This is a genomic window from Bradyrhizobium betae, from assembly GCF_050632175.1.
GTDB classification, from domain to species: Bacteria; Pseudomonadota; Alphaproteobacteria; order Rhizobiales; family Xanthobacteraceae; genus Bradyrhizobium; species Bradyrhizobium betae_B.
Genome location: NZ_CP192576.1, coordinates 7,054,003 through 7,109,853, shown reverse-complemented (window position 1 = coordinate 7,109,853; position 55,851 = coordinate 7,054,003). Strand labels below are relative to the sequence as shown.

The window sequence follows — 55,851 nt, the reverse complement described above, 5'->3', positions numbered from 1 at the left end:
CGTGCTCGGCAACGAGAAAGGCGGCTCCGGCAAGTCGACCACCGCCCTGCACATCGCGGTCGCACTTCTGAAGGCCGGCCAGCGCGTCGCCACCATCGATCTCGACTGCCGTCAGCAGAGCTTTACCCACTACATCAACAACCGTTCCGCCTGGGCGCGGCGCACGGGCCTCGGCCTCGAGCTGCCGACGCATCGCTGCATCAAGCTCGGCGAGACCATGCAGGTCGCCGAGAACGAGAATTCCGAGTTCCTTCAGTTCATGGACGCGGTCTCGGCGGTCGAGGCCAGTTTCGATTTCATCGTCATCGATACACCCGGCACCGACAGCTATCTGATGCGCCTGGCGCACTCGATGGCCGACACGCTGGTCACGCCGATCAACGACAGCTTCCTCGATTTCGACGTGCTCGGCACGGTCGATCCCGCCAACTACGCGGTGACGGGGGAGAGCCACTATGCCGAGATGGTGCGGGATGTCAGGCGAAAGCGCCGCCAGCTCGACGGCTCCTCGACCGACTGGATCGTGGTGCGCAACCGCCTGTCGATGCTGGGCTCCCGCAACAAGCAGCTGGTCGCCGAAGGTCTGAAGGATTTGTCGCTGCGGCTCGGCTTCCGCTATGTCGACGGCTTCGCCGAGCGCGTCGTCTATCGCGAGTTCTTCCCCCGCGGGCTCACCGCGCTGGACGATATCGACGAGGCCACGCTGGGCATGCGGCCCAATCTCGGCCATCTCACCGCGCGGGAGGAGGTGACGAGCCTGCTCCGCCAGCTCAAGCTGCCGCTCGACGAGCGTGGCCGCCGCCGTGCGGCAAATCGCGCCGAATGGTTCAGCCAGGTCGACAAGCCGCTCGAGGTTCACGATATCCTCGGCGCCTGAGTGGCGGTATGCCGCTACTTCAGGTCGATCGAAGCAGCCGGTTCTCCCGGGAACTGCGGCTGCCCTCGGCCGTTTTCATCTCACGTTTACCGCGAAATTGAACCCGATCGAGACCGGTTGCGTCCGATGGTGACCTGCACCCTGACGTAGCCGTATGAGAACGGGGTGCCCAAGAAACGTGTGCGACGCACAATGAAAGGGCTGCCGGTTCACAATATTTGGCCTTCCTGTCACGCGGCTGTGACATATATTAGCGAATAGGCGACCAGGGGCCGAAGAGCCCTCGAGAACACGATTTTCAACAGGGATTCAGGCCGAAGCGCCTGAGGCTGAGGACGAAAATGAAGCGTGGAATTGCCGTTCTGGTTTCGGTCAGTGCCCTCTGCGGCATCGCCTATTTCACGGCGAGCAAGTGGGCAATCAGGCACGAGACGATCACCTTCTACGACGCCTCGCGCGACAACCGTCCCGTGCCTGTCGACATCGCGATCCGTCGCGACAAGGAAATGCAGGCCAATGCCGGCATGATCACGATGCCGGTCGCCGTGATCAATCACGGCAACACGGTCAAGAATACCGAATACGGTTTCCTCGCCAACGTTTTCGCCGCGCGCGGCTATCTCGTCGTCAGCCCGCAGCACGATCTTCCGACCGATCCTCCGATGGTGACCAAGCCCGGCGAGCTCTATGTCGGCCGTTTGCCGCAGATTCTGCGGGGTGTCGCCAACATCCATCTCGCCATGCAGGAGATGAAGAAGGTTCAGCCCAACGCCGACTACGAAAAGGTGACGATGGTCGGCCACTCCATGGGCGGCGACATCACGATGTATTTCGCCAAGCAGTATCCGGATGAGGTCAAGAAGGTCGTCACGCTCGACAATCTGCGCGTGCCCTTCGTCACCGCCGGCAAGTTCAAGATCCTGTCGTTCCGTTCGCAGGATCCGCAGTTCAAGACCGACGCGGGCGTGATCCCGACCGACGAGGAATGCGAAAAGGCCGGCATCCAGGTTGTGAAGACCGAATTCCAGCACAACGACATGCGCGACACCGGTCCGGATAGCGCCAAGAACTCGATCCAGGGCATGCTCGATAAATTCCTGAGCGATACCGATAGCGCAGTGGCGCCGGTCGACACCCGTTCGGCCCCGCCGAAGGTCCTCGAGCCCGGCCCTGTTGCCTTGATGGCGCCCGCCAAGAGCTAGCGACCAGACGCAGCGATCTCCCAACCTTCAGAGCCTCCGCCGGCCACCGCCTGCGGAGGCTCTGCACATTGACCGGGCCAGGCGCGCTGACCACATTAGTCGCTCACGGAAGGTCAAAGCAGGAATGTCGGGCGACCCCATCAAACCGCGCGGCCGCGGTGCCGTCCCGGCGCAGCAAGAAGGCGCGCTGCCGCAGGCCAGGACCTCGACTGCGGAAGATATCGCCGCCTTCGTCGCCAAGGCGCAGGCGCTGTCGCCGCATGCACCCGGCGCCAGGGGGCGGCTGATCTTCGCGCTAGATGCGACGATGAGCCGGCAGCCGACCTGGGACATGGCCTGCGCACTCCAGGCCGACATGTTCCGCGAGACGGCCGCGCTCGGCAGTCTCGACATCCGCCTGGTCTATTATCGCGGTCTCAACGAGTGCCGCGCCTCGGGCTGGATATCCGACAGCGCCAGGCTCGCGACGCTGATGAGCAAGATCGATTGCCGCGGCGGTGACACCCAGATCGGCAAGGTGCTGAGCGAGGCGCGGCGCGAGGCGGTCGCCTCCGGCGTGCGGGCCGTGGTGTTCGTCGGCGACGCCATGGAGGAGAATGTCGACGAACTCTGCGCCAAGGCCGGCGAGCTCGGCATGCTCAAGGTGCCCGTATTCTTGTTTCAGGAGGGCCATGACGCCGCGGCCGAGCAGGCGTTTCGCGAGATCGCGGGGCTGACCGGCGGGGCCTGGTGCCGGTTCGATCCCGGTGCAGCGGCGCAGTTGCGCGAGCTGCTGCGCGCTGCAGCGGCCTATGCCGCCGGCGGCCGCGAAGCGCTGCTGAAATTGGCGAAGAGCGCGAGCGGCGCGGCCAAGCTGATCGGCCAGATGAGGTAGCGGATCGCGTCGGAGGCGGATGCCATGCATTTTGCCGCGAGGGCGCCTATATTCCGGTCATGACCCTGATCGCCGGCGCTGTCGCTGTTATCACGCTTTATCTGCTGCTCCAGATGTTCCGGTCCGCCAATCCGGCGGTGCTGGCGCGCACCCTCAAGTTCGGCGGCGGCGTGCTGGCGCTGGCTGTCGCAGCCTTCACGGGCCTGCGGGGCGAACTGGCGGTGGCAATCCCGCTCGGGATTTTCGGGGCCGGGCTGCTGGGCTGGATGCCATTGGCGAACGCCGGCTTCGGCAATATCGGCGGCCTGTTCGGCGGCGGCGCGACGCGCCCGGCCGGTCAGGCCTCGCGCGTGCGCTCGCCATTTCTGGACATGCGGCTCGACCACGATTCCGGTCAGCTCGCAGGCCAGATCGTCGCCGGGCCTCATGCCGGTCGCAATCTCGACGAGTTCGATCTCGCGGGCCTGCTGGCGATGGTCCCGGCGTTCGACGCCGAGAGCGTGGCCTTACTTGAAAGCTATCTGGACCGCCGGTTTCCCGCCTGGCGTCAGAACGCGCAAGGCGATGCGGCAGGGCGGCAGCGCCACACGGCGGCGAGCGGCAAAATGACGGCGGAGGAAGCCTATCAGATCCTTGGCCTGCAGCCGGGCGCGGGGCGCGACGACATCGGCCGGGCGCACAAGTCCCTGATGAAGAAACTCCATCCCGACCAGGGGGGCTCGACGTATCTCGCTGCCCGTGTGAACGAGGCCAAGGATACTCTGCTTCGTACGCATAACGGCTAACTCCGGCACCACGCTACAAACGCCCGTCCGTGTAAGCTCCGCTTGCTCTGTCTGCCGTCGCCCCGATGCCCGCCATTGTCGGCGTGGTAGATCCCTTGGGTAAAAATTTAACCGTAAATTGTTGACGAGAGGTTGTCGCGGAACTGGCATCGGCGTCGGCCCAAAACAAAAATGCCCGCGCAAGGCGCGGGCATTTTGATCGGGGTGGTGCGAAAGATCAGTTGCGGACGGTGATGCAGGAGATATCAGCGCGCTTCAGGGCGCGGCAGACGGCTTCGGCCTGGTCTCGCTCGAGCCCGGCGAAGCGGGCACGGTAGAGCTTGCGGTTGTCCTTGACGACGACAGGCTCGGTGAACGGATCGGCCTTGCTGAGCAGGCCGCGGGCCGAGCTGCGCGCGGCGTCGATGCGCTGCTGGGCTTCGTTCTCGCTCTCGAGCCGCACCGACCTGAACGATCCAGCCGCTGTGCATGACGACCGGCTTGGTGGTGGCGCTCATCTGGATCGGCTGCGGCGCCGGATCGGCGGAGGCAAGCTTCGCCGGGGCAAGGGCGGGCGCGGCGGCGGTCGCGGCCGGCAGCACGCCGAGGATGCCGTTGCCGGTGCCAAAGCCCGCGGGCTGACGGGGCATTTCGCTGCGGGCGATCTCCGCCCTGGGCGTTTCCGGCTGGCTTGCCAACTCGGGCTTGTTGATGAGATCGGCGCGGGCGACGACGGCGCCGGAGGTCTCCGCGACGTCGGAGCGGGACGCAATCGTGTTGGTAACCTGCGGGGCAATCTGAGCCGGCGCGGCGGAGGCGACCTTCACGGCGCCGGCCTTGACCTGAACGGTCTTGACCCGGACGGGCTTCATCGGCTCGGACGAGCCGGGGATGATCGAGAGCGGCTGGCTCGAGATCACGCCATTGGTGAGGGGTGCGGGTTCGATCTTGGACTCAGTCTGCCGAACTTCAGGCTTGGCTGGAGCCGGCGGCATCGCAGCGGTCGCAGCGGCAAGCGCCGACAGGCGCGAGGCGAGACGCGAGGGGGCTGACTCGGGAGCAGGGGCAGCCGCCGCCTGAACCTGCGGAGCGGCGCGGGCCGGGGTATCCGACGCATCGGCGACCTCGGTGTTGGCGTCGGCACCGCCGCGCTCGGTCACCGCGGCAACCGTATGGGTGGTGGCACCCTTCTCGAGGTTCTCGGCGAGCAGGTTGCGCATGATGGCATCGCGCGAGCCGCCGCTGCGGCCGCCCAGCACCACGCCGATCAGATGACGGTTGCCGCGGCGCATCGAGGTCACGAGATTGAAGCCGGAGGCGCGGGTGTAGCCGGTCTTGATGCCGTCCACGCCCTCGACACTGCCGAGCAGGTGATTGTGGTTGCGGATCGACTGTCCGCGCCAGTTGAACGTCGAGGTCGCGAAATAGCGATAGTAACGCGGGAAGCGCTCCTGGATGGCGCGGCCCAGCGTCGCTTGGTCGCGCGCGGTCGTGACCTGCTCGTCGTTGGGAAGGCCGTTGGCGTTGCGGTAGACCGTCTTGGACATGCCGAGCGAGCGCGCCTTGCGCGTCATCATCTGGGCGAAGTCGTCTTCGTCGCCGGCGATCGCTTCCGCGATCACCACGGCTGCGTCGTTGGCGGAGCGGGTGACGAGACCCTTGATCGCGTCCTCGACGCGAATGGTCTGGCCAGCGCGCAGGTTCAGCTTGGTCGGATCCTGATCAGCGGCGTGCTGCGACACCGGCATCTCGGTATCGAGCTTCATCTTGCCGGAGTCGAGACGCTCGAACAGCAGATACAGCGTCATGATCTTGGTGAGCGAGGCGGGATGGCGGATCCCGTCGGGGCTCGTTGCCTGAAGCACGGAGCCGGAATTGCCGTCGACGATGATCGACGCGAATTTCGGACTGGAACTCTCGGACACGTCGCGCTGCACCCGGTGGTGCGCGTAAGAGCGATGCCGATGGCGCCGCGCCTCGGCAGCATCGGTGGTGAAGATGACTGCGGCAGTGACCGTGAGAAGCCCGAAAACGCCAACCCGCGCCAAGCGCGAGGAAGACAAGTTTTTACGAAGCATGGAACCCCGTCCCCGTTTCTGACTTGATCACCGGCTCGTGAGGCGAAATTGTGCCCATTGGAGCCGGGATCATGACCTGCTCAGGCTGTCCCTCCGCTGGTGTTCACTGCGGGAGACGTTGGGCCTGAGCCGCTGTTCTGGCTAAGGTGATGTTCTCAAACGGCTTTCGGCCGCTCTCTGAAGATGAACACGTCCAGGGAATCAGGGTAGGGGCCTGGGGTTTCCAAAGGCTTAAGAAACCATTGCGGGAAAGCCCGGGAATCTCCGCGACTTGGATCTATTTTTGTGCGTCGCACAAAGATTCTTGACATATTTTGTGCGTTGCACTATTTTTGGGCGAAGTCAGGGAGCCGGGGCTTCCGGACGAACGCCAGGGAAAAGGGATTCCGATGTTCAAGGTTGAAGACATTCAGAGCTACGGCAAAGAGCACTTCGAGCAGTGCGTCGCCTCCGCGACCACGGTTCAGCACGGCCTCCAGGCGATCGCCAGCGCTTATGGCGACTACACCAAGAAGTCGTTTGAAGACACCAAGTCCTTCGTCGAGAAGCTTTCCGGCGTGAAGTCGCTGGACAAGGCAATGGAAGCGCAGACCGATTTCGCCCGCTCTGCCTACGAGACCTTCGTTGCGGAATCGCAGAAGATCGCCGGCCTCTACAGCGACCTCGCCAAGCAGGCTTTCAAGCCGGTCGAGACCATCGTGTCGAAGTTCACCCCGGCCGCCAACTAACGCTTTCTGGAAGTCCTGGAATCAAGAAGCCCGGCTGATGCAGCCGGGCTTTTTCTGTTTGCGCCCGGTTCCTGGCCAACATGTTCTAAACAGGCTGGCCAGAAATTTTGTCAAATCGGTCCGGATTGACTAACCTCGGACAGGATCGCCCGGACCGGGAATCGGGAGCGCCGAGGCTGCAAAGGCTGGACCTTTGCAGCGCTTGCGGCAGGACGGGGGCAGGCCCATATTGCTTGCAATCGATCCGGATTTGACCGGATCGGTTGGAAGCGGCGATCCAACAAGGCGGTGCGCCTGTGCGAGGCTCCGAAAGGCAGGGTCGCGCGGAAGACCGTTATTCGCTTCTGTGGGGAATTTGAACGCCTGAGCCATGCCGCACCTGACTTCCAGACTCGACCTGTCCGCGCCAGCCGCTGTCTACGCTCCCCTTATGAGCAATGACGAGAACCGTTCGGGCGGCCCGACGGGTCCGAATACATCTGTCATCACCAAGGTCAAACCGAAGACCAAGCGGCCGAACCTGTACCGTGTGCTGATCCTGAACGACGACTACACGCCGATGGAATTCGTCGTCCATGTGCTGGAGAAGTTCTTCCAGAAGGACGTGGAGGCTGCAACAAAGATCATGCTGCACGTCCATCATCACGGCATCGGCGAGTGTGGCGTGTTCACCTACGAAATCGCCGAAACCAAAGTGACGCAGGTGATGGACTTCGCCCGCAAGCACCAGCATCCGCTGCAATGCGTGATGGAGAAGAAATAAGAAGTCCCGCGATGCTCTCGCAGGCGGTCTTTGCGTCTTCCAAACGTTGTGTGTGATCGTCGCGTGATGCCTGCGCGATGTCCGTTCCGGCCGACCCGCGCACGGAAAATCCCTCTCGGCGCCGATCTCGCCCAAATCGGAACGGGTTTTGCATCGAAATACCGCAAAGTGTGTGTACCCGCTCGAGTCGCGGAACCGGTCTTTCGCCGCGGTCTTGGATAACTATATGTGACAAAGGTTGTTGTTGCCTGACCGGGCGATGGCGATCATGATGATGGGGGCCATAGAGGACGCGAATGCCGACTTTTTCTCAAAGCCTTGAACAATCCCTGCATCGTGCACTGGCGATCGCAAACGAGCGTCATCACCAATACGCGACGCTCGAGCATCTCTTGCTCTCCCTGATTGACGATTCCGATGCAGCCGCGGTCATGCGCGCCTGCAGCGTCGACCTCGACAAGCTCCGTACGAGCCTCGTCAATTACCTTGAGACCGAATTCGAGAACCTGGTGACGGATGGCGCCGACGATGCCAAGCCGACCGCTGGTTTTCAGCGCGTGATCCAGCGCGCCGTGATTCATGTGCAGTCATCCGGTCGCGAAGAGGTGACCGGCGCCAACGTCCTGATCGCGATTTTCGCCGAGCGCGAAAGTCATGCTGCATATTTCCTGCAGGAGCAGGACATGACGCGCTACGACGCCGTCAACTACATCAGCCATGGCATCGCCAAGCGGCCGGGCGTTTCCGAGGCGCGGCCCGTGCGCGGCGTCGACGAAGAGACCGAGGCCAAGGGCACCGAAGACACCAAGAAGAAGGGCGAGGCGCTCGAGACCTATTGCGTCAACCTCAACAAGAAGGCGCGTGACGGCAAGATCGATCCGGTGATCGGACGCAATTCCGAGATCAACCGCGCGATCCAGGTGCTGTGCCGCCGGCAGAAGAACAATCCGCTGTTCGTGGGCGAAGCCGGCGTCGGCAAGACCGCGATCGCCGAGGGCCTCGCCAAGCGCATCGTCGACAGCGAGGTGCCGGAGGTTCTGGCTGCTGCGACTGTGTTCTCGCTCGACATGGGCACGCTGCTCGCCGGCACGCGCTATCGCGGCGACTTCGAAGAGCGCCTGAAGCAAGTGCTGAAGGAGCTCGAGGCACACCCGAACGCCATCTTGTTCATCGACGAGATCCACACCGTGATCGGTGCAGGCGCGACCTCGGGCGGGGCAATGGATGCCTCGAATCTGCTCAAGCCGGCGCTTGCCTCGGGCACGATCCGCTGTATGGGCTCGACCACCTACAAGGAATACCGCCAGCATTTCGAGAAGGACCGCGCGCTGGTGCGGCGGTTCCAGAAGATCGACGTCAACGAGCCGACCGTCGAGGACGCTATCGCGATCCTCAAGGGCCTCAAGCCGTATTTCGAGGACTACCATCGGCTGAAGTACACCAATGAGGCGATCGAGGCCGCTGTCCAGCTCTCCTCGCGCTACATCCATGACCGCAAGCTGCCGGACAAGGCGATCGACGTGATCGACGAATCCGGCGCGGCGCAGATGCTGGTGGCCGAGAACAAGCGCAAGAAGACCATCGGCATCAAGGAGATCGAGACCACGATCGCTTCGATGGCGCGGATCCCGCCGAAGAGCGTGTCGAAGGACGATGCCGAGGTGCTCAAGCACCTTGAAACGACCCTGAAGCGCACGGTGTTCGGGCAGGACAGGGCGATCGAGTCGCTGGCGGCTTCGATCAAGCTGGCGCGTGCCGGCCTGCGCGAGCCGGAGAAGCCGATCGGCTGCTACCTGTTCTCGGGGCCGACCGGTGTCGGCAAGACCGAAGTCGCAAAGCAGCTCGCGGCATCGCTTGGCGTCGAGCTGTTGCGCTTCGATATGTCCGAATACATGGAGCGGCATACCGTGTCGCGCCTGATCGGCGCGCCTCCCGGCTATGTCGGCTTCGACCAGGGCGGCCTGCTTACCGACGGTGTCGACCAGCATCCGCATTGCGTGGTGCTGCTCGACGAAATCGAGAAGGCGCATCCCGACCTCTACAACGTCCTGCTCCAGATCATGGATCACGGCCGGCTCACCGACCACAACGGCAAGCAGGTCAACTTCCGCAACGTGATCCTGATCATGACCACGAATGCGGGTGCTTCGGATCTTGCCAAGCAGGCGTTCGGCTTCACGCGCTCCAAGCGTGAAGGTGACGACCACGAGGCGATCAACCGGCAGTTCGCGCCGGAATTCCGCAACCGCCTCGATGCCATCGTCTCGTTCGGCCATCTCAGCGTCGAGGTGATCGGCACGGTGGTCGAGAAGTTCGTGCTTCAGCTCGAGGCGCAGCTTGGCGATCGCGACGTCACCATCGAACTGTCCGAGCCTGCCAAGGCCTGGCTGGTCCAGCATGGTTACGACGAGCAGATGGGCGCGCGGCCCATGGCGCGCGTGATCCAGGAGCACATCAAGAAGCCGCTGGCCGACGAGGTGCTGTTCGGCAAGCTGAAGGGCGGCGGTCACGTCCGCGTCGTTCTGCTCAAGGACGAGGCCGACGAGACCAAGGACAAGATCGGCTTCGAATTCGTCGAAGGGCCGGTCACGCCGAAGCAGGAGAAGCTGCCCGGTGCCCGCAAGCGTCCGCCGGGCAAGTCCAAGCCGGGTGGCGGCTCCAAGGGGCCGACCAAGAGCCCGCTGGTCAAGGCTTGATCGCGAGCGTCATCAATTGAGAAGGCCGGCTGAAAAGCCGGCCTTTTTGCTGTTGGTGCAAATGGTGAGCTAGATGCGCACGTTGATTGCTCGTCTGAAGCCGCTGGGTTCCCGATTCTGAGATGCAAGGTAACATTTAACGGTCGCGGCTTTTCCTTGCCTTCAGCTCCAAGTTGCTGGACTCTCTATTCGGGGAATTCCAAGGGGGCATTTTAAAATGAGAGTTTTGAGTGTTTTTTGCTGCGCCGTAGTGCTGGTTGGATGTGCGTCCAGCTCGCAGGATATTAGCGCCACCTACGTCTCGCCGGTGATGTATCAGAACTACACTTGCCAGCAGCTCGCGATGGAGGCTCAAGCAGTCTCGGCACGGGCCGCTACGTTGTCTGGCGCCCAGGACAGCCAGCGGACCAAGGATACAGTCGCAACGACCGCCGCGGTCATCATCTTCTGGCCTGCTGCCTTTCTAGTTGGCGGCGATAAGCAGACCGCCGCCGAATTGGGGCAAATGAAAGGGCAGCTAAACGCGATTGAGCAGGCCTCAATTATGAAGAAATGCAGTATTCAATTCGAAGGCAAGCCGCCAGCTTCTTAGACATGTAGGATGGCGCTATTCGCCGCGCAGCCGCTGGTCGTCCTGTACGCGGACGTGCTCGGCGCCGCGGGCGCCTGCGGGAGACAGCCGCAGCATGCTCAGCGCTGCGCCGCAGAGCGCAAATCCAACGCCGACGAGAAGCGCCAGCCGCGTTCCTTCGATTGGATAGCGGCCGAGCAGTAGCGCAACCAGCGCCGCGCCGGTGGTCTGGCCGAGCAGCCTCGCAGTGCCCAGCATGCCGCTGGCGCCGCCGGCCGCTCGCGCGGGGCGGCCGCGATCATGGTGCGGTTGTTGGGAGTCTGGAATAGGCCGAAGCCGGCGCCGGCGAGCGCCATGCGCCAGATGATGTCGAACGGCGTCGGGGCAGCCGGCAGCAAGGCGAGCGCGCCGAGACCGCAGGCGAACAGCGTGAGCCCGATGCCGCCGAGCAGGCCGGCCGGATAATGCTCGACCAGGCGGCCGGCCAGCGGTGCCGCGAACGCCACCGCGATCGGCCATGGCGTGATCAACAGGCCCATATGCACCGCCGAATAGCCGAAGCGACTCTGGAGATAGAAGGGGATCGAGACGAAGGCCAGCATCTGCCCGCAGAACGAGGCGATCGAGGTTGCGATCGACAGCGCGAAAACAGGGATACGCAACAGATCGACCGGCAGCAACGGCGAGGTCATGTGGGTTTCGCGGTAGACCAGCAGAGCGCCTGCGACGATGGCGATTGCGAATTGAACGAGGCAGGTGATCAAGGCCTCGCCATGGCCGACGCTGTCGACGGCCGCGATCCCGACGCCGAACGTGATCGCCGACAGCCCCGCGCTCTGCCAGTCGAAGGAACGCCCGGCGGGTGTGGTGTGAGGCAGGCTGCGCAGGCCCAGCACCAGCGTCACCACGCCGAGCGGAACGTTGATGGCGAACAGCCAGGGCCAAGTGCCAAACGCGAGGATGCCGGCGGCCAGCGTCGGGCCCACCGCGGCCGAGAAGGCGACGACCAGCGCGTTGAGCCCGATGCCGCGGCCGAGCTGGCTGCGCGGATAGGTGAAGCGCACCAGCGCCGCGTTGACGCTCATGATGCCGGCCGCGCCAAAGCCCTGGATGATGCGCGCGATCGTCAGCAGAGGGAGCGTATCCGCAAGCGCGCAGAAAGCGGACGCCAGCGTGAACAGCACCAGCCCGATCAGATAGACGCGGCGGTAGCCGACGATCTCGCCGAGCGAGGCCAGCGGCAGCAGCGAGATGGTGATCGCGAGCTGGTAGCCGTTGACGATCCAGATCGAGAAGGCAGGGCTCGCGTCGAGGTCGGCCGCGATCGTCGGCAGCGCCACGTTGGCGATGGCGCTGTCGACCACCGCCATGATGATGCCGAGCGCAATGGTCAGGATCGCCTGATTGCGCAGGGGTTGCGGCAGGCCGTCGGCATGCTCGATGGGGGCGGACGACATGATGGAGGCGCGCTTGATTCGAGCCGTGATGCATCCCCGGATTAGGAAATTGCAGGATGGATCGCAACCCGGCAGGACCCGGACGGTTCCAGCGCCCGAAGCAGTGCTCCCGGCGACGGGAGCCTGCGTCATGCCTTTGCAGGCACGCCCGCGGCGGAGGCTAGTGCTTTTTCGTCTGGATTGCCCTGAGGTAGCTGGCGACGGCCTCGGCGCTCTCCCGGTCGAAGCGGAATGTCGGCATGGCGCGATGAATGCTGCTGTAGCCGTCCTGAAGACGCTGCACGAAGTCGGGATCGTAGAGCTTGTTCTCGCCCAGATGGCGGAACGGCGGCGCAAGCTTGTTAGGGCTTGAGCCGGTCGGGCCGACGGCATGACACCGCGAGCACATCTGCTCCAGGAGACTTTGGCTGTGCCGCTGCTCGGCATCGAGGGCGTGGGCAAGCGAACCCCACAGCAGGACGATCGGGAGTGCGACTGCGAACCGCTTCATCTCACCAGCGCAAAGTTGCCTTGCCATAGGCGTAGAGCACGAGCAGCCCGACGGTCACCAAGGTGGAAAAACCAGGATGAGGCGATCCCAATTGATCCGATCTCTCTCGGCTTGGCTGAGGTTGAGGGCCGTGAACAGGGCCTTCATTGCAAATCGGCGCATCGGTAGCCTCGCGAAGGGCGCACCGTGACACGGCCGGCGGGCGACCGTTTGATGCAGCTCAAGGTCGAGACGCGGCTGCGTGTCCGGCCGCAACGCTCCGGCTTGCTACACCGCCGGCGGATTGCGGTCGGTGAAGGTCGTGCGCTGGTGCCAGTAGGGATAGGGCAGCGTGACCTTGCTGGCGGCATCGAGCTTCGCGATCTGGTCCTTGGTCAGCGACCAGCCGACCGCGCCGAGATTTTCGCGGAGCTGCGTCTCGTTGCGCGCGCCGACGATCAACGTCGAGACCGTCGGGCGCTGGAGCAGCCAGTTGAGCGCAATTTGAGAGACGCTCTTGCCGGTTTCCTTCGCAACCTCGTCGATCGCATCGACCACGCGATAGACGTGCTCGTCGGGCACGGGCGGCCCGAAATCGGCGGTCTGGGGCAGGCGGCTCACCTCAGGCTTCGGCTGGCCGCGGCGGATTTTTCCGGTGAGGCGCCCCCAGCCGAGCGGCGACCAGACCACCGCGCCGAGCCCCTGGTCGAGGCCCAGCGGCATCAGCTCCCATTCATAGTCGCGTCCGATCAGCGAATAGTAGGTCTGGTTGGCAACGTAGCGCGGGAAGCCGTGCTTGTCGGCAACGCCGAGCGCCTTCATCAGGTGCCAGCCCGAAAAATTGGAAACGCCGACATAGCGGATCTTGCCGGCTCGCACGAGCACATCGAGGGTTGCGAGCACCTCTTCGGGCGGGGTGAAGGCGTCAAAGCCGTGGAGCTGAAACAGATCGATGTAATCGGTGCCGAGCCGGCTCAGCGAACCGTCAATGGCCGCGAGCAGATGCTGTCGCGATGAGCCAATGTCGTTGGGCCCATCACCGAAGCGAAAGGTGGCCTTGGTCGAGACCAGGACCTTGTCGCGGCGGCCCTTGATGGCTTCGCCGAGCACGCGCTCTGACTCGCCGAGTGAATAGACATCGGCGGTGTCGAACATCGACACGCCGGCATCGAGGCAGATATCCAGAAGTCGTCGCGCTTCGGTCGCGTCGGTGGTGCCCCACGCAGCAAGGCGTCCGACGCCGCCAAACGTGCCGGTGCCAAGGCTCAAGGCGGGAACCATGAGGCCTGACAGGCCCAAGCGTCGGTATTCCATCGATATGCTCCTCGGCTGTCCGCTGATTGTTCGGTGCGACCCTGGCGGCGGATGCTAATGCAAGCATGCGCTTCGTGCCATTGCGCGCGCACATGGCGGCTCTGCTTCGCGAGGTCCTTGTTTGATCGGAAGTGGACGGGCCGCGCCGGTTTACGGCGTCCACCGCATCAGTGCCGCAGGCTCTGCCGGAACTCGCGCGGCGACATCCCGAAATGCTCGCGGAAGACGCGGCCGAAATGCGAGAGGTCGTTGAAACCCCAGGCGAAGGCGATCTCGCTGATGTGGCGGTGGGCAAGCACGGGCGAAGCGAGATCACGCCGACATTGGGCGAGACGTTCGGCGAGAACGTAGCGCTGGAACGAGGTGTCCTCGTCGGCGAGCAGATCGTTCACATAGCGCGGCGAGATGCCGAGCGTCGCCGCGGCCTCCGCCAGCGAGAGGTCGGGATCGGCGAGGTGTGTCCTGATATGCGCTTTCAACCGGTAGAGCAGTGCGGAGCGATGGGTCGAGGATGGCAACGATATCTTGCCGAGGCGTTCGCTCAGCGTCATCGCCAGCAGATCGACGGCCTGTTCCGACAACGCCGCGGCATGGTCCGGAGCAAGCCGGTCTGCGTTCTGGCAGAGCCTGAAGATGAAATCGTAAGCGAGCCGTTCGAGCGGCATGTCCGCGCCGAATGACATTGCGGTCAGCGTCTCGGTGCCGCCGAGCCGCCGCTGCAACATCTCGCGGGGCACCTTGAAGATGGTCTGCGTGAAGCTGCCGTTGAACTTCAGCTCATACGGACGCGTCGTGTCGTAAAGCGCGAACTGGCCCGGATGGATCACGGTCTCGCGGCCGTCCTGCACGACGCCGCCGTCACCGCGATTGCCGAGCGCGATCAGCACATAGTCCTGGTCCGAGCGCGCGATGCGCGAGGGGGTACGGAAGACATGCTGGCGGTCGGAGCAGACGTCGGAGCACACGGCCTTGCCGAGAGCTGCCTGCGTGACCGAGCCGCGGAAGGCGCTGCCGAGGTCGGACTTGCAGTCGAGCCCGACGAAGACGTCGCAGACGATGTCCTGCCAGAGCGCGAGCCGGCGGTGGCCGGGGCTGTCGTCGGTGGTGAACTGGATTGGCATCTGGACAGCCTCCCTTTCACATCCTGCAAAACGGCATATGAGCGCAGATCCGGCACCCTGGAGGCAAGTTCCGTACCGGGGCGGCGATCCTTATCCGGTCGAATTTTTGTTCCGCTGCGGTCGAGCGGCCGGCCACGCGGTTCGCCAAATAGATTGCATCGGACGTGATCTCCGATCAACCGGCAAAGGAGGCGGCAATGGGCGTCGAACATCCGAAATACAAGGTGGCGGTGGTGCAAGCGGCGCCAGCCTGGCTCGACCTCGACGCCTCGATCGACAAGTCGATCGCGCTGATCCGGGAAGCGGCCGAAAAGGGCGCCAAGCTGATCGCCTTTCCCGAAGCCTTCATCCCGGGTTATCCCTGGCACATCTGGATGGACTCGCCGGCCTGGGCGATCGGCCGCGGCTTTGTGCAGCGCTATTTTGACAATTCGCTGTCCTATGACAGCCCACAGGCCGAGCGGCTGCGTGACGCCGTTCGGAAGGCGAAACTGACCGCTGTGCTCGGCCTCTCCGAGCGGGACGGTGGCAGCCTCTATCTCGCGCAATGGCTGATCGGCCCGGACGGCGAAAGCATCGCAAAGCGACGCAAGCTGCGGCCGACCCACGCCGAGCGCACCGTCTATGGCGAAGGCGACGGCAGCGATCTCGCTGTCCACGCCAGGGCCGACATCGGCCGCATCGGCGCGCTGTGCTGCTGGGAGCATCTTCAGCCGCTTTCAAAATATGCGATGTACGCCCAGAACGAGCAGGTGCACGTCGCGGCATGGCCGAGCTTTTCGCTCTACGATCCGTTTGCGCCGGCGCTCGGCGCCGAGGTGAACAACGCCGCCTCGCGCGTCTATGCGGTCGAGGGCTCCTGCTTCGTACTCGCGCCTTGCGCGACGGTCTCACAGGCCATGATCGACGAGCTCTGCGACCGGCCCGACAAGAACGCACTGCTGCATGTCGGCGGCGGGTTTGCCGCGATCTACGGTCCCGACGGCAGCCAGATCGGCGACAAGCTGGCGCCGGACCAGGAAGGGCTTCTGATGGCCGAGATCGATCTCGGCGCCATCGGCGTTGCCAAGAACGCCGCCGATCCGGCCGGCCACTATTCGCGGCCCGATGCGACGCGGCTGCTGCTCAACAAGAAGCGATACCAACGGGTCGAGCAGTTCGCGCTGCCGGTCGACAGCGTCGAGCCTGCGGACATCGCCGCGGCGGCGAATTGATCGTCGAGATCGAGGGGAGGGAACGATCGTGGAATCTGCAATTCCTCTGCATCTCGAGACCCAACGCACGCGCCACAGGCGCGTGCCGGACGATTACCAGCCGCCATATCCGTCCTTCGTGGCGCGTTACAAGCCGGAGGTTGTCCGGGTCGTCATGGCCTATTTCGGCGTCCAGTATCGCGACGTGGCTCCGGCGGCTGCGATCGAGGCGCCGGCGGAAATTGGCGAACGGTTTGCAGGCGAAGGAGGCCCCACGCATTGGGACCGCGCCCACTACGTCGATCAGGCCGGATACATGAATGTCGTCTCGGCTGCCTATTGGGACGACATCGCGCGTTTCGACGCCTGGTTCGAGCCGGCGCGTGAAGCATGGACTGGTAAGGCTCGCGAGGGGATTGGCACTTTCATCGAGGTGTTGCGTCCTGCCGTGGCGCGACACGAGACGCTGTTTTCTTCGCTCGGCCGGCCAGAGGGCGTCGCCGTCATTGCCGACGGCATGAGCGGCGAGGTGCAGGAGCACGCCTATTGGGGCGGCATGCGTGATCGCATCCCGTTGTCGCAGACCGATCCGATGACGCCCGGCGGCGTACCGGAGTTGATCCGCGACGGCGCCCGCCTGCGCGTCAAGGCGCATGACAATCTCTGCCTGATCCGCTCCGGGCAGGATTGGAGCGACACCGAGGCCTCGGAACGAAAGCTCTATCTGGACGACGTCGAGCCGGTGCTGCGCGAGGGCATGGACTTTCTGCGCGACGACGGTCTGGGCATCGGCTGCTACGCCAACCGTTACATGCAGGTGCTCGCGGCGGGCAGCCACGCGAGTGAAAAATCCTACGGCCAGAGCTGGTGGAAGAGTCTCGCCGCGCTGGAACGCTGGGCGGAGTCGCATCCGACCCATGTCAAGATCTTCGGTGCGGCGATGAAATATCTGTCGACGCTCGGGCCTTCAGCCAAGTTGCGGCTCTATCACGAGGTCACCGTGGCGGCCGCGGATGAGCAATTCTTCGAATATCTGAACTGTCATCCGGAGACGGGGATGCTGGCGGCGGTGGAAAGCGCCGGCGCCTGATGATCAGGCCACGCAGTGGCCAAGCAGCTCGGGATGCGCGGTGCAGATGTGATGCGCGCCCGCATCGCGCAGTTCGGCCTCGCTGCCATAGCCGTAGAGCACGCCGATCGCGGTCATGCCGTTGGCGCGGGCGCCGACAACGTCATGGCTGCGGTCGCCGATCATGATCGTGCTACTCGGATCGACCCTGGCCTCGGCGAGCGCGTAGCGCAGCAGATCGCGCTTGTCGACGCGCGTGCCGTCAAGCTCGGAGCCGAACACCCGCTCGAAATACGATTTAAGACCGAAATGCTCGACGATGCGGGTGGCGTAGACCACGGGCTTGCTGGTCGCCACGAACATGCGCGGCGTGGTCGCCGCAAGCGTCGTCAGTGTGTCCATGATGCCGGCATAGGCCTCGTTCTCGAACAGGCCGATATCACCGAACCGCTCGCGATAGAGCAGCAGCGCTCGATCGGCGAGTTCCGCACTGCCGGTCAGCTTCTGCAGGCTGGCGTGGAGCGGCGGGCCGATGCACCAGGTCAGATCGTCCTCGCTCGGCACTGCAAGGCTGAGCCGTTCCAGTGCGTACTGGATCGAGCGAGTGATCCCGGGTTTCGGGTTGGTCAGCGTGCCGTCGAGATCGAAATAGATCGTCACCATGCCGGTCGGGTCCGTGTTGATCTTGCCGTTGGTTGCTTGACCTAAACGAGGCCGCAGGCCAAGGCAACGTGCAACGGTCGGCAGGGCGAAATCTGCCTCGTTGATGCGGTGCTCCGCTTTAAAAGCTCGCTATTGGCGGCGCCTGGGCGTAGGGTCCAGCGATCACCGCCCTTCCAATGGCATCCATCGGTGACTGAGGGTCACTCACGCTCCCGCCGACTGAGGAGGGGCGCGCATGCCTCGATTTCGCCTGGCCGACTGGATCGTGCCGCCGGTGATCGTTCCGCTGTTTCTATTGCTCCTGGTGGCCGCTGCGGCGCTCCTGCGTGGATAAGACGCAGCTGCAATACCTTGTGAGCGGACGCGATCAGAGCGGTTACGTCAGCTTGGGCCGCACCACGACGGCGGCCGCCCTGAAGAAGGCGAGAGAGCTGCTGCAGGAAGGCTATATCGACGTGCGGATTTGTACCCCGCAGGGGCGGATTCTGCTGTCTGACGAGTTCGACCAGTTCGAGGCATGAGGCGCGCGTGGGCGTCAACGACCGCGCCCCGGCCCTCCGCGACGAAAGATAACTCCATGAAGATGCTTATTGTCGCATTGGCGGTTGGCACGTTGGCACAAAGTGCTGTCGCTAAAGAGCCGGACTGCCGCACGATCGAGAGCACGGGCGGGCGGCTCGCCTGTTACGACACTGCGTTTCCGCCGCCAAAAGCAAAGCAACCCACTGCCGTCGAACGCGACGCAGCGCGGGCTGCCTACAAGGACCCGTTCGTTGCGGAAGAGGCCAGAACCGCAGCGAAGCTCAAAAATATCTGCCGCGGTTGCTGAGGTCGTGCACTCTGCAACATCAAGCCAAATCATCGAGGTGCCGACATGACGCCGCTCCGCCGTATCGCCGTCATTGGCAACTCGCTGCCTCGCCGGTGCGGAATTGCCACCTATACGACCGACCTGAAGAGCGCGATATCGATTTCGCGCCAGGATCTCGAGACTTGCATCGTTGCAATGACCGATCGTGGTCAAGCCTACGACTATCCTCCGGCGGTCGCGTTCCAGATCAAGGATGGCAATATCGAAGATTACATGCGGGCCGCGGATTTCCTCAATGCCGGCCGGTTCGATATCGTGTGCTTGCAGCACGAGTTCGGGATCTTTGGTGGTGAAGCCGGAGCCCATATCCTGGTGCTGTTGTCCCGCCTGACGATGCCGGTGGTGACGACGTTTCATACGGTGCTGGCCGATCCGACGCCTGCGCAACGTACGGTCATGGAGCGCATCGTCGAGGCATCGTCGAAGGTCGTGGTGATGGCCCATAAGGGCCGCGAACTGCTGCGTGACGTCTATCTGGTGCGTGACGACAAGATCGAGGTGATCGCCCACGGCATTCCCGATGTTGCCTTCGCCGAGCCGGATGCAGCGAAAGCCAGGCTTGGATATGAGCAAAAATCGGTCATCCTGACATTCGGCCTGTTGTCACCGAACAAGGGCATCGAAGTCATGATCGACGCCATGCCGTCGATTCTGAAGCGCTGCAAGAATGCGGTGTACGTGGTGCTCGGCGCAACGCACCCCAATCTGGTCCGAAACCAGGGCGAGGCCTATCGTGAAAGCCTGATCGCGCGGGTGCGCGAGCTCGGTATTGAGGACCACGTGGTGTTCTTCGATCGGTTCGCCGATCTCGCCACGCTGCTCGAATTCATCTCGATGTGCGACGTCTACGTCACACCCTATCTCAACGAGGCCCAGATGACCTCGGGAACGCTGGCCTACAGCTTCGGACTGGGCAAGCCGGTCGTATCGACCCCGTACTGGCACGCACGCGAACTGCTTGCCGACGGCTGCGGCGTCCTGGTGCCGTTCGGCGATTCCGCAGCGATCGGCAACGAAATCGCGAACCTGCTGACCGACGACAACAGGCGGAAGGCGATGTGCCGGCGCGCCTATGCGGCGAGCCGGACGATGACATGGGAGCGGGTGGCCGAGCGCTACGTGTCCGTCTTCGAAAATGCGCGGCAAGGCCATCGGTTGAAGATCTTCGCGCACTCCGACATGAATGCGCCGGAGCCACGTAGTCCGACGCCGCCCGACATGCAGATCGGCCATTTCCTGTCGATGTGCGATGATGTCGGTCTGTTCCAGCACGCGGTTTTTTCGGTTCCGGACCGCGCACATGGCTATTGCGTCGACGACAATGCGAGAGCGCTGCTGCTGGCCTGCGCCCTCAACGGTCCGGGCGAGCAGCCGCTGTCGGAAATCTTGACGAGCCGATTTGCGGCCTTCGTACAGCACGCGTGGAATCCGCACACCAGGCAATTTCGCAACTTCATGGGGTTCAATCGAACCTGGCTTGAAGACAGGGGCTCCGAAGACAGCCACGGGCGAACGCTATGGGCCTTGGGCGAGGTTGCACGCAGAGACGCGAGCCCGGCCCGGCGCCTGTGGGCCGCTGCCTTGTTCGGCCAGGCATTGTCGATCGCGGCGAGTTTTCGTTCACCTCGCGCATGGGCGTTCATGCTGCTCGGTTTGGACGCCTATTGTGCCGTAACTCCGGACGATCTCCACGCCAGGGAAATCCGGCATTCGCTTGCCGACAGGTTGATGGATTGCATGGCGTCGGTCGAGACGCCGGACTGGGTGTGGTTCGAAGAGGGACTGGCCTACGACAACGCGCGATTGCCGCAGGCCCTGATCCTCACGGGCGTGGCGACGAAAACGCCTCGATATCTCGATGCCGGATTGAGGTCCCTGCGCTGGCTCATGACGCAACAGACCACACCGGCAGGCCATTTCCGGCCGGTCGGCACCGCGGGCTTCGGCGAGCTACGGAAACGTCCGCGTGCGTTTGATCAACAACCCGTGGAGGCAACGGCAACGATCGCCGCCTGCCTCACCGCGTGGCGCGCCGACGGCGACGCCGAATGGAGAGCCATGGCAACGCGGGCCTTCGCCTGGTTCCTCGGCAGCAACGAACTCTCCGTGGCGCTGGTCGATCCGCTCACTGGCAGCTGCCGGGATGGTTTGCACCCTGACCGCGCCAATGAAAACCGCGGGGGCGAGTCGGTTGTTTGCTATCTGCTTGGGCTTGCGGAGATGCGACAGCTCGCGCGCGTCACGCCGAGCCTGACCAGGCCCACGGCCTTGCGCGCCGTGGGCGCCTGAACCTGATCTTCTCAACGAGCAAGCCGAGGATACCGTGTCACAAGCTTCTTTCCTGAATCGGCAGGGGCTTCATCTGCGCCCCGATCCGGCGCGCGTTATCGTGCGGCCCTTCCAGCCGGCAACTGAACCCCGCGATCTGAATCCGACCGACAAGATACGGGCAAATCATATTGTCGACCGGGTTCTCGCGCTCAGTTCGGAAGCCGTCTCGGTCCAGCTTGCGGATGTCCTCGACAATTTCGAGGGGCGACATCGTAACCTCCTGGAGAGTTTCGAGGCTCGCGCGGACGAAATGGAGGATGCTTTCGCGACGCATGGCCTCTTCTCGAAGGCCCAGCGTCAGCTGGTCGGCGCCTATTTCCTCAGTGAATATTCGTTCGAAGCCTCTGCCTTGTTCAACCCCAGCATCGTCCCGCATCCGGATCAATCCGGGGCACCAACGGGAGGCTTGCGCTTCATCCTCAGTCTTCGCGCTACCGGCGAGGGGCATGTGTCGTCGCTGACGTTTCGAACCGGAACGATTGCGGCCGATGGAAGCCTGGCCGTCGATCCGACGGCGCGCCTTGCCTCGGTTCCCCGGATTAGCAGTCGCGTATCCGGGCCAGACGGCGACCGTGTGGAATTGGTGTTCAGGCCCGAGGAAGATCTCAGCGAGCGCGTCATCTTTCCCGTGACGGAATCCCAATCGAACGGCATCGAGGACGTGCGCTTTGTCAAATTCAGCGACGGGGATCGGCAGACCTACTACGCTACCTATACGGCTTACAGTGGACGCGCGATCCGGTCCGAATTGATCGAGACCAGCGACTTCATGTCGTTTCGACTGATGCCTTTGCGGGGGAGCGCCGCACACAACAAGGGCATGGCGCTGTTCCCGCGCAAGATCGGCGGAAGCTATGCCATGATCGCGCGACAGGACAACGAGAACCTGTACCTGCTCAATTCGGACGACCTCTACACGTGGGAGGGGGCGGGGTCCCCTTTTGAAACCGAAATTTCCCTGGGAGTTCGTCCAGATCGGCAATTGTGGGGCGCCGATCGAGCTTGACGAAGGCTGGCTGCTGCTGACGCACGGGGTCGGTCCGGTCCGCAAATACTCGATCGGAGCGGCGCTGCTCGACAAGCGCGACCCATCGAAGGTGCTGGCACGTTCGGCTGAGCCGCTGCTCCGACCTGAACCGTCCGAGCGCGAAGGGTATGTTCCCAACGTCGTCTATACCTGCGGTGCCATGAGGCATAAGGACCGGATCATTTTACCCTATGCGGTGTCTGACACCTTCTCGAGTTTTGCAACAATCGGGATTTCGGAGCTCATCGCGTCGATGCAACGCTGAGCGCGGCGTTCGCACTCGCCGACGTCCACTCCGTTCACAGCAGACCAGGGGACCCGTCATGGTTCGCGAAACAACCTACGTGGTGCAGGCATTCAATGCGGGCAAGGGCGGCAATCTGAAGGCGGAGTCTCCCATCGTCTGCAAGTCGGAAAGCGGTGCGCTGCGGACGGCGGAGCGATTGGCCTTGAGCAAGCTCGGTGTGGTCGCGTTCTCGTCCAGCGGCGATGCCGAAATGGGTGACTATGACGACGAGCCGACGGTGTTCTTCCGAAAGGGCGAGCTTCCGTCTGGATTCGACTGAGTCACCGTTTGAGGTTGGGCAGCTATCGGCAAGGGAGCACAGATGAACCAGCGACTTGACACATTGAAGCAGGCCCGGGATCGCATGATCGAGGACAGGGACGTGCATGCGAAGGTGCTGGCAGCGCCCTTTGATCGTGAAAAGGCCGAGCGGGCACGGAACAAATTCGTCGAGCTCCAAACGCTGATCGATGCCCTCGACCGTGCGATCAGCGCGGAGAATCCCGCCTCGGCATAGGAGCGAAGCGGGCGTAGGGCGGTGTGGCAGAGCATTTCGGCAGCGTGCCGCGGGCCTGCGCTATTGCTGTCTCGCCCACTCGACGATCGCTGTGGCGTCCGCGCCCGCCTGCGCTTCCCAGGTGGAGAGCGTGCTCGTTGCAGCTGACTGAAGTGCGGCGATCAGCGAGGCGGGCGCCGGTTCGGCGATATGGACGCCATTGTCACGCATGCGCGCGTAGTTCTCGGCGGTGCGATGGGCGAGCAGCGCGAACTGGCTCTGCTCGGTCTCGGCGGCCGCGGCCAGCACCTCGCGCTGCATCGGTTCGGACAACTCGGCAAAGGCGTGACTTCGGACAAAGGCGATCGAGACCGGCATCGCGTAATTGATCGCCGTGAAATAGGGCAGGAAGTCCCAGAGCTTGCGTCCTGCGCCGCCGTCGCCGGAGGTGAGGAACGCATTCAGCCGGTGCTCCCTGAGGCCGGCGAGCGCCGCGTCCATGGGCAGGAATTGCGCGTTCGCGCCGGCCGCGCGCATGACCTCGCTGGAGTTGGCGTCGTAAGCCCGCAAGTTCAGTTTCGGCAGGTCGTCGGCATTTGCGAGCGCGTGTTCGGACCAGAGACCTGTCGCAGGCCAGATCGTCACATAAAGCAGCTTGAGGCCACGCGCTGCGAGCGCCTTTCGTAGAGCGGGCGCGCCCGCAGATTGGTGGCGCGGGCGACGTCGGCCGATTGCACCAGGAAGGGCAGGGTAGAAAGTGCGAGCACAGGATCAAGGCCGGAGAGCGCGCCTGCGAAGGCATCGCCACCGACGATACGGCCGTCCGCCGCTGCGCGGGGCATCGCGCCAGAGTTGATCTTGAGCTCGTTGTCGAAGGCGTTGGCCACGGTCACGAAACCGTTTGTGCGCGCGGCGACCCGTTCGGCGAAAGTGGTGAGCCCGATCCCGGAAATGTTGTTTTGCGGGTATTCCGTGGTCATCCGCCAGCTGACTTGGGCGGCGGCCGGCACGGCGGACAGCAAGAGCGCCGTGAGGGCAAGGATCGCGTGGATCCGTTTGGCGGGGAATCGCATTGGGAGAAGCAGGTCAGGCAGCATCAATTGGCAGCTCGTCGAAACATGGCACGGTGCCACAGCATGGCAGATCACTTTGTCGCATGGCGCGCCGACGCGCGCCACAGCGATGCTTGGGCAGTGCTGGCGCGATTTGCATCACTTGTCGTTGCCGCGCTGCTGGTCTCGACGTTGCGGGCCGCGGCGTGGGACAGCTCGCCTGCCAAGACGGGTGTCGCCATCCCAAGCGTCGAAGAACTCGCGGTGCCCCCCGCCAAGCCCGATGTGCGCGAGAGCGACATGCGGGCATCGATCTGCCTGATCGTCGAGGCGGCCGCGCGCGATGCCAATTTGCCGCTCGAATTCTTCGCCCGCGTGATCTGGCAGGAAAGCCGCTTCCAGGCCGATGCGGTGGGCCCCATGACGCGCAGCGGCGAGCATGCGCAGGGGATCGCGCAGTTCATGCCGGGCACCGCGAGCGAGCGCGGGCTGCTCAATCCGTTCAACCCGGTGCAGGCGCTGCCGAAGTCGGCCGAATTCCTCAACGAGCTGCGCAACCAGTTCGGCAATCTCGGCCTGGCCGCCGCTGCTTACAATGCCGGGCCGCGGCGGGTGCAGGAATGGCTTGCAGGCACCGGTCCGATGCCGGAGCAGACCCGCAACTATGTCTTCGCCATCACGGGCACGAGCGTCGACGCGTGGGCTAAGGCGGGCAGCACCGGCAAGGGGCCGCCGAGTTCGCCGCCAACAAGCTGCCGCGATCTGATGGCGCTGTTGAAGCGTGCACCCAATGCCTTCGTTGCCGAGCTCGAGCAGCATGTGGAACTGGCTGCCGCAAAGGTCTGGGGCGTGCAGCTCGCCGCCGGGTTCGACCGCAACCGGGCGCTGGCGATGTACTCCCGCGCCGTGACGCGATTGAGCTCGGTGATCGGCGAGCGAGACCCGAGCTTGCTGAGTTCGGTGGTGCGCAGCCGCGGCACGCGTGCCTTCTACCAGGTTCGCATCGGCGCCGACACGCGCAGCGAGGCGGATGATCTCTGCAACCGCATCCGCAAAGCCGGTGGCGCCTGCTTCGTGCTGAAGAACAGGGGAGTGAGCGGGTAAGGGCGTGTCGTCGCGCATGCCAGCCCCGCCGCGGGCTTTCTTGACGCTGGCCACCGCATTGCCCGTTATGCGGGGACGATTCTACAACCCAAGCCGGCCGTCCCGTGGCGCTTCCTCCGCTCGATTCTCCTCAATGGCATAGTCCCTGGCGCGCCTTTGCGTGGGGATTGCGCTCGATCACGCAGACGATCCTCACCATCGTGCTGTTCGTGACGTATCTCGGCATCGGCGCGCTGGCCCACGACACGCATTTCAGCCTGCTCTGGGCGCTCTGCTCGACGCTGTTCGTCTGGGCAGGTCCGGCGCAGATCATCCTGATCACCACGCTCGGCTCGGGCGCGACCGTCATCCAGTCGGCGATCGCGGTCACCGTCAGCGCCATCCGCCTGTTTCCGATGGTGGTCTCGGTGCTGCCTCTGATGCGCACGCCGACGACGAGACGGCGCGAGCTCGTGTTCGCCGCGCATCTCACGGCGGTGACGTTGTGGGTCGAGTGCCACCGCTTCCTGCCGCAGGTGCCGCGTGAGCGGCGCATCGCTTTCGTCCACGGGCTCGGCTTCGGCCTGGTCTCGGTGTGCCTCACCGCCAACACGGTCGGCTATTTCCTTGCCGCCAATCTCACGCAGACGCTGGGCGCTGCGATCCTGCTGCTGACGCCGCTGTCCTTCCTGTTCTCGACCGCGCGCAACAGCCGCGAGGTTGCCGATGTCGTGGCCCTCGCGCTCGGAGTCCTGCTTTATCCGCTGGCCGCGAAGATGAACTCCGGCCTCGACATCCTCGTCAGCGGCCTCGTCGCGGGGACGATCGCCTATGGCGTCCATTGGTGGCGGGCGGTGCGCGCATGAGTTTTGCCCAGTTCATCGGTGACTGGCACGCGCTGGCTGTGCTGTTCGTCGCCGGCGTCGTGCCCAACCAGATCTGGCGCATGCTGGGCCTGTGGTTCGGCGGCGGCATCGACGAAGGCTCCGAGCTTCTGGTCTGGGTAAGGGCGGTCGCCACCGCCATCCTGGCCGGCGTCATCGCCCAGATCGTGGTCGAGCCGCCGGGGGCGCTCGCCAGCGTACCGGACGTCCTGCGCTATGGCGCGGTCGCCGCCGGCCTCGTCGTCTTCCTGCTGACCCGCCGCTCGATCTTCGCGGGTGTGGTGACGGGCGAAGTGTTCATGCTGGCCGGCACGTGGTGGTTGGGCTAAAACCGCTTCCGAACAGCTGAGGAACTGGAAGTATGGTTCGCCAAAACGAGCTCCGCGAGGGCGAGGTCGCCATCGAGTTGCCGCCGACGCAGGATGCCGGCCTGGTCTTCATCGGTCGTATCCGCACGCCCTGGACCTCGCGCCTGGAGACGCCGCGGCAGGGCCGCGCCGACGGACCGATCTGCCGCCTCGAGATCTTCGAGCCGTTCGTGCCGGCCATCAAGGGCGTCGACTTCTACGGCAATCTCGAGGTGCTGTACTGGCTCGACCGCTCGCGCCGCGACATCGTGCTGCAGAGTCCGAAGAACAACGAGAAGACCCGCGGCACCTTTTCGCTGCGCTCGCCGGTCCGGCCCAATCCGATCGGCACCTCGATCGTGAAGCTGGTCGGCATCGAGGGAAACGCAATTCTCGTGCGCGGCCTCGATTGTATCGACAATACGCCGCTGATCGACATCAAGCCCGACCGCTGCGAATTCACGCCACTGGCGGCGCCTCAGGCCGGGGATTTTCAATCGGAGTGAGGGGTACTCTGCTCCAACCCCGTCATTGCGAGGGGCCCTTGCGACGAAGCAATCCAGACTGCCTCTGCAGAAGGACTCTGGATTGCTTCGCTTCGCTCGCAATGACGAGCAGAGAGACTTAGCCCGCCTTCAACGCCGCGATCAGCTTGGTCGCGTTTTCTTCCAGAACCTTGACGTCTTCCTTGCGGCTGGCCGGCGGCAGCGACGCGACGCCGTCGTGGCGCGGCATCACGTGCATGTGGAGGTGAAACACCACCTGTCCGCCGGCGGCCTCGTTGAACTGCTGGACGGTGATGCCGTCGGCGTCGAATGCCTTCATCGCGGCTGCGGCGATCTTGTGCGCGCCGCGGGCGACATGGGCGTAGTCGTCCGGCTTGATGTCGAGGATGTTGCGGGCAGGGGCCTTCGGGATCACCAGCGTATGGCCAGGCACCCGCGGCATGATGTCGAGGAAGGCCAGCACATGCTCGTCCTCATAGACCTTGTGGCAGGGAAATTCGCCGCGCAGGATTTTTGCGAAGATGTTGTTGGTGTCGTAGGCGGTCATGGCGGCGGCTCCCAGGAACTTTGCGCTTGGAATTTCGCGCTTACTGGCACCAGCGCCGGCGAACCGTCAAGGCGCCTCGTCGATGCCTTTGCGGAACAGGCCGAGCTCGGCGAGCTCCCGTCCGGCCTCGGCGACATAGGCACGCTCCCGCTTGAGGTAGTCGTCGATGGCGCGGCGCAGGCCTGGATCGGCGATGAAGTGGGCGGAGTAGGTGGTTCTCGGCAGGTAACCGCGCGCGATCTTGTGCTCGCCCTGCGCGCCGGCTTCGACATACTTCAAGCCGCGTTTGATGGCGAAGTCGATCGCCTGATAGTAGCAGACCTCGAAGTGCAGGAAAGGATGATGCTCGACCGCGCCCCAGTTGCGGCCGAACAGCGTGTCCGAGCCGATGAAGTTGATCGCGCCCGCGATCCAGCGATCGTTGCGGCGGGCCATCACCAGGAGCACGTCCTCGCTCATGGTCTCGCCGATCAGCGAGAAGAATTCGCGCGTAAGATACGGGCGACCCCATTTGCGCGAGCCGGTCTCCATGTAGAACTCGAAGAAGGCGTCCCAGGCATCCTCGGTAATATCCTTGCCGGTGAGCCAGTGGATGCTGATGCCGGCGGCCAGCGCATCGCGGCGCTCGCGCTTGATCGATTTGCGGTGGCGCGAATTCAGGGTGGCGAGGAAGTCGTCGAAGCTCGCAAAGCCCTCATTGTGCCAGTGGAACTGCTGGTCGGTCCGCTGCAGGAAGCCGTGCTCGGCGAGCAGCTTCCACTCCGCCTCAAGTGCGAAGGTGACGTGCACCGAGGAAGCCTTGCTGACACCGCACAGCGCCACCAGCCCGCTCGCGAGCGCCTCGGTGATCCGCTCGCGGTCGACGCCGCCGCGCACCAGCAGCCGCGGCCCTGTGGCCGGCGTGAAGGGAACCGAGACCTGAAGCTTCGGATAGTAGCGCCCGCCGGCCCGCTCATAGGCGTCCGCCCAACCGCGGTCGAAAACGTACTCGCCTTGCGAATGAGACTTCAGATAGCAGGGCACGACACCGGCGACGCGGCCATCGACCTTGGCCACGAGATGCCGCGATCCCCAGCCGGTGCGGATGGTGGCTGAACCCGATTTCTCAACGGCGGAGAGAAATGCGTGCGAGACGAACGGGTTATAGGAGGGTCCTAAGAGGCCGGCCGAATCGCCTGAAGGGGCGGGTGAGGTTCCGTTGCTCCCCCCATTGCACCGGCCGCCTGGATTGGCGCAGGCGTCCCAATCCTCAGGAGACACCTCGGCAATGGAAGGTACGGCCTCGAGCGTGATTTCAGATGATCCCATCGCGCCCAAGATCGTGCATTGCGGCAGCGACTTCAAGAGGGCGGGAACGTCAGGCCCTACGGCACGAACCCCTCAAAAATCATCTGGTCCGCGTACTGCCCGACTCGCGTCCGCTGCTCCGGGGTGCGGACGGTCCAGCCGAGCAGCGCACAGCCGAAGACGTTGCGGGCGATCCAGGGGGCGGGCGCCGGGAGGTGGTCGACCTTGAAGGCGACGAAGTGGGGCTGGGTTTGGAAGCCGTGGCGCAGGTACAGCATGCTGTCGCGCTGCGGCTGGGTCAGGGGGCCCAGTATTCGTCCTCATAGCTCCGCTGGGCGACGATGCCGCGCGGGCGGGACGGCAGCAACTGGCGCAGCGCCAGCACCTGGTCGGGATCGAACGACATGCCGACGGCGGGTCCCTGATAGGACGCCAGCACCTCGGCCATCCGCGTCACCAGCTTGCGGTCGCCGTCAAAATGGCTCTTGACCTCGATCACCAGCGGCACGCGGCCGGCGACCATGGCGCAGAGGTCGGAGAGCGACATCATGCGCTCGCTCGTGTCCCTGAATTTGACGGCTCTCAGTTCCGCGGCTGTCTTCGACACCACCTCGCCCGCAGCCTCGGTGAGGCGGCCCAGGGCATGGTCGTGGTGCACCATCGCCTCGCCGTCGGCGGAGAGCTGGATGTCGACCTCGATCGAGAAACTGCCGGCGACGGCAGCCTGCACCGCACCGGGCATGTTCTCGACGATGCCGCGGGAAATGTCGTGCAGGCCGCGATGGGCGACCGGCCGGGCTGTCAGCCAATCCGGAGCGCGCATGCGCGTCAGGCGACCTCGAACACGCCTTCGACCTCGACCGCCGCATCCGCGGGCAGCGAGGCGACGCCGACCGTGGTTCGGGCGTGGCGGCCCTTGTCACCGAACGCGGCGACCATCAGGTCGGAGGCGCCGTTGAGGACCTTCGGCCCGTCCAGGAAGTCCGGCGCCGAATTGATGAAGCCGCCGAGGCGTACCACGCGCACGACCTTGTCGAGGTCACCGAGCGCCGCCTTGACCTGGGCCAGCAGATTGACCGCGCAGCCACGAGCAGCCGCAGCACCGTCCTCGATCGAGACGCCGGCGCCGAGCTTGCCCTTGGCGATCAGCTTGCCGTCGGGGGCGAAGCAGACCTGGCCGGAGACGAACAGCAAATTGCCGGTGCGCACGAACGGGACATAGTTGGCCACGGGGGTTGGAGCCTCGTGCAGCTTGATGCCCTGTTCCGCCAGTTTCTGCTCGACCGTGCCCGCCATGTTCGACCTCGTTGTCCAGAAAATCATCCGCCCGGGCGCGTGCATTGGCGCCGGACGGGCCCTGTTTCGCCCATCGTGCCGCCACATGCAAGCAACCGGAGGGGGATGCATTTTGTTGAGTCAGGGCAGGAGGTTCAGCGGGCGTGCCGCAACTTTACGTGAGACCGCCTCAGTTGCGACGCAATGGAACGGTCACTAAACTGTCGAATCTGCGCTTTCCCTAAGGACGCATCTTCAAGGAACAGACATGGTGCACCTTTTCCGGACCTCGCTCGGTGTGATGGCGCTCGCGGCCGCCGCCTTCGGCTCCAGCGGCGGAGCGCAGGCGGCCAGCGGTCCGTTTCTCGCGCATCAGGCGCTCTATGACCTCAGCCTCGTGAAATCACGTTCCAATTCGGTCAACAGCGCGCGAGGCCGCATCCTCTACAACTTCACTGGGAGCTCGTGCGAGGGCTACACCTCCGAATTTCGGCAGGTGTCCGAGCTCGACAGCGGCGAGGGCAAGATCACGCTGAGCGACCTCCGCTCCAATTCCTGGGAGGACGCCGCGGGCAAAAGCTACCGGTTCAAGATCGAGACGCGGATGAACGAGGCCGATGCCGGCCGTGTCGACGGTTCGGCCGAGCGCGACGGCGACCATATCAACGTCAAGCTAAAGCTGCCGGCGCCAAAGAGCTTCACCCTTGACGGCAAGATCGTGTTCCCGACCGAGCAGATCCAGCGCATCATCGCCGCCGCCAAGGATGGCAAGTCGCTGCTCGAGCTCTCCGTCTATGACGGCTCCGATGACGGCCAGAAGGTCTATAATACCCTGACCGTGATCGGCCAGCCGATCCCTGCCGACCGCACCGCCTCGCCCGATGCATCGACGTCGGACGAGCACATGAAATCGCTCAAGCGCTGGCCAGTCACCGTCAGCTATTTCGATCGCGAATCCCAGCAGAAGGAAGGCGAGCAGACGCCGGTCTATGCGATGTCGTTCGAGCTTTACGAAAACGGCGTCTCGCGGCAGCTCATGCTCGATTACAACGATTTCGTGATTTCCGGCGCGATGGGCAAGTTCGACGTCAAGGACAGCAAGCCCTGTAATTGAGGGCGAGACGTCTAGCCCTTGTCGCACTCTGCGGCTACGCTTGCTCCCAACCTCTGACCTCAGGGAGAAAGCCCATGTCCAAGCTCGACCATCTCCGTCCCAGCGGCCTTCACAACAATCCTGCTTATTCCCACGTCGTCACCGCCACCGGCGCACGCACCATCTACATCTCCGGCCAGGTGGCCGTGGACGAGGAAGGGCGGATCGTCGGCGAGGGCGATCTCGCCGCGCAGACGACGCAGGTGATGCAGAATCTCGGCCACGCGCTGAAGGCGGCCGGCGCGAGCTACGCCAACATCGTGAAGATCACGACCTTCGTCGTCGGCTACAAGCCGGAGCTGCGCCCGATCATCGGCAAGGCACGCTCGGTCTTCTTCGAAGGCATGGAGCCGCCGGCCTCGACCCTCGTCGGCGTTTCCGCGCTCGCGGCTCCGGAATGGCTGATCGAGATCGAGGCGATCGCCGTCGCGGATTGAGGAGGCTCACTCCTCCGCCTTCTCCGGCCCCTCATATGCAATGCCGCGGATCACCGCGGCGCTGCCGAACTTCTTGCGCAGACTGTCCACCGCGCGCTCGGCATGGGCGGCGCGACGGTCGAGCATGTCGGTGTCGTCGGCGGGCGAGCCTTCGCGCAGCGCGCTGACGCCGGCACCCATCAGGCGAAAGGCCGTGCCGTCGATCTCCTTGGCCAGCATTTCGCGGCAGATCGAGAAGATCTTGGCGGCGAGCTGCGTCGGGCCGGCAATCGATTGCGAGCGGGTGCGCTGGCGGAAATCGGCCGTCTTCAGCTTCAGCGTGACGGTCGAGCCGGCCAGCTCACCGCTCTTGAGGCGAGACGACGTCTTCTCGCACAGCCGCCACAGGATCTTCTCCAGCGTCGCGAAATCGCGGATGTCGGTTTCGAAGGTGGTTTCGCTGGAAATCGTCTTGGCGCCCCTGTCAGGCTCGACGCGGCGGTCGTCGATGCCGCGCGCGAGCCGCCACAGCCTGCGGCCGTCGCTCGGAAACTGTCGCATCATCTCGATCTCGTCGGCTTTTTGCAGGTCGGCGATGATGCGGAATCCGCGCTGTACCAGGCGCTCTTGCGTTGCAGGTCCGACACCGAAGATGAAGCCGACCGGCTTTTCGGCGAGCATCAGACGGGCTTCCTCCTGGTCGAGCACGGCGAAGCCGCGCGGCTTGTCGAGGTCGGAAGCGATCTTGGCGAGGAACTTGTTGCAGGACAGGCCGACCGAGACGCTGATGCCGATGTCGCGCTCGACCTCGCGGGCGAAGCGCGCCAGCACCTTGGCCGGGATCATGCCGTGGACCCGCTCGGTGCCGGAGAGATCGAGGAAGGCCTCGTCGATCGAGAGCGGCTCGACCAGCGGCGTCAGCGCCTGCATGGCCTGCCGCACCTCGCGGCCGACGCGGACGTATTTTGCGATGTCCGGCGGGATCACGATGGCATGCGGGCAGGCCTCGAGCGCCTTGAACATCGGCATGGCGGAGCGGACACCATAGGTGCGCGCGATGTAGCAGGCTGCCGACACGACGCCGCGTTTTCCACCGCCGATGATGACGGGCTTGTCGGCGATGTCAGGGTTGTCGCGCTTCTCGACCGTCGCATAGAAGGCGTCGCAGTCGATATGGGCGATGGTCAGGCTCGCGAGCGCGCGGTGGCGGACGAGGCGAGGGGAGCCGCAGGCGGAACAGCGCCGCACGCCCACATCCAGATCGGCCGAACAATCCCGGCAGAAGCAGCGGGGCCCGGCCGCCTCTGGGGCGCTCACGGCACGTCGCGCTCCCAGGTCCGGTCGCCCAGCGCGTCGCCGAGGACCTGCCGGGCCGCAGCCACGTTGGTGGGGTGCAGCTCCACAGAGCTGGCAAACGCCTTCACCGTGGCGTCATCGCGCATCACGAAATCGAGCACGCTGAGCAGGAAACCAGGATCCGAGGCGGCATTCCGGAGCGACTCTGGGCCGACTCCTGTCTCAGCCAGGAACAGGCCCAGCCGCTCGGGATCGCCCGCAACGAAGGACAGAGCCTGAATCGCAACGATTTCAGCGACTTCGCGGGGGTTGTGAACAGGCTTTTTCAAGGGGCCGGTTTGCCTTTCCGTTAACTTTAGGTGTCTACTTTAAAACCATCATGCCCGAGTCTCTGGACCCTCGACAAGCAACTGGAAACCACATCGCAGAAAGTGGGCCCTCGGGTTTAACGAAACTAGAGCGAATCTGAGGCTAGTTTGAATCCAGTTTTCGAAGCGCCCGCGAGCGGCGCCTGAGGCGTCACATGTATTCGGCTTCGTGCCAATCAGGAGGGCGGGATGGCTAAGACCGTCCTGATCGTGGAAGACAACGAGCTCAACATGAAGCTCTTCCGCGACCTGTTGGAGGCGCACGGCTACCAGACCACCGGCACCAGCAACGGCTACGAGGCGCTGGACCTCGTTCGCAAGATGCGGCCCGACCTCGTGCTGATGGATATCCAATTGCCGCAGGTCTCCGGCCTGCAGGTGACGCGCTGGATCAAGGACGATCCGGAACTGCGCGCCATCCCCGTCGTCGCGGTCACCGCGTTCGCGATGAAGGGCGACGAAGAGCGCATCCGCGAGGGCGGCTGCGAGGCCTATTTGTCCAAGCCGATCTCGGTCGGCAAATTCATTGAGACGGTCCGGCGTTTCATCGGATAGGAAGTGAGTTCACAGTGTCCGCGCGTATCCTCGTTGTCGATGACGTCCCTGCCAACGTCAAGCTGCTCGAAGCCCGCCTGTCGGCCGAATATTTCGATGTGATGACCGCCTCGAACGGCACGGAGGCGGCTCGAGATCTGCGCCCGCGCCGAATGCGACATCATCCTGCTCGACGTCATGATGCCCGACATCGACGGCTTCGAGGTCTGCCGCCGCCTGAAGACCGATCCTGCGACGCACCACATCCCGGTCGTGATGGTCACCGCGCTCGACAGTCCCGCCGATCGCAACCGCGGGCTGGAGGCCGGCGCCGACGACTTCCTGACGAAACCCGTCTCCGATGTCGTGCTGATCGCGCGTGTGCGCTCGCTGACGCGGCTGAAGATGATGACGGACGAGCTGCGCATGCGCGCCATCACCTCGCTCGAGATCGGCATGCAGGCGCCCGAGCGCAGCGCGGTCGCCGACACCGGGAAGGGTGGCCGCGTCCTGCTGGTTGACGACCGGCAGTCCTCCTACGAGCGGCTGGCGGGTCTGCTCGCGGCCGAGCACACCGTCGACGTCGAGCCGAACCCCACCGAAGCGCTGTTCCACGCCGCCGAGGGCAATTACGACCTTTTGATCGTCTCGCTCGACCTCAACAATTTCGACGGCCTGCGGCTCTGCAGCCAGGCGCGCTCGCTGGAGCGCACGCGCCATGTGCCGATCCTGGCGATCGCGGACCCCGAGAACTCGACGCGGCTTCTTCGTGGGCTCGAGATCGGCGTCAACGACTATCTGCTGCGGCCCATCGACAAGACCGAGTTGCTGGCGCGCGTTCGCACCCAGATCCGCCGCCGCCGCTACACCGATCATCTGCGGGACAACGTGCAGAACTCGATCGAGATGGCGATCACGGACGCGCTGACCGGTCTGCACAATCGCCGCTACATGGAGAGCCATCTGGCGACGCTCGCCGAGCAGGCCTCGACGCGGGGCAAGCCCTTGGCGCTGATGATCCTCGACATCGACTATTTCAAGTCGATCAACGACAATTACGGCCATGATGCCGGCGATGATGTGCTGCGCGAATTCGCGGTGCGCGTGCGCAAGTCGATCCGCGGCATCGACCTTGCCTGCCGCTACGGCGGCGAGGAGTTCGTCATCGTGATGCCGGAGACCGACCTGCACGTCGCCGGCATGGTCGCCGAGCGCCTGCGCCGCTCGATCGCCGGCGAGCCTTTCGCCGTCCACAAGGGCACCAAGCGCATCGAGGTCACGATCTCGATCGGCCTGACCACGCTGGAGCAGAAGGGCGAGGCGGTCGCCGACGTCCTCAAGCGCGCCGACACGGCGCTGTACCGTGCCAAGCATGACGGGCGTAACCGGGTGGTGTCGCAGGCGGCGTGAGGCCGCCAAATACAGAAACGCGAAAACAACCCCATGCACAGTAGGCGGGGATAAAGGAATCAACAGCTTGCCGTCCGCCAAGTGTCGATTTCTGATTTTAGGAAGTTTTCTTGACGCGTCGGGCAAAACACTGGCATGTTGGCATCATCGCGCAGTGTCCACGAGAACAGCTGTTTCCCGCGCCGCCGCCTTGATCGCAATTCGTTCCGGCTATCGCGACTTGCCTGTGCGAGACTTGCCTTTGCGCTGCTTGTAGAGCGCGTTGAAGCCGCCCGCCATGAACGTGACGAAGCGTTCGCGGATGGCTTCGAAATCGTCGGACGCACATAGATTGTTCGAAAGGCGGTCGATGCGGCCCGTCCGCGACATCAGCAGCGAATAGGCCCCCGAGGTGAACTGGAAGCCCCAGAACAGGTCCTCGGGCTTCGCATCGGGCAACGCCTTCCGGAGCAGGCCGATCAGCCTCAGCACGAGCGGATCGAGATAGGCTTCCATCTTCTCGGCGCCGTAGCCGGGGGCGTTGTTCACCTGGGCAAAGATGCGGCCGAAATTGCGCCAGGCGTCCTCGTCATTGATGTAGACGTCGAAGGCACCATCGTAATAGGCGCGAAGCGCGCCCTCGACGGTCGGGCGGCCCTTGATCCTCGCTTCGTAAGCGTCGAGAGCGGCGGTCCGCAAGGTCACCGCGTACCCCACGCGGCGTTCGAACACGGCGTCGAATAGCGACCTCTTGCCGTCGAAATAGTAGTGAATGAGGGCAGGATGGATCCCCATCTTGTCGGCGACATCCTTGATCGTCACGCCGTAATAGCCGAACTGCGCGAACAACTCCTCGCTCGTGTCGAGGATCAGCTTCACCGATGCGGCCCGCTGCTCGGCGCGTGTCCGGCGGCCCTCGAGTTTCAACGCTGCTGGCATGATCTCCGTCGTGCTGATCGGACGCGTCCGGGAAGACGGCACCTTGATCCGACCAATCCGGCTTCACGATGGGATGCAGGGCCCGCCTGGTCAAGCCTGAGCCGGCCGTCTCGCCAATATTATTCATTTAGTGCTAAATGAATGAACTTGACCGGTTGGCGACCTCAGGGTAGTGGCGAGGGAGCCGGACCACGGCATCCGGCATTCGCCAAAAACCGGCGATCGTTTGGGCGCCGCGGGACGTGAGCGCAATCCAGAACAAAGGCTGGCAATGACCAGCCGCTTTAGGGGAGGACTCCATGACCGGCTTGAAGTCGATGGCAGCAGGCATGCTGATGCTCGGCACCACACTTGCGGCTCCGGCACTGGCGCAGAACAAATACGACACCGGCGCGACGGACACCGAGATCAAAATCGGTCAGACCAACCCATTGAGCGGCCCGGCCTCTGCATTCGGGGCCATCGGCAAGGCGGAGGCCGCCTACATCCGCATGATCAACGAGCAGGGCGGCGTCAACGGTCGCAAGATCAATCTCATCCAGTACGATGACGGCTACAGCCCGCCGAAGACGGTCGAGCAGGTGCGCAAGCTGGTCGAGAGCGATGAAGTGCTGACGACGTTCCAGATCATTGGGACGCCTCCGAACGCGGCCGTGCAAAAATACCTGAACGCCAAGGGAGTTCCACAACTCCTGGCCGGGAGCGGAGCTTCGCGATTCACCGACCCCAAAAATTTCCCCTGGACGATCTCCGCCAATCCCAACTACCAGTCGGAAGCACACATCTACGCCAAGTACATTCTGGAGAACCATCCGGACGCCAAGATCGGCATCCTTTATCAGAATGACGATCTCGGCAAAGATTACGTCAAGGGCCTGAAGGAAGGGCTCGGCGCCAAGACGAGCATGATCGTCAAGGAATTGTCCTACGAATTGGCCGACCCGACCATCGACTCCCAGATGGTGACGCTGAAAGCGTCGGGCGCCGATCTCTTCTACAACATGTCGACGCCGAAATTCGCCGCGCAATCGATCAGGAAAGCCGCGGAGCTCGGCTGGAAGCCCGTCCATATCCTGGAGGTCAACGCGACCGCGGTGGGCCAGGTTCTCGTGCCGGCGGGCCTCGAGAACGCCAAGGACATCATCTCGGTCAACTACGGCAAGGATCCGCTCGATCCGCAATGGGCGAACGACGAGGGCATGAAGCGGTACAAGGCCTTCATGGCGAAATATGCGCCCGGCGAAGATGCCAACAGCGGCTTCGCCACCTACGGATATTCGACGGCGGCGCTGCTGGTCCACATCCTGAAGCAATGCGGCGACGAACTCACTCGCGCCAACATCATGAAGCAGGTGACCAACATCAAGGGCTTCGTCCCCGACCTGGGATTGCCTGGCATGTCGATCAACACCAGCCCCGACGACTATCGCATCAACAAGCAATTCCAGATGATGAAGTTCGACGGGCAGCGCTGGGTTCTGTTCGGGCCGATCCTGACCGACGAGTTCAAGGCGGATTGAAGCTCCCAGCATGTCCCATGATGTCAGTGGCAGCGTTGGCGGTCTTGATCCCGCCAAGCTTGCCGAAGCCGGTCCGGCGCTCCGGCAGTTCATCGATCGTGGCGAACTCGCCGGCATCGTGACCCTGACCTCGCATCGCGGCAGGATCGTTCAATCCGAGGCGCTTGGCTGGTCCGACATCGAAACCAAGACAGCGATGCGGCCGGACACCCTGTTCCGCATCGCCTCGATGACCAAACCGATCACGTCGGTGGCGGCCTTGATGCTGGTGGAGCAGGGGAGGATTGCGCTGTCGGACCCGATATCGCGCTGGATACCGGAACTGGCCGAGCCAAGGGTCATGCGGAATGCCACGGGGCGTCTGGAAGACACGGTGCCCGCGCAACGCGAGATCACCCTCGAAGATCTGCTGACGCATCGTTCGGGAATTGCCTACGCATTCTTCTCGGAGGGCCCCCTCAAACAGGCCTATGAGCAGGCGCTTGGCGATCCCGCGATGAACCGATTGACGCCGGACGAATGGCTGGCCGCGCTCGGCACGCTGCCGCTGGCCTATCAGCCGGGCGAACTGTTCCACTACGGCCATTCAACCGACGTTCTCGGCTTCCTGATCGGCCGTCTCCTCGGCAAGCCGCTGGGTCGCGTCCTGCGCGAGACGATCTTCGCGCCGCTGGGCATGGACAGCACGGACTTCTGGCTTCCGCGCGACAAGCGGAGCCGTCTCGCCAGTCTCTACAGATATGACGAGGCGGCCGGTCAGTTCGCGAAAGTCGTGCCGGATATGTACGACGAACCGCCAGCCTATACGCCGGGCGGGGGCGGCTTGATCTCGTCCGCGCCGGATTATCTCCGGTTCGCGCGCATGCTGCTCGGCGAGGGCGAGCACGATGGCGTTCGATTGCTGAAGCCCGAGACTGTCCAGCTGATGCGGACGAACCGGCTGTCCAATGCCCAACGTCAGATTCCGTTTGCGGGCATGCCGCTCTGGCAGAAATCCGGCTTTGGGCTAGGGCTTTCGATTGCCGAAGATCCCGTCGACAATCCCTATGCCTGCGGCGCCCTGGCTCGATAACCTGGCCGGGCATATTCGGCACCTGGTGGCAAGCCGATCCGGTCCACGATCTGATCATGATCTACCTGATTCAGCATCAGGTGCCCGTTTCGGCAAACTCGGGCGCGACGATCGCGACGGGCCGCGGCGCCGCGGGCCGCAGGGCCTTGCCCGTCTATCAACGTGCGATTTACGACGCGTTGCAGGGCGGCTAGCGGAGGGCGTTTGCCTCGGTTCGTCGCTGCTTCTTGTCAATCATCCCACATCTACCCCCGCGTTCCGCAGCAACACCTTCGCCGCGTCCTTCGCAGCGCGCGCCATCGCGGGGTCGTCGCGCACGAGGTCCTGCGCGATCGAGCCGTCGACCAGCAGCACGAGCTGGGTGGCGAGCGCCTCCGCATCGGCAACGCCGAGCTCGGTCAGGCGATCGCGAAACCAGACACGGCGGCTTTCCTTGAAGGCGATCGCGATCTTCTTCACCGCGCGGTCCTTCGGACCGAGCTCGGCCACCGCATTGACGAAAGGGCAACCGCGAAAATCCTTCGCCGCAAACCTTCGCTCCAGCAGATCGAACGTCGCGAGAATCTGTTCGGCCGGCGGCTTGTCGGACGGGCGGGCGTGGACGAAGCGGCGCTCCAGATAGGCCGCGATCAGAGCGTCCTTGGAGGGGAAGTGGTTGTAGAGCGTGCGCTTGGAGATACCGATCTCGGCTGCGATGGTGTCGACGCCGATGGCGCGAATGCCCTGCAGATAGAACAGCTTGTCGGCGGTCTCGAGGATCCGCTCTTTCATCGTCTGTGGGGCGGGCGGGGAGCCATGCGGCAGCGTGCGTCCTGTTCGCTTGACAGCTGCTGTCATCCATAGCCTATGTAAACAGGTCTGTGTAACCAAAATCAACGGCAAAAGCAGACGGCGCCCGTTGTGCCGCGCCCCGAGGGAGAATGAAATGCCCCTGTTGCAGGTCCTGCGTCCGACCTTGCCGATCCTGATCGGCGCCTCGATCATGCTGACGCTGAGCATGGGTCTGCGGCAGAGCCTCGGCATCTTCATGCAGCCGCTGACGCACGACATCCACATTTCGATCTCGGATTTCACGCTGGCGCTGGCCGTGCAGAATCTCGCCTGGGGCTTTCTCCAGCCGCTCGCCGGCGCGATGACCACGCGCTACGGCTTCCGTCCCATCATGATCGCGGGATCGTTGATGTACATCGCGGGCCTCATCCTGATGGCGATCGCAAACGGGCTGATCGCCATCATGATCGGCGCAGGCGTGCTGATTGGGACGTCGCTGGCCTGCACTGCTGCTGCCATCGCGATGTCGGTGGCGGCCCGTGCGGTGCCCGCGACGGTGCGCTCCACGGTGCTTGGCATCGTCTCCGGCGCCGGCTCGCTCGGCGCGCTGCTTTCGGCGCCGCTCGGGCAGATGCTCAATGAAGGATTCGGCTGGCGCGCCGGGCTCGTCGGTTTCGTCGTGATGTCGGTGCTGATGATTCCCGCTGCGTGGTATGCGGGGCGCGTCGACAAGATTCCGCTGCCGAAGCCGGCCGCCGATGACATCGCCGATGCCACTGCCATCACAGCCGCGAAGACAGCGTTTGGCAACGCGTCTTTCGTGGTGATGACCTGCGCCTATCTCGTCTGCGGCATGCAGCTGGTGTTCCTCACCACGCATCTGCCGTCCTATCTGGCGATCTGCGGCCTCGACCCGATGCTCAGCGCGCAGACGCTCGGCATGATCGGCGGCTTCAACGTGCTGGGCTCGCTGTTCTTCGGCTGGGCCGGCCAGCGCTGGAACAAGCTCGCGCTGCTGGGCGGCATCTACGTGCTGCGTTCGCTCGCGCTCGCCTGGTACTTCATGCTGCCGGCGACGCCAGCCTCGACGCTGCTGTTCGGCGCGATCATGGGCTTTCTCTGGATGGGCGTCGGCCCGCTGGTCGCAGGCGCGGTCGCCGAGATGTTCGGCCTGCGGTGGCAGGCGATGATCCAGGGCCTCGCCTTCATGAGCCACCAGATCGGCAGCTTCCTCGGTGCGTACGGGGGAGGGGTGATCTACGACGCGCTCGGCTCCTACAATATGGCCTGGCGCATCGGCGTCGCGCTGGGCCTCGCCGGCGGCATCATCCAGGTTGCCTTCGCGCTGATCCGGCCGTCGCAGCCGCCGGCGCCGGTGTTGCGGACGGCTTGAGGCATTCGAGATTGATATCTCATATGATTCTCGGCGGCTCCTGAGCGCACGCTTCGTCCTTCGAGACTGCCGCTCCGCGGTCTCAGGATGACGCTAAGCGACATCGCTGCGTCCAAAATGCTACCGCGCAATGCGGTGCGTCCCTGCGGTCGGCGTGGACGGACAGAGCTAGGACGCGGCGACGTTCACCTTTGCGGAGACGGGCAGCCGAAGGCGTAGCCCGCGCGCCAGGACCGTGCGTCGCGTCGCAGGCAACCGCTTCGGCAGCTTGCCGAATTGCGCGAGGGCCTGGATCAATGCGCCCCTGACGGCCGGCTCGATCTTCGTGCAGATCAGCCAGCACACCAGGACGAGCAGGCCCAGCGCGGCCCATACGGCCGAGGTGGCATCGAGGCCGGCCTCGATCATGCCCCGAATGATCGCCGTACCGATGACGTTGTGGGTGAGATAGAGCGGATAGGTGATCAGCCCGAGCGTTCTCAGGTAAGCCGGCGCTTCAGCGGGAGCTGGATCTGCGGCGCGCCTGTTCCTGATCGCGGCACGGGCGATGAGCAGCACTGCGGCTCCCCAGACCATGATCGGCACGAGGGCCGATTGATCCGCGATGGCGGGGATGGAGGTCAGAAAGAAATCGGCGAAGACATAGATCTCTGCGGCGCCCGCAAGACAGGCGGCGACCACGGCGACCTGTTCGAGCCCGGTCAACGCCCTGTTCGCGGACACGAACAGCCAGATGCCCAACGCAAAGAAGCAGCCATGGCTCAACAGGAAAGCTGCGCACGGCACCCGGAACATCAGGATGATCAGATAAGGCAGGTCGGACGGCGTCATGCAGGACGTGACCAGCAGCGCGATCGCGTTGAAGATTGCGCTGTAGATGGTGAGACCGAAAGCCAGGTGCCTGAGCGTGATCTTCCGCGTGAGCATCGCGCAGAACACCAACCCGTAAAACGCCGTCTCGGCCGCCAGCGTCCAGTAGACCTCGTCGAGCCATTGCCCCGTGACGCCCTTGGGGACCATCAACATCGCGTGGATGTAGGGTTGAATCAATTCTGAGGCCGGCCCGGTTCCGAAGGTCAGGAGGACGAGGAGGGTCGCCGTGGCGCAGACCCACACCGCCGGATAGAGCCTGAGTGCGCGGCCGAGAAGAAACGCGCCCGGCGAGGACGTGCACGCGGAGTTGGCAATGACGAAGCCGGAGATGACGAAGAAGATCTCGACGCCGACCCAGCCGAACCACGTGAAGGGTGCGGCGGAGGGATAGAGAACTTCGGCGGCGACGGTGCGCTCGAAGCCGGGGACGCCGATCGAGGCCCAGCCCCAGGACCAGAACATCCAGTGAAAAATGGCGACACCGAGTGCGGCGGCGAACCGCAGCGGATCCAGCAGGGACAAATGGCTCTTCACGGGAACGGACCTGGTTTGTGCAACGATCCCGCTGGAAATAGCGAAGGCGGTCGCCGGGCTCCGCGAGGTGGGTCACATTTGCCCGGCCGCGGAGATGTCCATGCTCCGCGTGTCCGTCTCCGTTGCGTGACCGAAGTCACAGTTGCAGAACTTGCGTTTCGGCACTCTCCGCATGATGCTGCACGCATGATGTTCGGGGCCATGATGAGCGCATTTCGCTGGTTTTCCGTGATCTCAATTCTCTGGCTGACATGCAGTCCGGCCCATGCCGAGCGACGCGTGGCGCTGGTGATCGGCAATTCCGCCTACAAGAGCGTGCCGAGACTGACGAACCCCGTGAACGATGCGGCGCTCGTCGGCGGAATGTTCAAGAAGGCCGGCTTCGACATTGTCGACATCAAGCTCGACCTCGGCGTCGTCGACATGCGCAAGACGCTGCGCGAGTTCGGCGTCAAGGCGCGCGACGCGGATGTGGCCGTGATCTACTACGCCGGTCATGGCATCGAGCAGGAGGGCAACAACTACCTGATACCGACGGACGCTGTGCTCGAGACGGACACCGACGTTCTCGACGAAACCTTTCCGCTCGACCGCGTACTATTTGCCATTGAACCTGCCAAGCAGCTTCGGCTCGTGATCCTTGATGCTTGTCGCGATAACCCGTTTGCCAAGACGATGAAGCGGACGGTCGCCTCGCGCGCGATCGGGCGAGGCCTCGCCAAGGTCGAGCCTGCCCGGCCGAATACGATGATCGCATTCGCCGCCAAGGCGGGTTCGACGGCTTCGGACGGCGATGCCAGGAACAGCCCATTCGCCGCAGCCCTGGTCGAACGGTTGCCAACCCCCGGCCTCGATCTGCGCAAGGCCTTCGGATTCGTTCGGGACGATGTGTTGAAGAACACCGCCTACAGGCAAGAGCCCTATGTCTACGGTTCGCTCGGCGGCGATGACGTCTCGCTCGTCCCTGCCAAGCCTGCCGTGCTCGGACCGCAAGCAAGCCCGGACAGCGAAATCCGGCGCGACTATGAACTGGCGCTCCAACTGGGCACGCGCGATGTGTGGACCGCGTTTCTCAATCGGTATCCAAGCGGGTTTTACACCGACCTGGCCAAGGCCCAGCTGAATCGGATCACGGCTGAGGATGCGCGTGCTGCGGCCGCAGAGAAGGCCAGGCAGGCAGAGGAAGAGAAAACACGGCTCGTCGCCGACCGCGCCAAGAAGGCCGAACAGGACAAGGCGGTGGCCGCGGCCAAGGCCGCCGAGGACGCCCGGGTTGCCGCAGAGAAGGCCAAGCAGGTCGAGGAAGCCAAGGCCGCCGCGGCTGAGCTTCGCAGGAAAGAGGCGGAGGCGGCGGTCGCCAAGGCTCTTGCCGAAAAGCAAGCTGTCGAGAAATCCATTGCGGACAAGATCGCGGACAACAAGGCGGCCGCGGAGCTGGCCACGAAGAATGCCGACGAGAAGCAGACGAGCGAAGACAAGGCACAGACGATCGCTGCCGTCGATTCGACAGCCGCACAGCCCACCCTCACATCGCAGGAGACGGCCAAGCTGGTCCAGCTTGAACTGCGCCGGGTCGGCTGTTCGTCGGCTGCTGCCGACGGTGATTGGAACGCGTCGTCGCAGCGCGCACTCGGCCAGTTCAACAAATATGCCGGTACCCAATTCGATGTACAGGCGGTCTCGATCAACGTCGTCAACGCAATCAGAGCTCGCGCTCCCCGCGTTTGCCCGCTTGTCTGCGATCGTGGCTATAAGGCCGACGGGGACGCCTGCACGAAGATCGTCTGCAAGAGCGGCCTCGAACTCCAGGACGATGGAAGTTGCACGCGGCCGAGGAAAGACGTGGCGGCAAGATCATCATCGGAGGATGCCGCTAGCGGCAGCTCGAAATCGCAACGCTCGCTTGCACCGGTTGGTTCTTCCTCCGGTCGCAAGCTGCCAGGCGAGCCGCCTGACGGATCAATTCCGACGGGTGCGCGCGTCATCGTCCAAAGCAGCGCCTGCGGTCGGGGGCAGGTGCTGGAGCTGATCGGAGGATCAGTCGGACACGGAATTCCTCGGCAGAAGCGGTGTATTTCAGCGAACTGACGGGGCAAAATGAAACGGGGCCCGAAGGGCCCGTAAAAGTCTACAGCGTCCGCGATCTGACTTGATCTTCTTACTTGATCTTGGCTTCGCGGAATTCGACGTGCTTGCGCGCGACCGGATCGTACTTCTTCTTGACCAGCTTGTCGGTCATGGTGCGCGAGTTCTTTTTGGCAGTGTAGAAGAAGCCGGTGTCGGCCGAGGACACGAGCTTGACCTTGATGGTGACCGCTTTGGCCATGTTCAGAACCTCAGAAAAGAAGGGAATCTGGAGCCGGCCAAACGGCCCGCGTTGGCCGGCAACCTAGCCAGAAACCGCCTGATGTCAAGGTTTTAGGGGCAGAAACCACCCAAATCGGCCCGATCAGGCCTCGAAGAACCGGTTTTTCGGCCGCGGCAGGCCCAGATTCTCCCTCAGGGTGGGCCCTTCATACTCCTTGCGGAAGATCCCGCGCTTTTGCAGCTCCGGGACGACCTTGTCGACGACATCGTCGAGGCCGGCGGGCAGGAACGGGAACATGATGTTGAAGCCGTCGGAGCCGTGCCCAACCAGCCATTCCTCCATCTGGTCGGCGATGGTTTTCGCCGTGCCGACGAAGGACAGCCCGCCATAGCCGCCGACGCGCTGGGCGAGCTGTCGCACGGTGAGCTTGTCGCGCGCGGCGAGGTCGACCATGCGCTGGCGGCCGCTCTTGCTGGCGTTGGTCTCGGGGATGTCGGGGAGCGGGCCGTCCGGATCGAAGCCGGAGGCGTCGGTGCCGAGGATGACCGAGAGCGAGGCGATGGCGCTGTCGTAATGCACGCGGCTGTCGAGCAGGGCGCGCTTCTCTTTCGCTTCGTCCACGCTGTCCCCGACGACGACGAAGGCGCCGGGCAGGATCTTGAGATGTTCGGGGTCGCGGCCGGCTTTTTCCATGCGGCCCTTGATGTCGGCGTAGAGCTTCTGCCCGTCGGCGAGGCTGCCGCCGCCGGTGAACACGGCTTCCGCGGTCTCCGCCGCAAGCTGCTTGCCGTCTTCCGACGCGCCGGCCTGCACGATCACCGGCCAGCCCTGCACGGGGCGGGCGATGTTGAGGGGCCGCGCACCTTCAGATATTTGCCGTTATGGTCGAGCGTGTGCATTTTCGAAGGGTCAACGAACAGCCCGCTCTCGACGTCACGGACGAAGGCGTCGTCGGCGAAGGAATCCCAGAGGCCGGTGACCACGTCGTAGAATTCGCGGGCGCGCTTGTAGCGCTCGGCGTGCTCCATGTGATCGTCGAGGCCGAAATTCAGCGCCGCGTCCGGGTTCGAGGTGGTGACGATGTTCCAGCCCGCGCGGCCGCCGCTGAGATGGTCGAGCGAGGCGAAGCGCCGCGCGACGTGATAGGGCTCGTCGAAAGTGGTCGAGCCTGTCGCGATCAGACCGATCCGTTCGGTGACGGCGGAGAGCGCCGACAGCAGCGTGAACGGCTCGAACGAGGTCACGGTGTGGCTGCGCTTGAGCGCGTTGATCGGCATGTTCAGCACGGCGAGGTGATCGGCCATGAAGAAGGCGTCGAACTTGCCGGCCTCGAGCTTGCAGATCAGCGTCTTGATGTGACCGAAGTTGAAATTGGCGTCGGGCCACGCCCCGGGATAGCGCCAGGCGCCGGTGTGGATGCTGATCGGGCGCATGAACGCGCCAAGCTTGAGTTGCCGTTGTGCCATCGCCCCGGGTCCGTTGTGGGTGTCGTTGGAGAACACATAGGCACGCCGCGGAACTCCGCCAGCCGGACGGACGGGAGGATTATTTCGTTTTTCGGCGGGCGCTCAGCACAATCTCGTCATGGAAGGCGCCGATGCGCCAACATGGCCGGGCTTGTCCTGGCCATCCACGCCTTGCCTCTGTGCGCGAAGAACGTGGATGCCCGGGACAAGCCCGGGCATGACGAAGTCGCTAGGTGCGCGGATGCGACTGACCACCGGAATGACGATCAGCCCAAAATATCCTTCTGCATCTTGCCGGCGTAGAAATGGAAGAACGGCACCGGCGCATCGTGGCGGAGCGGGCCGGTGGCAAGGCGGGCGTCGAGCTCGTTGAGCACGTTGCGCGTCATCGGATGCAGATCGGCGAGCGGCTTTGAGCCGAGCTCGACCCAGACCAGCTCGACCAGTTCGGCATCGGCGTGGATCACGCCGTCGACGCGGTGGGCGATCGCGGAGGCATCCGCGGTGAAGAAGCGCGTGTCGAACCGCTTGACGCGGCCGGGCGGGGTGATCGCGCGCGCGATCAGGAAAAGGCTGGACGGATCGGGCAGGAGTCCTGCATCCGCAAACGGCTTCCAGTTGCCGTCGAGCTTTGCCTTGACGTCCGCCTTGCGCCCGAGGCAGAGGCCGGTCTCCTCGCAGGCCTCGCGGATCGCGGCAATCGCCAGCGACTTTGCGCGCGAGGGCGGCGTCTTCGGGCTGCCCTTGGCGAGATTGGCTTCCAGCTCGGGTGTGATGGGAGCTGCGACCGGGACGCGGTAATCGGCCTTGTCGACGCGGCCGCCGGGGAAGACGAATTTTCCGGGCATGAACACCACCTTGTCGTGGCGCTTGCCGACCAGGACCTTTGGAATAGTGCCGCTGCGATCGACCAGGATCAGTGTCGCCGCATCCTTCGGGCGGAAATAGGGATGGTGGTCGGCTTCCTTGCCCTCGTGGATCTTGGTTTTTTCCGCCTGCGCAATATCCGTCATGTCCTCACCCAAACTGCTTCTTGCTTATTTTGCCTACACCGGCGGAATACCATCCGGAGGGTTGTCGTCAAAGCCGTGCATGCGCAGAGCCCATTGCAATCCGACCACGGCTCCCTTCACCGGCTGCAGCAGCGCGAGCGAGGCGACGAACGTGAACGGCAGATAGGCGGCAAAGCTGATCCAGACCGGCGTGGTGTAATTGGTCTCGATCCAGAGGATGGTCGGCACCACGATGTGGCCGACGATGACGATCACGAGATAGGCCGGCAAATCGTCGGCGCGATGCGGCGTGAAGTCGAGGCCGCACACCGAGCAATTGTCCGCTGTCTTCAGGAAGGCGCGGAACAGCTTTCCCTCGCCGCAGCGCGGGCAACGGCCGCGGAAGCCGCGCTTCATCGCCGTCCAGAGGTCGCGCTTCTCGACCAGCCCGGTCTCGCGCGTCCAGATCTTCGAAACTGTGCTCGTCGCTACCATGCCTTGCCTTTCTGCCCTCCGCCTTTTCCTTTGGTCTTGCCCTTGTTCTTGGCCTTGTTTTTCTTGGGCTTGCCGGATTTTGGTTTCGACGGCTTGCGTTTTCTGTCCGGACTGCGTCCGGGCTGCGCCTTGAACGAGGGGCGGCGTTGCGGACCGGGCTGTCTGCCATCGCGCGGCGCGGTCTCGCTGGATGACGACAGCAGCTCGAAGCGCAGCGCGCCCGCCACGGGGGCGGCTTCGATCAGACGGACGTCGACGACGTCGCCGAGCTGATACATGGTGCGGCTGCGCGTGCCGACGAGGGCGTGGCGGCCCTCGTCATAGTTGAAATATTCCGTGCCGAGGGACCTTATCGGGATCAGGCCGTCGGCGCCGGTGTCGGCAAGTTTGACAAAAAGCCCGGCGCGCGTGACGCCGGAGACGCGGCCCTGGAAGGTCGATCCGATGCGGTCGGCGAGATGATGGGCGATCAGGCGATCGACGGTCTCGCGCTCCGCCTTCATGGCGCGGCGCTCGGTCACCGAGATGTGTGCGGCGACCTCGCTCAGGGTTTCCGGCGTCTCGGTATCAGGCAGGGCGCCCTCGCCGAGGCCGAGCGCGCGGACCAGCGCGCGGTGCACGACGAGGTCGGCATAGCGGCGGATCGGCGAGGTGAAGTGCGCGTAGCGGCGCAAATTCAGGCCGAAATGACCGTAATTTTCCGAGGAATATTCAGCCTGCGACTGCGAGCGCAGCACCACTTCGCTGACCAGCGGGAAATGGTCGTGGCCTTCGAGCTGGGCCAGCACGCGGTTGAACAGGGCCGGGCGCAACGCGCCTGATTTCGCGAAGGGGACGTCGAGCGTCTTCAGGAATTCCTGGAGCGCGTGGACCTTCTCCAGCGTCGGCTCATCGTGTACGCGGTAGATCAGCGGCAGCGACTTCTTCTCGAGCATCTCCGCCGCCGCGACGTTGGCGAGGATCATGAACTCCTCGATCAGCTTGTGTGCGTCGAGCCTGTCCGGAACGATGACGCGGTCGACCGTGCCGTCGCTCTTCAAGAGGATCTTTCGCTCGGGCAGATCGAGATTGAGCGGATCGCGCTCGTCGCGGGCGCGCTTGACGCAGGCATAGGCGGCATAGAGCGGCTTCAGGATCGGATCGAGCAGGGGGCCGGTGGTGTCGTCGGGCCGGCCGTCGATCGCGGCCTGCGCCTGCGCGTAGCTGAGCTTGGCCGCCGAACGCATCAGGATGCGGTGGAAGCTGTGCGAGCGCTTGCGGCCATCGGGCGCAATGATCATTCGCACCGCGAGCGCGCCGCGCGGCTCGCCCGGCACCAGCGAGCACAGATTGTTGGAGATGCGCTCGGGCAGCATCGGCACGACGCGGTCGGGGAAATAGACCGAGTTGCCGCGATCGAGCGCGTCGCGGTCGAGCGCGGTGCCTGGCCGGACGTAGAAGCTCACATCGGCAATGGCGACGTCGACGATGAAGCCGCCCTTGTTGTTCGGATCCGGATCGGGCTGCGCATGCACCGCGTCGTCGTGATCCTTGGCATCCGGCGGATCGATGGTGACGAGCGGAACGTCGCGCCAGTCCTCGCGTCCCTTCAGAGTGGCGGGCTCCGCGGCTTCGGCTTCGCGCTCGGCCGCCGGACGGAATTGCAGCGGGATGTCGTGGGCGTAGATCGCGATCAGGCTGATCGCCTTCTCCGACTTGACCGAGCCGAGCTTCTCCTTGACGCGGCCTGAGGCAAGGCCGAAGCCGCGCGAGCGGATGATGTCGACGCTGACGAGGTCGCCGTCCTTCGCGCCGTGCGCATCGACCGCTGCGATGTTCAGCTCACGGTCGGCACCCTTCTTGTCGATTGGGACCAATCGTCCGCCGCCTTCGGGCAGCTCGCGGAACACGCCGAGGATGCGGCTCCTGGTCTTGTCGAACACCTTGATGATGTGGCCGTGCCAGGCCGGGCCTTCGCTCTCGTCCAGGCGCTCGACGCGCAGCAGCACGCGGTCGCCGCTTCCGGCCGCGGTGCCGGGCTTGGGCCGGCGCGGCAATACGATCAGGATATTTGGCGGCTCGCCGCTCTCGACCTCGTCCCATTCGGTGGGGGCGGCGATCAGCTCGCCGTCGGCGTCGCGGCCGGTGATGTCGGCGACCAGCGTCGACGGCAGGCTGTCCGGCTCCGAAATCGTCCGGCGCTTCTTCTTCACGAGGCCGTCGTCGGCGAGCTCGCGCAGCATGCGCTTGAGCTCGATGCGATCGGCGTTCTTCAGGCCGAACTCGCGCGCAATTTCGCGGGTCCCGACCTTTCCGGGATTTGCCTTGATGAAGGCGACGATGGCTGCCCGGTCGGGAAAGCCACGGTCATTGTTGCGTTTCACTTAACCTCTTAAGTCGTGCCGGCACTCTTCTTGGCCGGAGCTTTGGCGGCCGCCGCCTTGGTCGGCGACGTCTTGACTGGTGAAGTCTTGGCGGTCGACGACACGGCTGCGCGCGCCTTGCTGGTGGAATCGGATTTGGTCTTGGCCGCCTTCTTCGCGGCCGGCTTTTTGGCTTTCGGCGCGGCGTCCGCGCTGTCGGCGGATTTATCGGCGGACTTGGTTGCCTTCGCCTTCTTGGCCGGCTTGGCGGCTTTCTTTGGCTTGCCGCCGCCCTTGGCGGCGCGCTCGTCGATCAGTGCGATCGCCTGCGCCAGTGTGACCGCGTCTTTCTCGATGTCGCTCGGGATCGTCGCGTTGACGCCGCCGGCCGTGACATAGGCGCCGTAGCGGCCTGCCTTCACCGTGACGGTGCCGAGCGTCGGGTGATCGCCGATCGCCTTGCCGGGATCGGCGCCGAAACGGCGGCTCGGGCCCTTGGCGACCTTCTCCGCGATCAGCGTCACCGCGCGGTTGAGGCCGATGTCGAACACCTCGTCGCCGGCCTCCAGGCTGGCATAGGTCTTCTCGTGCTTGACGAACGGCCCGAAGCGGCCGAGGCCGGCAGTGATCGGCTCACCTGTCTCCGGATGCTTGCCGATCTCGCGCGGCAGCGACAACAGCTTCAGTGCAAGCTCGAGCTCGACATCGCCGGGCGAGGTGCCCTTCGGGATGCCCGCGCGCTTCGGCTTCTCGCCTTCGGCATAGTCCTTGGGCTCGCCGAGCTGGATATAGGGGCCGAAGCGGCCGGCCTTGACCCAGACATCGCGGCCCGTATCGGGATCCTGTCCGAGCGAACGGTCGGCGGTGGTCTCGCTGTCGGCGGCGAGCTGGCGGGTGTAGCGGCATTCCGGATAGTTCGAGCAGCCGACGAAGGCGCCGAACTTGCCGGCCTTGAGATTGAGCCGGCCGTTGCCGCAGCTCGGGCATTGCCTGATGTCGCCACCGTCGGCGCGCGGCGGATAGATGTGCTGTCCGAGCATGTCGTCGAGCACGTCGAGCACCTGCGCGACGCGCAAGTCCTTGATCTCGTCGACGGCGCCGATGAAGCCGGTCCAGAAATCCTTCAGCACCTGCTGCCAGGAAATCTCGTTGTTGGAGATGCGGTCGAGCTGCTCTTCGAGATTGGCGGTGAAATCGTATTCGACGTAGCGCGCAAAGAAGCTTTCCAGGAACGCGACCACGACGCGGCCCTTGTCCTCGCCGTGCAAGCGCTTCTTCTCTAGCTTGACGTAGCCGCGGTCCTTCAGGACCTGGAGGATCGAGGCGTAGGTCGAGGGCCGGCCGATGCCGAGCTCTTCCATGCGCTTGACCAGCGAGGCCTCGGAGAAACGCGGCGGCGGCTCGGTGAAATGCTGGGTGACGGCGAGCGATTGCCGCTTGAGCGCGTCGTTCGGGCTCATCGCCGGCAGACGGCGCAGATCCTCGTCCTCCTCGTCGTCGCGGCCTTCCTGATAGAGCGCGAGGAAGCCGTCGAACTTGACGACCTGACCGGTGGCGCGGAGCTCCAGCGTGCGGCCGCCGACCTTTGCCGCGATGTCGACGGTGGTGCGCTCGAGTTCGGCGGATTCCATCTGGCTGGCGATGGTGCGCTTCCAGATCAGTTCATAGAGACGCGCTTGGTCGGATTCGAGCTTGCGGCTCATGGCGTCGGGGCGGCGCGACATGTCGGTCGGGCGGATCGCTTCGTGCGCTTCCTGGGCGTTCTTGGCCTTGGCCTGGTACTGGCGCGGGGCGTCCGGCACGTAGGCTTTGCCGTAATCCTCGCCGATCACCTGGCGCGCCTGGGTGATCGCGGACGGATCGATCTGCACGCCGTCGGTACGCATATAAGTAATGAGTCCGGTGGTCTCGCCGCCGATGTCGATGCCTTCGTAGAGGCGCTGCGCGATGCGCATCGTATGCGCCGGCGCAAAGCCGTATTTGCGGCTGGCCTCCTGCTGCAGCGTGGAGGTGGTGAACGGCGCCTGCGGATTGCGCCGGGCCGGCTTGGCGTCGACCGCGGTCACGGCGTAGGCGGCTGCTTCCAGCGCCTTCTTGAAGTCTTCGGCTTCCGCGCCGGTGCCGATGTCGAGGCGCTGGATCTTCTTGCCGTCGGCGCCGACCAGACGGGCCTCGAAGGCGTCGCCGCGCGGCGTCAGCAGGGTTGCGATCAGCGACCAGTATTCGCGGGCGACGAACTTCTCGATCTCAAGCTCGCGATCGCAGACCAGCCGCAACGCCACCGACTGCACGCGGCCCGCCGAGCGGGCGCCCGGCAGCTTGCGCCACAGCACGGGGAGAGGGTGAAGCCGACCAGATAGTCCAGCGCGCGGCGCGCCATATAGGCGTCGACCAGTGCGCCGTCGATCTGGCGCGGATGCTTCATCGCGTCGGTGACGGCCTGCTTGGTGATGGCGTTGAACACCACGCGCTCGATCTTCTGATCCTTCAGCGCGCGCTTTTCCTTCAACACCTCCAGCACGTGCCAGGAGATGGCCTCGCCCTCGCGATCAGGGTCGGTCGCGAGAATCAGGCGGTCGGCGTTTTTCAGGGACTTGGCAATATCGTTCAGCCGGCCGGCGGCCTTGGGGTCGATCTCCCAGATCATCTTGAAATTGGCGTCGGGGTCGACGGAGCCGTTCTTCGCCGGCAAGTCCCGGACATGGCCGAACGAGGCCAGAACCTCGTAGGACGAGCCCAGATACTTGTTGATCGTCTTGGCTTTCGCCGGCGACTCCACAATGACGATATTCATGTAGTTCCAGTAGCTTACGGGGGAAATCCGGGCCGAATTCGACGAGATTCGGGTCGGCCCTTTCGTCCCGAACATGGGTGGTGAGGCCTCCGCTGTCAAATCGAGGGGTGTTGAGGGCGGCGGCAATGGGAAAAGTTTCATATCGAAAAAGTTGCAAATTACCACCTTGGAGTTGCGGCCGATGTCAGCGTAAAGTTTGTGCGGGGCATGGATTCGGGTGGGGTCTGGTGACAAAGCCAGGAAGGAAAAGAGCGCGCGCCGCGTCCGGCGCGCGGGGAGGCTTGCGTCATGAGGAACCGGGGGAGGGCGGGGCCGATGAAGCCGTGGCCTTCATCGCCGAGCAGGTGACGGCGTTGCGCAAGCTCGCCGAGCGCCACAAGCTCGATGTGCTGCATTATCTGCTGGGCATGACCAAGCTCGAGGCTGACGAGCATCTGCGGCTGCGGAGCAAGCGCAAGCTGTCGTGAGGACGCGGTCGAACGGCCGTTACCCCATCTACGAAAAGTGACTCACGCCGAGCGCCTTCGCGGCGCCGGCCGCAGCTTCAGCATCGTATCCGCTGGCGTGAGCAAGCGCCCGTCTTCCGCCCGCATCTCCAGTTTCTTCACCGGGCGGCCTTTCTCGCGATCGACCAGGATGGTCGCGATCTCCTCTGGGTGATCGTCGAACGCCTCGCTCCATTGCCGCAGGGCGACCAGGATAGGGAAGGTGCCGCGGCCCTTCTGCGTCAGCACATATTCCTGATAGACGCTGCCGTCGGAGGCGGGCGCCGTTGCCAGGATGCCGTGCTCGACCAGCGAGCGCAGCCGGGACGCCAAGATGTTCTTGGCCATGCCGAGCTTGCTCTGGAATTCGCCGAAGCGGCGCACGCCGAACAGCGCCTCGCGGATGATGAGGAGCGACCACCAGTCGCCGATCGCTTCCAGCGACCGCGCGATCGGGCAGGCATCACCCTCGAAGCTCGTTCGTTTCACCATCGTCCTCGTCCTATCGCATTCGCCCGATTTCAAAACCGATCACGCGCTTGTGTGGTTGCATCATAAAACCATATGTCCTAGATCGCAACTTGGTTTTATCATGCAACCACTGGAGGCGAACGTGAGACTGAAGAACAAGACGGCCCTGATTACCGGCGGCAATAGCGGCATTGGCCTTGCGACGGCGAAACTGTTCGTGGCCGAGGGCGCCAAGGTGGTGATTACCGGGCGCAACAAGGAGACGCTGGACGCTGCCGCCAGGGAACTCGGCCCGAACGCACTCGCGCTGGCGGCCGACGCGACCGACATCGCCGCCACCGAAGCTGCGATCAAGAAGGGCGCCGAAACCTTCGGCAAGTTCGATATCGTGTTTGCCAATGCAGGCATCGCCGGCGGCACGCCGCTGGGCTCGACCACGCTGGAGGCGTTCGCGAAGGTCATCAGCACCAATCTCACCGGCGTGTTCTTCACCGTTCAATCCGCGCTGCCTCATCTCAACGACAACGCCTCGATCATCCTCAACGGCTCGGTGATCTCCGTGCTCGGCATTCCCGGCTATTCGGCCTATGGCGCTGCCAAGGCGGGCGTGCGTTCGATGGCCCGGACCATGGCCTCGGAACTGTCGCCGCGCGGCATCCGCGTCAACGTCGTCGCGCCAGGCGCGATCCGCACGCCGATCTGGGGCGCGGCCGTTGCGACGCCCGAAGCGGAAAAGGCGTTTGAGCAGCGCATCGCGTTGTCGACGCCGCTCGGCCGCATTGGTGAAACAGATCACGTTTCGAAGACGGTGCTGTTCCTCGCCTCCGATGATTCCGCGCATGTGCAGGGCCAGGAAATCTTCGTCGACGGCGGCGCTGTGGCATCCCCGAGCGGCGCTCCGATCTATCGCGGCTGATCAAGGGAAGTGAAAATGGAATCGGCCGGCGCAGTCTCGGCGATTGCGCCGGCCGATTCTTGCCTGGTTTAGCTCTGTCGAACTCTCAGCGCCGCCGGAGTTCAGCAGCGGCTGGTGTCGGCGCCGGGTTTACGCCGCGCGCAAACTCGTCGCTGCCTGCAGCGCGTTCGCGAGCGACTTCTCGCGATGGTCAGGCCCGACCTGGATGCCGTCGGCAAAGATGAACTCGGGATTGGCGATGCCGATGAAACCGAACACCCAGCGCAGATAGGTTTCGAGATGCTCGCCGAGCGCGGCCGGCGTATCGGCGCCATAATAGCCGCCGCGCGAGATCGCCACGATCACGCGCTTGCCGCCGGCAAGGCCCTGCGGGCCATTCGCGTCGTATTTGAAGGTCTTCCCCGCCACGAGGACACGGTCGATCCAGGCCTTGAGCTGGCTCGGGATGGTGAAATTGTACATGGGCGCGCCGATCACGACGATGTCGGCATCGAGAAACTCGTTCAGCACCGCCGCGCTCGCCGCAAGGTCGGGTCCGAGTTCTGCGGGCGCAGGCGCGCCTTGCGCGGCCGCAAGGTGCGAGCCGGAGAGATGGGCGAGCGGGGTCTGGGTCAGGTCGCGGTAGACGATGTCGAGCGACGGCGTTGCCTGCCTGAGGCGATCGACGACGGCGGCGGACACCTGACGGCTGACGGAGTGGGGGCCGAGTACGCTGGAATCGATGTGGAGGAGTTTCATTAGGGTCACCCATGGTATATGTTTGTAACCAGCGCTACATGAGTGACTGTCAAATTTCCCGCAAGAACGCACTTTTTTGAGCCATGGGCACATCCTTGAAACCTGCACACACCGATTTGCCTGCCGCGCAGATGCCGGATCGCGACCATGCCGACTGCCGCGGCGTGGCCTCGATCCTGTCCCGCGTCGGCGACAAATGGAGCGTGTTCGTCATCATGATGCTGAGCGACGGTCCGAAGCGCTTCAACGAGCTGAAGCGCATGATCAACGGCATCTCGCAGCGGATGCTGACGCTGACGCTGCGGGGCCTCGAGCGCGACGGGCTCGTCACGCGCACCATTTTCCCGACCATCCCGCCGCGCGTGGATTACGAACTGACCGATCTCGGACGCGGGCTGCAGCAGCCGGTCAAGGCGCTCGGGCAGTGGGCGATCGAGCACCAGGAGCAGATCGCGACGGCGCGGACGCGGTTTGATCAGCGGAACGGCGGCTAGAGAAGAGCAACAAGTCCGCCGCCGTGGCGTTCGAGCCGCCCCGCGAGTTCGAGCTCCAGCAACACTGTGCGCACGATCGCGGGCGAGGCGCCGGACATCCGCACGAGGTCGTCGATCGAGATGGGGGTGGGGCCGAGCAGGCCGGTGATCTGGTCGCGGTCGTGCCCCTGCGGATCACTCTCGAACGGGTCGCTGTCGGGCTCATCGGCGGAATGCATCAGCGGCCGCTCCATGATCGGTGCGACGGCGTTGACGATGTCG

The 55,851-nt window shown here is 64.2% G+C and carries 49 protein-coding genes and 8 pseudogenes (2 of these 57 cut by a window edge); 32 read left to right on the top strand and 25 right to left on the bottom strand.

Translation table 11 applies throughout. The features are described 5' to 3' along the window. The 4 genes from ACQ86E_RS34250 to ACQ86E_RS34235 form a co-directional block, all read left to right on the top strand. Nucleotides 1-877, top strand: partial view of a division plane positioning ATPase MipZ gene (locus ACQ86E_RS34250; RefSeq protein ID WP_431203672.1) — the 3' portion only. The gene continues 47 nt to the left of window position 1, outside the view; the window shows 877 of its 924 coding nt (coding positions 48-924); its start codon lies beyond the left edge, outside the window; its stop codon occupies nt 875-877. 341 nt (nt 878-1,218) lie between these two features. Next, nucleotides 1,219-2,079: an alpha/beta fold hydrolase gene (locus ACQ86E_RS34245; protein ID WP_431203671.1), complete on the top strand. Its 861-nt coding sequence runs from the start codon at nt 1,219-1,221 to the stop codon at nt 2,077-2,079. Between the two features lie 124 nt (nt 2,080-2,203). Then, nucleotides 2,204-2,953 carry a VWA domain-containing protein gene (locus ACQ86E_RS34240; RefSeq protein WP_431203670.1) on the top strand — a complete coding sequence of 250 codons (750 nt, stop codon included), beginning with the start codon at nt 2,204-2,206 and terminating at the stop codon, nt 2,951-2,953. Between the two features lie 59 nt (nt 2,954-3,012). Beyond that, nucleotides 3,013-3,738 (top strand): DnaJ domain-containing protein, encoded by a 726-nt coding sequence (locus ACQ86E_RS34235; protein ID WP_431203669.1) that lies wholly within the window; start codon nt 3,013-3,015, stop codon nt 3,736-3,738. 217 nt (nt 3,739-3,955) lie between these two features. On the opposite strand, the pseudogene ACQ86E_RS34230 reads toward ACQ86E_RS34235, so the two are convergent. Continuing rightward, nucleotides 3,956-5,795 (bottom strand): annotated as a pseudogene (locus ACQ86E_RS34230) (D-alanyl-D-alanine carboxypeptidase). A gap of 389 nt (nt 5,796-6,184) precedes the next feature. Here ACQ86E_RS34230 and ACQ86E_RS34225 point away from each other — a divergent pair. From ACQ86E_RS34225 to ACQ86E_RS34210, 4 genes are all read left to right on the top strand, one after another. Then, complete coding sequence (locus ACQ86E_RS34225) at nt 6,185-6,523, top strand: phasin family protein (protein WP_015685562.1); 339 nt, start codon at nt 6,185-6,187, stop codon at nt 6,521-6,523. 430 nt (nt 6,524-6,953) lie between these two features. Continuing rightward, complete coding sequence (gene clpS / locus ACQ86E_RS34220) at nt 6,954-7,286, top strand: ATP-dependent Clp protease adapter ClpS (RefSeq protein WP_015685564.1); 333 nt, start codon at nt 6,954-6,956, stop codon at nt 7,284-7,286. A gap of 296 nt (nt 7,287-7,582) precedes the next feature. Then, entirely contained in the window at nt 7,583-9,982 is a 2,400-nt protein-coding gene (clpA, locus tag ACQ86E_RS34215) for an ATP-dependent Clp protease ATP-binding subunit ClpA (protein WP_431203668.1), read from the top strand. 217 nt (nt 9,983-10,199) lie between these two features. Then, nucleotides 10,200-10,574: a hypothetical protein gene (locus ACQ86E_RS34210; protein ID WP_431203667.1), complete on the top strand. Its 375-nt coding sequence runs from the start codon at nt 10,200-10,202 to the stop codon at nt 10,572-10,574. Between the two features lie 15 nt (nt 10,575-10,589). Here the strand turns inward: ACQ86E_RS34210 and ACQ86E_RS34205 are convergent. From ACQ86E_RS34205 to ACQ86E_RS34190, 4 genes and pseudogenes are all read right to left on the bottom strand, one after another. Continuing rightward, nucleotides 10,590-12,010: pseudogene (locus tag ACQ86E_RS34205) on the bottom strand (MFS transporter). Nucleotides 12,011-12,170: 160 nt separating this feature from the next. Next, the gene (locus ACQ86E_RS34200) at nt 12,171-12,500 is read right to left on the bottom strand and encodes a c-type cytochrome (RefSeq protein ID WP_431203666.1); all 330 of its coding nucleotides are present in this window, start codon (nt 12,498-12,500) and stop codon (nt 12,171-12,173) included. Nucleotides 12,501-12,767: 267 nt separating this feature from the next. Then, entirely contained in the window at nt 12,768-13,793 is a 1,026-nt protein-coding gene (locus tag ACQ86E_RS34195) for an aldo/keto reductase (RefSeq protein WP_431203665.1), read from the bottom strand. 167 nt (nt 13,794-13,960) lie between these two features. Continuing rightward, complete coding sequence (locus ACQ86E_RS34190) at nt 13,961-14,914, bottom strand: helix-turn-helix domain-containing protein (protein WP_431203664.1); 954 nt, start codon at nt 14,912-14,914, stop codon at nt 13,961-13,963. Nucleotides 14,915-15,111: 197 nt separating this feature from the next. Here ACQ86E_RS34190 and ACQ86E_RS34185 point away from each other — a divergent pair, with 197 nt between their 5' ends. Beyond that, nucleotides 15,112-16,128, top strand: coding sequence for a carbon-nitrogen hydrolase family protein (locus ACQ86E_RS34185; RefSeq protein WP_431203663.1), 1,017 nt, complete (start codon nt 15,112-15,114; stop codon nt 16,126-16,128). Nucleotides 16,129-16,156: 28 nt separating this feature from the next. Then, nucleotides 16,157-17,197, top strand: a complete 1,041-nt coding sequence (locus ACQ86E_RS34180; RefSeq protein ID WP_431203662.1) for a phenylacetaldoxime dehydratase family protein — start codon at nt 16,157-16,159, stop codon at nt 17,195-17,197. A gap of 3 nt (nt 17,198-17,200) precedes the next feature. On the opposite strand, the gene ACQ86E_RS34175 is transcribed toward ACQ86E_RS34180, so the two are convergent. After that, a complete protein-coding gene (locus tag ACQ86E_RS34175; RefSeq protein ID WP_431203661.1) occupies nt 17,201-17,839 on the bottom strand; it encodes an HAD family hydrolase in 639 nt (212 codons plus the stop codon). 326 nt (nt 17,840-18,165) lie between these two features. Here ACQ86E_RS34175 and ACQ86E_RS34170 point away from each other — a divergent pair, with 326 nt between their 5' ends. The 6 genes and pseudogenes from ACQ86E_RS34170 (at nt 18,166) to ACQ86E_RS34145 (ending at nt 22,871) form a co-directional block, all read left to right on the top strand. After that, a complete protein-coding gene (locus ACQ86E_RS34170) occupies nt 18,166-18,360 on the top strand; it encodes a hypothetical protein (protein ID WP_015685575.1) in 195 nt (64 codons plus the stop codon). 56 nt (nt 18,361-18,416) lie between these two features. Then, nucleotides 18,417-18,668, top strand: a complete 252-nt coding sequence (locus tag ACQ86E_RS34165; RefSeq protein WP_431203660.1) for a type VI secretion system-associated protein TagO — start codon at nt 18,417-18,419, stop codon at nt 18,666-18,668. A 45-nt stretch (nt 18,669-18,713) separates the two neighbouring features. Beyond that, nucleotides 18,714-20,999, top strand: coding sequence for a glycosyltransferase (locus tag ACQ86E_RS34160; protein ID WP_431203659.1), 2,286 nt, complete (start codon nt 18,714-18,716; stop codon nt 20,997-20,999). A 34-nt stretch (nt 21,000-21,033) separates the two neighbouring features. Then, nucleotides 21,034-22,333: pseudogene (locus ACQ86E_RS34155) on the top strand (glycoside hydrolase family 130 protein). A gap of 58 nt (nt 22,334-22,391) precedes the next feature. Then, nucleotides 22,392-22,634 carry a hypothetical protein gene (locus ACQ86E_RS34150; protein ID WP_431203658.1) on the top strand — a complete coding sequence of 81 codons (243 nt, stop codon included), beginning with the start codon at nt 22,392-22,394 and terminating at the stop codon, nt 22,632-22,634. Between the two features lie 42 nt (nt 22,635-22,676). Then, nucleotides 22,677-22,871, top strand: a complete 195-nt coding sequence (locus ACQ86E_RS34145; protein WP_375314217.1) for a hypothetical protein — start codon at nt 22,677-22,679, stop codon at nt 22,869-22,871. 60 nt (nt 22,872-22,931) lie between these two features. On the opposite strand, the pseudogene ACQ86E_RS34140 reads toward ACQ86E_RS34145, so the two are convergent. Continuing rightward, nucleotides 22,932-23,947 (bottom strand): annotated as a pseudogene (locus tag ACQ86E_RS34140) (TRAP transporter substrate-binding protein). Between the two features lie 39 nt (nt 23,948-23,986). Here ACQ86E_RS34140 and ACQ86E_RS34135 point away from each other — a divergent pair. The 4 genes from ACQ86E_RS34135 (at nt 23,987) to tsaA (ending at nt 26,722) form a co-directional block, all read left to right on the top strand. Then, nucleotides 23,987-25,006 carry a transglycosylase SLT domain-containing protein gene (locus tag ACQ86E_RS34135; RefSeq protein WP_431203657.1) on the top strand — a complete coding sequence of 340 codons (1,020 nt, stop codon included), beginning with the start codon at nt 23,987-23,989 and terminating at the stop codon, nt 25,004-25,006. Nucleotides 25,007-25,110: 104 nt separating this feature from the next. After that, a complete protein-coding gene (locus ACQ86E_RS34130; protein WP_431203656.1) occupies nt 25,111-25,851 on the top strand; it encodes an AzlC family ABC transporter permease in 741 nt (246 codons plus the stop codon). Further along, a complete protein-coding gene (locus ACQ86E_RS34125; protein WP_431203655.1) occupies nt 25,848-26,198 on the top strand; it encodes an AzlD domain-containing protein in 351 nt (116 codons plus the stop codon). Before ACQ86E_RS34130 ends, ACQ86E_RS34125 begins: the two co-directional genes overlap by 4 nt. A 32-nt stretch (nt 26,199-26,230) precedes the next feature. Continuing rightward, nucleotides 26,231-26,722: a tRNA (N6-threonylcarbamoyladenosine(37)-N6)-methyltransferase TrmO gene (tsaA, locus tag ACQ86E_RS34120; protein ID WP_431203654.1), complete on the top strand. Its 492-nt coding sequence runs from the start codon at nt 26,231-26,233 to the stop codon at nt 26,720-26,722. A 118-nt stretch (nt 26,723-26,840) separates the two neighbouring features. Here tsaA and ACQ86E_RS34115 read toward each other — a convergent pair whose 3' ends face one another. The 4 genes and pseudogenes from ACQ86E_RS34115 to ACQ86E_RS34100 form a co-directional block, all read right to left on the bottom strand. Then, nucleotides 26,841-27,269 carry an HIT family protein gene (locus ACQ86E_RS34115; RefSeq protein WP_431203653.1) on the bottom strand — a complete coding sequence of 143 codons (429 nt, stop codon included), beginning with the start codon at nt 27,267-27,269 and terminating at the stop codon, nt 26,841-26,843. A gap of 66 nt (nt 27,270-27,335) precedes the next feature. After that, the gene (locus ACQ86E_RS34110; protein WP_431203652.1) at nt 27,336-28,577 is read right to left on the bottom strand and encodes a GNAT family N-acetyltransferase; all 1,242 of its coding nucleotides are present in this window, start codon (nt 28,575-28,577) and stop codon (nt 27,336-27,338) included. 56 nt (nt 28,578-28,633) lie between these two features. After that, nucleotides 28,634-29,379: pseudogene (locus tag ACQ86E_RS34105) on the bottom strand (glycerophosphodiester phosphodiesterase). 5 nt (nt 29,380-29,384) lie between these two features. Next, nucleotides 29,385-29,852, bottom strand: a complete 468-nt coding sequence (locus ACQ86E_RS34100; protein ID WP_129272253.1) for a RidA family protein — start codon at nt 29,850-29,852, stop codon at nt 29,385-29,387. Nucleotides 29,853-30,099: 247 nt separating this feature from the next. Between ACQ86E_RS34100 and ACQ86E_RS34095 the strand changes: the two genes are divergently transcribed. Both ACQ86E_RS34095 and ACQ86E_RS34090 read left to right on the top strand, forming a co-directional pair. Then, on the top strand, nt 30,100-30,945 hold the full coding sequence (locus ACQ86E_RS34095) for a cell envelope integrity EipB family protein (RefSeq protein WP_431203651.1): 846 nt from the start codon (nt 30,100-30,102) through the stop codon (nt 30,943-30,945). A 74-nt stretch (nt 30,946-31,019) separates the two neighbouring features. Then, a complete protein-coding gene (locus tag ACQ86E_RS34090; protein WP_431203650.1) occupies nt 31,020-31,421 on the top strand; it encodes a RidA family protein in 402 nt (133 codons plus the stop codon). Between the two features lie 6 nt (nt 31,422-31,427). Here the strand turns inward: ACQ86E_RS34090 and ACQ86E_RS34085 are convergent, their stop codons facing one another. Beyond that, nucleotides 31,428-32,717, bottom strand: a complete 1,290-nt coding sequence (locus ACQ86E_RS34085; RefSeq protein WP_431203649.1) for a DNA polymerase IV — start codon at nt 32,715-32,717, stop codon at nt 31,428-31,430. Continuing rightward, nucleotides 32,714-33,025 (bottom strand): DUF3572 domain-containing protein, encoded by a 312-nt coding sequence (locus tag ACQ86E_RS34080; protein WP_143845793.1) that lies wholly within the window; start codon nt 33,023-33,025, stop codon nt 32,714-32,716. Before ACQ86E_RS34080 ends, ACQ86E_RS34085 begins: the two co-directional genes overlap by 4 nt. Before the next feature lie 228 nt (nt 33,026-33,253). Here ACQ86E_RS34080 and ACQ86E_RS34075 point away from each other — a divergent pair, with 228 nt between their 5' ends. Next, nucleotides 33,254-33,619 (top strand): response regulator, encoded by a 366-nt coding sequence (locus ACQ86E_RS34075; protein ID WP_015685597.1) that lies wholly within the window; start codon nt 33,254-33,256, stop codon nt 33,617-33,619. Nucleotides 33,620-33,633: 14 nt separating this feature from the next. Beyond that, nucleotides 33,634-35,008: pseudogene (locus ACQ86E_RS34070) on the top strand (PleD family two-component system response regulator). A gap of 210 nt (nt 35,009-35,218) precedes the next feature. Here the strand turns inward: ACQ86E_RS34070 and ACQ86E_RS34065 are convergent. Continuing rightward, nucleotides 35,219-35,926: a TetR/AcrR family transcriptional regulator gene (locus ACQ86E_RS34065; protein ID WP_431203648.1), complete on the bottom strand. Its 708-nt coding sequence runs from the start codon at nt 35,924-35,926 to the stop codon at nt 35,219-35,221. 299 nt (nt 35,927-36,225) lie between these two features. Here ACQ86E_RS34065 and ACQ86E_RS34060 point away from each other — a divergent pair, with 299 nt between their 5' ends. Genes ACQ86E_RS34060 through ACQ86E_RS34050 form a run of 3 tightly spaced genes read left to right on the top strand, consistent with a single transcriptional unit; the run spans nt 36,226 to nt 38,712 of the window. Next, nucleotides 36,226-37,446 carry an ABC transporter substrate-binding protein gene (locus tag ACQ86E_RS34060; protein WP_431203647.1) on the top strand — a complete coding sequence of 407 codons (1,221 nt, stop codon included), beginning with the start codon at nt 36,226-36,228 and terminating at the stop codon, nt 37,444-37,446. A 10-nt stretch (nt 37,447-37,456) separates the two neighbouring features. After that, a complete protein-coding gene (locus ACQ86E_RS34055; RefSeq protein WP_431203646.1) occupies nt 37,457-38,518 on the top strand; it encodes a serine hydrolase domain-containing protein in 1,062 nt (353 codons plus the stop codon). 56 nt (nt 38,519-38,574) lie between these two features. Then, nucleotides 38,575-38,712, top strand: coding sequence for a hypothetical protein (locus tag ACQ86E_RS34050; protein ID WP_431203645.1), 138 nt, complete (start codon nt 38,575-38,577; stop codon nt 38,710-38,712). 40 nt (nt 38,713-38,752) lie between these two features. On the opposite strand, the gene ACQ86E_RS34045 is transcribed toward ACQ86E_RS34050, so the two are convergent. Then, the gene (locus ACQ86E_RS34045; RefSeq protein WP_431203644.1) at nt 38,753-39,289 is read right to left on the bottom strand and encodes a TetR/AcrR family transcriptional regulator; all 537 of its coding nucleotides are present in this window, start codon (nt 39,287-39,289) and stop codon (nt 38,753-38,755) included. Nucleotides 39,290-39,443: 154 nt separating this feature from the next. Here ACQ86E_RS34045 and ACQ86E_RS34040 point away from each other — a divergent pair, with 154 nt between their 5' ends. Then, the gene (locus ACQ86E_RS34040) at nt 39,444-40,682 is read left to right on the top strand and encodes an MFS transporter (RefSeq protein ID WP_431203643.1); all 1,239 of its coding nucleotides are present in this window, start codon (nt 39,444-39,446) and stop codon (nt 40,680-40,682) included. Nucleotides 40,683-40,850: 168 nt separating this feature from the next. Here ACQ86E_RS34040 and ACQ86E_RS34035 read toward each other — a convergent pair whose 3' ends face one another. Further along, nucleotides 40,851-42,077: an acyltransferase family protein gene (locus ACQ86E_RS34035; protein WP_431203642.1), complete on the bottom strand. Its 1,227-nt coding sequence runs from the start codon at nt 42,075-42,077 to the stop codon at nt 40,851-40,853. A 216-nt stretch (nt 42,078-42,293) separates the two neighbouring features. On the opposite strand from ACQ86E_RS34035, the gene ACQ86E_RS34030 reads away from it, so the two are divergent. Beyond that, complete coding sequence (locus ACQ86E_RS34030) at nt 42,294-44,177, top strand: caspase family protein (protein ID WP_431206633.1); 1,884 nt, start codon at nt 42,294-42,296, stop codon at nt 44,175-44,177. Nucleotides 44,178-44,247: 70 nt separating this feature from the next. On the opposite strand, the gene rpmG is transcribed toward ACQ86E_RS34030, so the two are convergent. The 6 genes and pseudogenes from rpmG to topA form a co-directional block, all read right to left on the bottom strand. Next, nucleotides 44,248-44,415, bottom strand: a complete 168-nt coding sequence (gene rpmG / locus ACQ86E_RS34025) for a 50S ribosomal protein L33 (protein ID WP_211376546.1) — start codon at nt 44,413-44,415, stop codon at nt 44,248-44,250. 123 nt (nt 44,416-44,538) lie between these two features. Then, nucleotides 44,539-45,863 (bottom strand): annotated as a pseudogene (locus tag ACQ86E_RS34020) (LLM class flavin-dependent oxidoreductase). 266 nt (nt 45,864-46,129) lie between these two features. Then, nucleotides 46,130-46,876, bottom strand: coding sequence for an NUDIX hydrolase (locus ACQ86E_RS34015; RefSeq protein WP_431203641.1), 747 nt, complete (start codon nt 46,874-46,876; stop codon nt 46,130-46,132). Nucleotides 46,877-46,909: 33 nt separating this feature from the next. Then, nucleotides 46,910-47,350 carry a DUF983 domain-containing protein gene (locus ACQ86E_RS34010; RefSeq protein WP_431203640.1) on the bottom strand — a complete coding sequence of 147 codons (441 nt, stop codon included), beginning with the start codon at nt 47,348-47,350 and terminating at the stop codon, nt 46,910-46,912. Next, nucleotides 47,344-49,713 carry a ribonuclease R gene (gene rnr / locus ACQ86E_RS34005; RefSeq protein WP_431203639.1) on the bottom strand — a complete coding sequence of 790 codons (2,370 nt, stop codon included), beginning with the start codon at nt 49,711-49,713 and terminating at the stop codon, nt 47,344-47,346. The genes ACQ86E_RS34010 and rnr overlap by 7 nt, the downstream gene beginning before the upstream one ends. Before the next feature lie 8 nt (nt 49,714-49,721). Then, nucleotides 49,722-52,486 (bottom strand): annotated as a pseudogene (gene topA, locus ACQ86E_RS34000) (type I DNA topoisomerase). A gap of 323 nt (nt 52,487-52,809) precedes the next feature. Between topA and ACQ86E_RS33995 the strand changes: the two are divergent. Further along, nucleotides 52,810-52,953 (top strand): hypothetical protein, encoded by a 144-nt coding sequence (locus tag ACQ86E_RS33995; RefSeq protein WP_240536176.1) that lies wholly within the window; start codon nt 52,810-52,812, stop codon nt 52,951-52,953. A 42-nt stretch (nt 52,954-52,995) separates the two neighbouring features. Here the strand turns inward: ACQ86E_RS33995 and ACQ86E_RS33990 are convergent, their stop codons facing one another. Continuing rightward, the gene (locus ACQ86E_RS33990) at nt 52,996-53,463 is read right to left on the bottom strand and encodes a winged helix-turn-helix transcriptional regulator (RefSeq protein ID WP_431203638.1); all 468 of its coding nucleotides are present in this window, start codon (nt 53,461-53,463) and stop codon (nt 52,996-52,998) included. Nucleotides 53,464-53,584: 121 nt separating this feature from the next. Between ACQ86E_RS33990 and ACQ86E_RS33985 the strand changes: the two genes are divergently transcribed. After that, on the top strand, nt 53,585-54,358 hold the full coding sequence (locus tag ACQ86E_RS33985; RefSeq protein WP_431203637.1) for an SDR family oxidoreductase: 774 nt from the start codon (nt 53,585-53,587) through the stop codon (nt 54,356-54,358). Between the two features lie 129 nt (nt 54,359-54,487). Here ACQ86E_RS33985 and ACQ86E_RS33980 read toward each other — a convergent pair whose 3' ends face one another. After that, entirely contained in the window at nt 54,488-55,096 is a 609-nt protein-coding gene (locus ACQ86E_RS33980) for an FMN-dependent NADH-azoreductase (RefSeq protein ID WP_431203636.1), read from the bottom strand. Nucleotides 55,097-55,179: 83 nt separating this feature from the next. Between ACQ86E_RS33980 and ACQ86E_RS33975 the strand changes: the two genes are divergently transcribed. Further along, a complete protein-coding gene (locus tag ACQ86E_RS33975) occupies nt 55,180-55,590 on the top strand; it encodes a winged helix-turn-helix transcriptional regulator (RefSeq protein WP_431203635.1) in 411 nt (136 codons plus the stop codon). Here ACQ86E_RS33975 and dprA read toward each other — a convergent pair. Then, nucleotides 55,587-55,851, bottom strand: partial view of a DNA-processing protein DprA gene (gene dprA, locus ACQ86E_RS33970; protein ID WP_431203634.1) — the 3' portion only. The gene runs 878 nt beyond the window's last position; the window shows 265 of its 1,143 coding nt (coding positions 879-1,143); its start codon lies off the right edge, out of view; the stop codon is at nt 55,587-55,589. The two genes, ACQ86E_RS33975 and dprA, sit on opposite strands and share 4 nt — an antisense overlap.

Coding starts and splice junctions, on each gene's coding strand:
- ACQ86E_RS33975 (WP_431203635.1), top strand. CDS start 55,180: ATGGGCACATCCTTGAAACCTGCACACACCGATTTGCCTGCCGCGCAG.
- ACQ86E_RS34055 (WP_431203646.1), top strand. CDS start 37,457: ATGTCCCATGATGTCAGTGGCAGCGTTGGCGGTCTTGATCCCGCCAAG.
- ACQ86E_RS34200 (WP_431203666.1), bottom strand. CDS start 12,500: ATGAAGCGGTTCGCAGTCGCACTCCCGATCGTCCTGCTGTGGGGTTCG.
- ACQ86E_RS34175 (WP_431203661.1), bottom strand. CDS start 17,839: ATGGTGACGATCTATTTCGATCTCGACGGCACGCTGACCAACCCGAAA.
- ACQ86E_RS34195 (WP_431203665.1), bottom strand. CDS start 13,793: ATGGAATACCGACGCTTGGGCCTGTCAGGCCTCATGGTTCCCGCCTTG.
- ACQ86E_RS34060 (WP_431203647.1), top strand. CDS start 36,226: ATGACCGGCTTGAAGTCGATGGCAGCAGGCATGCTGATGCTCGGCACC.
- ACQ86E_RS34110 (WP_431203652.1), bottom strand. CDS start 28,577: ATGGGATCATCTGAAATCACGCTCGAGGCCGTACCTTCCATTGCCGAG.
- ACQ86E_RS34045 (WP_431203644.1), bottom strand. CDS start 39,289: ATGAAAGAGCGGATCCTCGAGACCGCCGACAAGCTGTTCTATCTGCAG.
- ACQ86E_RS34135 (WP_431203657.1), top strand. CDS start 23,987: ATGGCAGATCACTTTGTCGCATGGCGCGCCGACGCGCGCCACAGCGAT.
- ACQ86E_RS33990 (WP_431203638.1), bottom strand. CDS start 53,463: ATGGTGAAACGAACGAGCTTCGAGGGTGATGCCTGCCCGATCGCGCGG.
- ACQ86E_RS34245 (WP_431203671.1), top strand. CDS start 1,219: ATGAAGCGTGGAATTGCCGTTCTGGTTTCGGTCAGTGCCCTCTGCGGC.
- ACQ86E_RS34090 (WP_431203650.1), top strand. CDS start 31,020: ATGTCCAAGCTCGACCATCTCCGTCCCAGCGGCCTTCACAACAATCCT.
- ACQ86E_RS34150 (WP_431203658.1), top strand. CDS start 22,392: ATGGTTCGCGAAACAACCTACGTGGTGCAGGCATTCAATGCGGGCAAG.
- ACQ86E_RS34190 (WP_431203664.1), bottom strand. CDS start 14,914: ATGCCAATCCAGTTCACCACCGACGACAGCCCCGGCCACCGCCGGCTC.
- tsaA (WP_431203654.1), top strand. CDS start 26,231: ATGGTTCGCCAAAACGAGCTCCGCGAGGGCGAGGTCGCCATCGAGTTG.
- ACQ86E_RS34160 (WP_431203659.1), top strand. CDS start 18,714: ATGACGCCGCTCCGCCGTATCGCCGTCATTGGCAACTCGCTGCCTCGC.
- ACQ86E_RS34225 (WP_015685562.1), top strand. CDS start 6,185: ATGTTCAAGGTTGAAGACATTCAGAGCTACGGCAAAGAGCACTTCGAG.
- ACQ86E_RS34040 (WP_431203643.1), top strand. CDS start 39,444: ATGCCCCTGTTGCAGGTCCTGCGTCCGACCTTGCCGATCCTGATCGGC.
- ACQ86E_RS34050 (WP_431203645.1), top strand. CDS start 38,575: ATGATCTACCTGATTCAGCATCAGGTGCCCGTTTCGGCAAACTCGGGC.
- ACQ86E_RS34165 (WP_431203660.1), top strand. CDS start 18,417: ATGAAGATGCTTATTGTCGCATTGGCGGTTGGCACGTTGGCACAAAGT.
- clpS (WP_015685564.1), top strand. CDS start 6,954: ATGAGCAATGACGAGAACCGTTCGGGCGGCCCGACGGGTCCGAATACA.
- ACQ86E_RS34100 (WP_129272253.1), bottom strand. CDS start 29,852: ATGGCGGGCACGGTCGAGCAGAAACTGGCGGAACAGGGCATCAAGCTG.
- ACQ86E_RS33980 (WP_431203636.1), bottom strand. CDS start 55,096: ATGAAACTCCTCCACATCGATTCCAGCGTACTCGGCCCCCACTCCGTC.
- ACQ86E_RS34010 (WP_431203640.1), bottom strand. CDS start 47,350: ATGGTAGCGACGAGCACAGTTTCGAAGATCTGGACGCGCGAGACCGGG.
- ACQ86E_RS34240 (WP_431203670.1), top strand. CDS start 2,204: ATGTCGGGCGACCCCATCAAACCGCGCGGCCGCGGTGCCGTCCCGGCG.
- ACQ86E_RS34210 (WP_431203667.1), top strand. CDS start 10,200: ATGAGAGTTTTGAGTGTTTTTTGCTGCGCCGTAGTGCTGGTTGGATGT.
- ACQ86E_RS34095 (WP_431203651.1), top strand. CDS start 30,100: ATGGTGCACCTTTTCCGGACCTCGCTCGGTGTGATGGCGCTCGCGGCC.
- rpmG (WP_211376546.1), bottom strand. CDS start 44,415: ATGGCCAAAGCGGTCACCATCAAGGTCAAGCTCGTGTCCTCGGCCGAC.
- ACQ86E_RS34145 (WP_375314217.1), top strand. CDS start 22,677: ATGAACCAGCGACTTGACACATTGAAGCAGGCCCGGGATCGCATGATC.
- ACQ86E_RS34125 (WP_431203655.1), top strand. CDS start 25,848: ATGAGTTTTGCCCAGTTCATCGGTGACTGGCACGCGCTGGCTGTGCTG.
- ACQ86E_RS34065 (WP_431203648.1), bottom strand. CDS start 35,926: ATGCCAGCAGCGTTGAAACTCGAGGGCCGCCGGACACGCGCCGAGCAG.
- ACQ86E_RS34185 (WP_431203663.1), top strand. CDS start 15,112: ATGGGCGTCGAACATCCGAAATACAAGGTGGCGGTGGTGCAAGCGGCG.
- ACQ86E_RS34115 (WP_431203653.1), bottom strand. CDS start 27,269: ATGACCGCCTACGACACCAACAACATCTTCGCAAAAATCCTGCGCGGC.
- clpA (WP_431203668.1), top strand. CDS start 7,583: ATGCCGACTTTTTCTCAAAGCCTTGAACAATCCCTGCATCGTGCACTG.
- ACQ86E_RS34030 (WP_431206633.1), top strand. CDS start 42,294: ATGAGCGCATTTCGCTGGTTTTCCGTGATCTCAATTCTCTGGCTGACA.
- ACQ86E_RS34075 (WP_015685597.1), top strand. CDS start 33,254: ATGGCTAAGACCGTCCTGATCGTGGAAGACAACGAGCTCAACATGAAG.
- ACQ86E_RS34015 (WP_431203641.1), bottom strand. CDS start 46,876: ATGACGGATATTGCGCAGGCGGAAAAAACCAAGATCCACGAGGGCAAG.
- ACQ86E_RS34235 (WP_431203669.1), top strand. CDS start 3,013: ATGACCCTGATCGCCGGCGCTGTCGCTGTTATCACGCTTTATCTGCTG.